The organism is Nitrincola nitratireducens (assembly GCF_000585235.1).
In the GTDB taxonomy this organism is placed as follows: domain Bacteria; phylum Pseudomonadota; class Gammaproteobacteria; order Pseudomonadales; family Balneatricaceae; genus Nitrincola; species Nitrincola alkalisediminis.
Genome location: NZ_AONB01000003.1, coordinates 230,687 through 288,357, shown reverse-complemented (window position 1 = coordinate 288,357; position 57,671 = coordinate 230,687). Strand labels below are relative to the sequence as shown.

Here is a 57,671-nt window from a genome sequence, read left to right as displayed (position 1 = left end):
ACCCGAGAAAGGCAGCAAAAACTCATGGCCTTAGTGCCTGTTGGCGAGGTATGGGGCATTGGTCGCAAACTGACCCAACGTATGGAAAATGAAGGTATTCACACAGCCTTAGATCTTGCAAATGCCAACCTGCACTATATTCGAAAACACTATTCAGTGGTTGTGGAACGCATCGTTCGAGAACTCAACGGCGAGTCATGTTTGCCTTTAGAAAGCATAGCACCGACTAAACAACAAATTGTTTTCAGCCGTTCATTTAGCCAGCGTATTCATGAACTCTCTGTAATGAGAGAAGCAATTTCAGACTACACAGCACGCGCCGCTGAAAAACTGCGTAAAGAACAGCGTTATGCCAAAATGATTACTGTATTTATGCGCACCAACCCTTTCAATCCATCGGAACCTCGCTACGCACCATCACGCAGTCTTGAAATGACTATTCCCACCGATGATACCCGTGAGCTAATCAAAGCATCGCATGCTCTGTTACAGCAAATATGGCAAGACGGCCACCGCTTCATGAAAGCAGGCGTGATGCTCTCTGACTTCTATGAGCCCGGCATCTATCAACCTAGTTTATTCGACCCAGCAACCCCGCATGCCAACTCCCAAACGCTAATGAAACTGCTCGATCAAGTTAACCACAGCTCAGCAGGACGCTTGTATATTGCAAGCCAAGGAATGCGTAAAGATTGGTCAATGAAGCGCCAAAAACTATCCCCCAGCTATACCACACGCTGGGAAGACATTCCTTGGGTGGTCTAGCGTCGAAATCGATTGAAGCACTTAAATACGGCCAGATTAAAGATTCTGATTTATCATTGATTTAAATCAATATTTTTATAAATGCCGTACTAAAGAAGCAATGCAATCCTGTCAAAAAACTGCAATAATTCGAAAAATCTGCGCTTCATTTTTAATGAATAGCCGCAATCAAACACACCTCCTAGCACTCCTCTTTCTGATGCATTAAGGATTAAAATGAGCATTGTCCAACGCGTCTTTATTGGTTTCACTCTGTTAATGCTATTTATGTTAACACTATCCATTTTTGGAGTCGTAAAAGTCACACGTGTCGATCAAGTGCTTTCCAATGTGAATGACTATGATAGCCGCAAACAACGCTACGCAATTAACTTTCGTGGCAGTGTACATGATCGAGCAATTTCATTACGCGATGCTGTTCTTGTTTTTGATGCCGACGAACGCCAAAAACATTTAAACGACATAACGCGTTTAGATGCTTTTTATCAAGACTCCGCCCGCCAGCTTGACGCATTATTTATTGATAAACAAAATGTTACAGCAGAAGAAGAGCGATTACTAAAAATTATTAAAGACATTGAACGCCGAACACTCAGCTTGACAGAAGAAACGCTCGATATTCTCAAAGACAGTCATTTTTCAGCTCAATCCTTCCTCATGGATGAGACAGCCAGTGCTTACAGCGATTGGCTTGCCGCAATCAATGCATTTATTGACTTTCAAGAAGCAAAAATACAAGCCGAGGTTGCTTTTGTCCGTAATGAAACAGGTGGTTTTCTGACCATGATGTTGTCCATAACGGCTATCGCGATTGCGGTGGGTATTTTTATCGCCTACCGAACTCTGCGAAAGCTTAAGCTTTTGATTGGTGGTACGGCAGAAAGCGCCTCTGAAATTATTCAAAAGTTTGCTCAGGGTGATCTATCTATACGCACCCACTCAACGAATGCAGAAAGCATTATGGGTTCGATTGACAAAATGGCTGAAGATCTTTCCAGAGTCATCCGCCAAATGACCAAAATGGCGAATCGTGTGGCCAGTTCATCTGCCGAATTATCACAACTGTCGAACGAGAATGAACGAAAAATTGAAGCTCAAAAAGATGAAACCTACAAAGGTGCCTCTGCAATTAGTCAGATGTCACATGCGGTTCAGGATGTTGCCCGTTTAACACAAGACGCAGCGGATCTCGCAAAAAATGCCAACTTGGAAACTGAAATTGGCGATCAAGAAGTTGCAAAATCAGTCAGTTCCATCACTCAACTCTCGAGCCATGTTGCTGAGGCCTCAGTTGTTATTCAAGAACTTGAACAAGACAGCAAACAGATTGGCAGCGTTGTTAAGATTATTGCCGACATTGCGGAGCAAACCAACTTACTTGCTTTAAATGCGGCCATTGAAGCTGCGCGAGCGGGTGATCAAGGGCGTGGATTTGCCGTAGTCGCAGATGAAGTCCGCTCACTGGCGAGCCGAACAAAGGACTCAACCATCAACATACAAAACCTGATCAACAAATCACAGCAACAAACCGCAAGAGCCGTTACCGTCATGCAAGAGGGCCTAAATCAAACCACCGTCTCTGTGGAACAAGCTAAACATGCTCGTGAATCCATCCGAAAAATACGTGAATCCGTTGCCTCAATCAGTGATATGAATATTCGTATTGCCAGTGCGACTGAAGAGCAATCAGCAGTTGCCGAAACGATCAATGAAAACTTTGGACGTATTACCTTGACTGCCGAGTCTTCGATGGTCCTTTCAGAGCAAATCGTTAAGGCCAGTGAAGACCTATCACACCTTGCCAACGATTTAAAATCGGAAATACATCGCTTCAAACTGTAAGTTTTTGACACCCTTTTCACAGCCAAGTGCATAAAGGAGATAGCTTACAGGGATGTTGCTAAGGATATTGATCATTCGTTCAAACCTTCTACGATTGAACGAATGATTTTTTTCATTTGACACAAGAACGTTAATCACTTCACAAAACCATCACGCAACTGAAACAAACCTTTAACATTCAATCACTAATGTCTCCTGATTTTAAATCACTTTAAAAACTGGGCTCAATCATAACAAGATCCCCCAGACAACCAGTGCACGTCAGGAGAGAAACATGCGTTCATTCAAAACCTTTGCGCTCAGCACACTTATGCTCAGTGTGTCTTTGGCTGCCGGTACCGCTCAAGCAAAAACGTCAGTCAACTGGTGGCATGCCATGGGCGGAGAGCTTGGCGAAAAACTTGAACAAGTTGCTAAAGACTTTAATGCCAGCCAAGATGAGTTCGAAGTGATTCCGAGCTTTCGTGGCACTTACACTGAAACCATGACAGGTGCAATTGCGGCCTTCCGTGCACGCCAACATCCACATATCGTTCAGGTATTCGAAGTGGGTACGGGCACCATGATGGCAGCAGACGGCGCAATTTATCCGATTTACCAGTTGATGGCCGATCACGATAAAACATTTGATAAAGACGCCTACCTTCCAAGCGTCGTGGGTTACTACACAGACCCAAATGGCAACATGCTCTCTTTCCCGTTCAACTCTTCCACCCCCATCATGTATTACAACAAAGATGCCTTTACCAAAGCGGGATTGGATAGTGATAACCCTCCCAGCACTTGGGCAGAGATGGTCAGCGCATCAGAAAAACTGCGTGAGACAGGTGCAAGTAACTGCGGATTCACGACCTCTTGGCCAAGCTGGGTCATGCTGGAAAACTTCAGTGCCTGGCACAATTTACCTTTAGGCACTCAGGCAAATGGTTTTGAAGGGTTTAACACAGAACTCACCTTCAATAATCCACAGGTCGCTCGTCACTGGGATAATTTAAAAACCTGGCAGGACGCAGGTGTATTTAAATGGGGTGGCCCGGGTCCTGGGCCTGATGCAGCGCCTTTGTTCTACTCAGGTGAATGTGCTATGTTTTTTGGCTCATCGGCAAGCCGCTCAGGTGTACTCGCTAATGCCAAGTTTGATGTCGGTTTCGGTTTTCAACCCTACTACGATGACGTAGAGGGCGCTCCCCAAAACAGCATTATCGGTGGTGCAACCCTATGGGTTTTACGTGGTCATGCTGAAAAAGACTATGCTGCCGTTGCCGCCTTCTTTGAGTACCTCTCACAAGCAGAGATTCAGGCAGATTGGCACCAAAGCACGGGCTACCTCCCTATCACTCAGGCGTCTTATGATCTCACTCAGTCTCAAGGCTATTATGACGCCAACCCAGGTGCAGATACCTCAATTAAGCAAATGACATTGAACGCACCAACTGAAAACTCAAAGGGTTTACGTTTCGGTAATTTTGTGCAAATCCGCGACATCATCTCTGAAGAAATGGAAGCCGTAATGACTGGTCAAAAAACAGGTCAAGCAGCGGCCGACTCTGCTGTACGACGCGGCAATGCCTTACTGCGTGAGTTTGAAGCGGCTAACCGTTAATTGAATACTCTCATTCAACCCCCGTTGCATCGCACGGGGGTCTCTTTTTAGCTCCAGGATCACTCAACGATGCAAACGAAACGCATGACGTTTAATCACCGCTATCTGCCTATTTACTCTTGGCACCGCAAGTGGTTGTAACGCTCATCTTCTTTGTCTGGCCTGCTTCTCAGGCTCTCTACCAGTCATTACTTCGCCAAGACGTGTTTGGCTTTAAAACAGAATTTGTCTGGTTTGATAACTTTACTCGCCTGTTTGCTGATGATCAGTATCTTCAAGCCCTCAAAGTTACGCTTACCTTTTCGCTAGGCACCACGCTTTTATCCATGAGTGTTGCTCTGCTTTTTGCCGTATTAGTCAATAGGCTTATCCGCAGCCGTGATGTTTATACGACTTTTCTGGTTTGGCCTTATGCGGTGGCACCTGCGATTGCAGGCATACTCTGGTGGTTTATTTTTAACCCCACACTTGGCATCTTACCCTATGCACTGGACATGCTTGGCTATCAGTGGAATCACCGTGCAAACGGCAATCATGCAATGCTATTGGTGATCATTGCCGCTGCTTGGAAACAAATTTCGTACAATTTTTTGTTTTTCTTAGCAGGCTTACAGTCCATTCCACAATCGTTAATTGAAGCGGCTGCCATTGATGGTGCAAAACCCTTCAAACGCTTTTGGACGATCGTGTTTCCGCTCCTGTCCCCTGTGACCTTCTTTTTATTGGTCGTCAACGTCGTGTATGCCATGTTCGATACCTTTGGTGTTATCCATGCAACAACCGAAGGTGGGCCTGCTCAAGCCACCAATATTCTTGTTTATAAGGTGTTTAGAGACGGGTTTATTGGCATGAATTTAGGCTCATCAGCAGCTCAGTCCGTCATTTTAATGGCCATCGTCGTCCTGTTGACCGTAATTCAATTTCGTTACATTGAACGTAAAGTTAATTACTAGGCATCCTTATGGTTGAAAACAATTCTTGGTCACGCTTCATGACACATTGCATCCTTATCCTAGGGGTTGCACTGGTGGTGTTTCCTGTTTACTTGGCGGTGATCGCATCGACACATGAAGCAGGCACATTTTTAAGTGGCACCCTCCCCTTATTGCCAGGCTCCCAAGGACTTGAAAACTACAAACAAGTCTTATTTGAAGGTCGCTCGCGTGCAGGAACGCCTCCTCTTCATACGATGCTCTGGAACAGTTTCGTAATGGCAATGACCATCACGATCGGCAAACTGCTGGTTTCCTTGCTGTCTGCATTTGCAATTGTGTATTTTCGTTTTCCATTTCGCATGTTCTTTTTTTGGGTCATTTTCTTAACCCTTATGCTACCTGTCGAAGTCAGAATCGTACCGACGTTTCAGGTGGTTGCAGATCTAGGCATGCTCAATAGTTTTGCAGGTTTATCCATCCCACTCATTGCATCGGCTACGGCCACTTTCTTGTTTCGGCAGTTTTTCATGACGATTCCAGAAGAGATGTTAGAAGCTGCACGCGTTGATGGCGCAGGTCCTTTGAAGTTTTTTAAAGATATTTTGCTACCCCTATCGATCACCAATATCGCTGCCTTGTTTGTCATCATGTTTATTTACGGCTGGAACCAGTACCTCTGGCCACTCCTAATCACCACCGATCCAGAGTACTACACCATTGTAATGGGGATACAACGCATGGTGACAGGCGCCGATGCAGAACCCTTGTGGCACCTCGTCATGGCGACGGTGGTCTTAGCCGCCCTCCCACCCATTTTAGTGATTTTATTTATGCAGCGTCTTTTTGTGAAAGGCCTGACGGAAACAGAGAAGTAAACCATGGCATCTATTCAAATAAACCGCTTAGGAAAAATGTACACGGGCGATGTGAAAGCCGTATCAGAGATTAATTTAACAATCAAAGACGGTGAATTTATTGTACTCGTTGGCCCCTCAGGCTGTGGAAAATCCACTCTATTACGAATGATTGCAGGCCTAGAGAGCATCACAGAAGGCGATTTATTTATTGGCGAACGACGCGTCAATGATCTCGAGCCATCTGAACGTGACATTGCGATGGTGTTCCAAAACTATGCGCTGTATCCACACATGACTGTCTACAACAATCTAGGCTATGGCCTTAAGAACCGTGGATTTTCTAAAGATGAAATTAAAACACGAGTAGATGCGATTGCTAAAATGCTAGAAATTACGCCCTTCTTAGAGCGTAAGCCCAAAGCCTTATCGGGCGGACAAAGGCAACGTGTGGCCATGGGGAGAGCCTTGGTTCGTGAACCCAAGGTGTTTTTATTGGATGAACCTCTATCCAACTTGGACGCGAAGCTTCGTGTGCAGATGCGTTTAGAAATTAAACAACTGCAAAAGCGTCTGAAAACCACCTCTCTATATGTGACTCATGACCAGCTCGAAGCCATGACCTTAGCCGACCGTTTAGTCGTATTAAATCAAGGCCGCATTGAACAGGTCGGCAGTCCTATGGATGTATACAACCGTCCAGACACTCTATTTGTTGCGCAGTTTATCGGTTCACCCAGCATGAATCTTATCCCTATTACTGAGTTTCAACAGAGCGATAACCAACATCTATTGAGTCAATTACCTGCAACAACCGATATTCTAGGGATACGTCCAGATCAACTGCTGCTGTCTAGACCCAAGGAAGATGCTCTGTGTTTGGACTGTCAAGTCGGGTTATTTGAGCCTGCTGGAGCAGAAAGCCATTTATACGTCAAAACACCTTTAGGTCAGGATTTAACACTACGCGTCGACATCGATCCTCAGGTGCATGAAAATACCACTCTAAGCGTGTATATTCCGCTCACCAAAGTCCATCCATTCAACCAAGCTAGCCAACGGCGCACAGATATTCAATAACCGAAAATACTCGTGATTGCTGGCTTACTGATCGCGCATTGTGGCTCTGCTGCAATTGCGCTCATACAGATACTCTATCTACCTTCATCGCACCAATGGAATGTCTAGGCAAAACTGGGTACCTTTACCCAGTTCGCTGCTCACTTCAATCGATCCCCCCAATATCCCCTTCACCAAATTGAACACAATACTCAGCCCTAGACCCGAACCGCCTTGGCCTAAGCGCGTTGTGAAAAAAGGATCAAATATGCGCCCCAAATGATCTGGAGAAATACCCTTGCCGTTGTCTTCGAGAGTCAATAGTAAACGCTCGCCTTCTTGTTTGGCTTGAATCAGTATGGCTCCTGACTCACCCTCAGAAAAGGCATGTAAAATCGCATTGTTGATCAAGTTGAGTAAAATCTGTCCGAGCGGGCCGGGGTAGCTATCCAGGCGAATGGAGTCGGGAATCGATGTTGAGACCTTCACGCTCGAATGGCGCAGGGTCGGCGCCATCGTCAACACTATTTCTTCGACGACCTCACTCAATAAAAAGGAACGGCGCTGATAACTGGTTTGATCGACCGCTACTTGTTTAAAGCTGGAAATCAGTCGGGCGCTTTGATTCAGGTTTAAACATAATATTTCACTGCCTTTTTTGACAAGATCCGTATAGCTTTGCAATTCCGACTTCCGTAATCCTTGCTGAAGTGATTGCTCAAACTCCTGACTTTTCTCCTTTAATGTACTCGACATCATTAAAGCATTGCCTATCGGGGTATTCAGCTCATGGGCAACCCCGGCCACCATCGCGCCTAAACCGGCCAGTTTTTCGGATTGAACCAGTGATTCCTGGGTCGATTGTAAATGGTCCAGCGTTTCCTGCAGGACTTGCGTTCGTTCAATTACGCGCTGCTCAAGTTCTGAATTAAGAGTGCGCAGTGAATCTTCTGCCTGAACACGAGTACAGACTTCGGCCTCTAGATCCTTGGTTTTAGACCGTAGCTCAAATATTAAATCGCGTAATTGTCGTGTCATTTCATTAAAATATTGAGCCAACATAGACAATTCATTACGACCTGATACTTCAATTTGCTGGTCTAAATCCCCCTTAGTTACAGATCGGACACCCGTCAATAACTGGTCAAGCGGTTGTGTAATCCTACGACTGAATTGAATCCCGAGCACAACAGCCACACAGAATGCCAACAACACACCTACGAGCATCCAAATTGCTTTTTCTCTCGCTTCGGAGAAGGCGTGGCGGAAGCTCTGTTCCGAATACAGAACATAGTGCCTATTCTCTAATGACAGCAAGGCCTTGCCTATAATGGCACGGTGACCATCCACACCCCGACTCACATATACGCCCTCATCTAGATGAAAACGTTGCTGCGCTAACACCACCGAGGGATCTTTGTGAGCGACCACGCGGTGATCATCAGACACTAAAAACACCGAAAACTGTGACTCTCTTGCTTCCCTTGCCATAATATCCCAGATCGCTTTAAAGCGCAGAGATACGACAATAATGTGGGTCATGTTTCCAGTCACCACATCCTTCACAGGTATGGCGATTAAAACACTGGGTTCACCGGTCGTGCTGTTATACACAATATCGCCAAAATAACTTTTTTGTGTTCGAACCACATCGCCTAAGGCCGCGTGAATGAGTCCGGAATCACTCAACCCCTGGCTTTGCGAAAACAAGCGGTGAGTGTGGAAAAGATAGGTTTTATCAGCCGCGTACAGCGCAATAAAGTCATGTGTTTTTTTCCAATGAAAAAACTCAAATAAAAGCTCAGACTGAACCGATAAGGGTTGACGCTCGAAATCACTCGATATGACTAACAACTCAAGGTGTCGAACAGAGCGTTTCAACAACTCTTTAACCTCTTGACTGACGCGTTGGGCCACTTGCTGCTGTGTCACCAACACCAACTGGCGTTGGGAATAAAAAATGTGATAGGCCGCTACACTGCCGACAATGGTGAGTGCAATCAACGAGACCGATAAAAAGGCCAATGCCATTTCTTGTTTGAGCCGTTTTCGCAATCGAGCAACCATAATCAGCCCTTACCTTATAATAAAGTCTGATAGTTTCAAAAACTTAGGATCAACTTTAAAACTATACGCATGCGCATTGGCGAGATTAAAGGATAAGTAACTCTCAGCCGCCTCAACCGAAATCACGCTTGGATCAATCCCCTGCAAAACACGATCGGCCAGTAAGCTGGCTTGATACCCTTGTTGATACCAATCAACCGAATAACTCATCAGGGTATAGGTTGCCGAAACGTTATAACCTGCAACAAAAACACCTTGAGCCAGTGCCGCCTGCTGCAGCAATGACATCGATCCTAGACTCGGCGTTGGGGTAATTAACAAAGAGCTGTTGGTGGGTAAACGATGCAAGTATCCTAAGGCGTCTTGCTCACTTTCAACAGGAATTGAACGAAAAATAACGGGATAAAAAAATTGTTGTGTAAATGCAATATCCTCAACAATGGACACAGACACAGCATCGTCAGGATGGTAAAAGGTGAAAAAGTAGTTTGTTTTAGGCGCAAGCGTTAACAGCCACTCAACTGCTTTTTCTGCATTATTACCATTGTGCACCCCCGTCACGTTGCCACCGGGTTTATCCAATGTCTTAATAATTCCGGCACCGACCGGGTTGATTAGAGGCGCAAATATCACCGGTGTCGGTTTCGCTTGCTGCTGAGTCAGTTGTTTAGCGAACACTGTAGGAAGCGTACCAATTGTGAGCAAGAGATCAACTCGTTCTTGGTTGATGAGACGTGCAGCTTCTGCCTCAACGGAATGTTCATCCGGCCCGATAGCCCCCGAATAAAGCCATTGCACTTGATCCTCAGCGTAACCTAGATCCGATAGACCCTGTTTAAAACCAATTAACGTTGACTCCAACATCGGTAAGTAATTCACAACACCGATTTTAACAGCCTTTTCTTTATCAGGCTTAAGCATAGCAATTATGACGATACCCACAAAAATAACGCTACTGGCAAAACAAAACCTCGCGATCGCATTCATTCTATTCTGCCTCTGGGGACTCGTTTAATTAGGTTGCATTCATCACCAACCAATCGACAAAGGTTTTAGCATCCATCGGCTTCGCGATGAAGTAACCTTGTCCCTCATCACAGCCCATCTTTACCAGCTCATTTAACTGAGATTCAGTTTCAATGCCTTCAGCAATTACGTTTAATTGAAAGTCTTTAGCAAGATGCACGATAACACGCGCAAGGTTGGCTTCTGTCGCGCTCAGCGATGCATCGGCCACAAACGCACGATCAATTTTTAAACGATCAATCCGAAGCCTATTCAATACACTTAATGACGAATAGCCGGTTCCAAAATCATCCATAGCCACTTTAATTCCAAGTGCGCGAATCGCGGACAAAGTTTTATTAATAGCAAGCGGATCTTCGATTGCAATAGACTCAGTCAATTCTATTTCAAGTTGCTCGGCAGGCACGCGCGCATCGAGGATCACAGATTTCAACATATCGACAAAGTCCGGTTCACGGAACTGCGCATACGAAACATTAACCGCCATTCTAAAATCTGCGTACCCTAGATCAATTAACTGCCGAAGTTGAGCGCAGGCGGTTCTTAGTACCCACGCGCCAATGGGGATGATGGTACCCGACTGCTCGGCCAACGGAATAAAACGATCAGGGGGGATAAACTGACCCTGCTGATTACGCCAACGAAGCAGTGCTTCTGCTCCTATGATACGTCGACTGCGTAAATCGATTTGTGGCTGGTAACAAAGAAACAAACGATCGGATGAAAATGCCTCGCGTAGCCCTGTCAACAATTCAATACGATCCTTTGCCGCTTGCCGTAAACTGGCTTTGAAATACTGAACCTTGCCTCGGCTGAAAAGCTTTGCTTGTTTCAACGCAATATTCGCATCTTTTAATAGCTCGGTCCCCTGCGTAGCCATGCCTTCCTGCTCTAAAGACACCACGCCACAGGTAACTGAAATTCGTAAAGACTCATTATTAACGATAAAAGGATCTTGAAATAACTGAATAATGTCATCGTACTTAACAGACTCTGCTGGACCCACTAGCGCAAAACAATCGCCAGCCACACGCCCTAAAATAACATCGCTGGATATAAAATGACTGAGCCTTGCACAGACGGCCTTCAGCACATCGTCTCCAAAGTGCTGATCAAGCGTGGAGTTTACGGATGAGAAATCATCAATATCCACTAGAATCAGCACACAATTAGTAAACATAGCCTGCTGTTCGGTGATGGCTCGCTCGAACCTATAACGATTGGCAATCCCTAATAGAGGATCAACATAAGCTAAGGACTCGATTCGCGCATTCAAACCCAGATTATCGATTCCAACTGACACACTGGCGCAAAATGCGTTCAATAGGTGTTCGTCTACCGCGGTTAAAACGCGATTTGACTCGATACAGGCCGCCATCTCACGATCATTCTCTAAACCAAAATACAGTGCCGTATGACGCCCAATAATGTGTGAGCGTTGACTCAGCGCTTGACGTAATGCTGACTTCATACAGGGATTGGGTAGAGCGTCTAACGGCTGATTAATCAGACGTGCGAAGTTACCAGCGGCGGCAATGATGAGTGGCTCGCTCGCGCTTGACGTGACGCTTTGCACACAGACGAGTCCCTCTTCTGGTATGGACAGTATCGAACATATTTGAAGGACAGCACCTTCAGCGTATGAGCTCAAACCACGAATTCGGCTTAAATCATTAATAGCTTTAACTATTTTTTCAAGACCTAAACGATTAATCTCAATTTGACGTAACTGAGCGTAAGAGCGAATCGCGACAGATAAGGCTGTATAAAGCCCTCCTCGTGTCAATTCAGATTTTGTTTTATAGTCATTAATGTCTAATCGACGAATGGTATCGACTTCAGGCGCATAACCTGGCTGTCCTGTCCGTAAAATAATCCTTGGAAAGGATAGTTTGAGGTCTTCACGAATTAAGGAAACCAACTTAAGCCCAGCATCATGGCTCTCCATCACGACATCTAGCAGAATTACCGCGATTTCTAATGGGTTCTTGCTGAGAAAATCGTAGGCATCCGCTCCAGAGAAGCAACTGTGAAATGCCAGTTTACGTCCCTCTATGGATAAATCAGCTAGCGCCATTTGTGTGGTTAAGTGAACATCATGGTCATCGTCAACAATCAAAACATTCCAGATGTCGTCCTGTTGACCTGAGCACGCCTCCTCGGCAAGAAATGTGATTTCATCGTCAAAGGAAACCAGCTCATCATCTGTCATTTGAGCCTTCCATATAAAATGAAATGTATTTTTACAATTCAATTTAGCTAATGTAATGAGAATAAGCAATAGCGGCATAGGTCTCAAATTATCGTCCGCAAACCAATCGGTTTTGATTGACAGGATTTCATTCCTCAGGCATTTTTTTCGCAACCTTCATATCGAAGATGAACAGGCCCTGTCAATCGGAGTGATAACCATTAATGATTCAACAAAATTTAATTAAGGCTTTATTGGCACTCGTGCTATTTATTACGCTTATGGTTGGGCTGGGTGTCATTTTTGAAGACGAAATGACCTTTGCGACCACTTGGGTTGTTGAACGAATTGGTTTTCTGGGGCTTGCCTTAATTCTGTTGGTTACGGATACACTCGTCACCCCCTTTCCACCTGATATATTGCTAATTGTCATTGCTAAAAGCCCACTCTCAGCCAACTGGCCTCTTTACGTGGGTATACTGGGCGTTGTATCCGTGATCGCGGGCATGACTGGGTTTGGAATTGGACGCTGGCTGGGGCATTTTAACTGGTCAAAGCGACTGTTTGGTCGTTTTAAAAATGAACACCAAGCATTTATTCAAAAGTATGGTTTCTGGGCCGTGGTAATTGGTGCCATAACGCCCCTGCCCTACTCTGTCACCTGCTGGACGGCAGGCGTTCTGAACATTCGTTGGTATGTCGTTTTATCAGCTTCAGTTCTATTTAGGATACCTCGAATTTATCTCTACTACTGGCTTTTAACCTCTGCTAAAAGCTTATTTATGTAGAGCATACTCTTCACAATCCAGTCATCTAACCCAAAGAAAACATCGTAAAAGCACGAAACCTTATGCGTTACGGATGCCACTATGTTGCTGATAAAAACACTGGGATACTCAGGCTTACTGCCCTTTATCTACCTGACCTATGCACTGATGACCGGGAATGATGGGCAGCCGGAAGAATCCTTTTTACTGTTTTCGATCTACAGCTGCTTGATTCTCGGTTTTATGTCTGGTGTTATCTGGCCCATTTTGTATCAACACCCCAATCAAAACCGACTCGCTCTTTGGACGGTTAGCTTTCCGGTGTTTAGTTTTTTGAGCTTTATTTGGCTATCTGATTACATACTGCTAATTCAGACAGGGCTCTTCATACTGCTGAGAATTGTGGAGGTTGCAGAAAAGATTGATGAAGCCTACCCAATGGGTTATGCATCCTTGCGATGGCAACTAACAAGCATCGTATCTGTTTGTCACTTATGTGTTTTTTTCGTTTGAAGTAAAGCTTTAAATACTTTACTCCACTCGATTGCGCCCTTTTTCTTTTGCGAGGTAGAGTTTTTTATCAGCCGACGTAATTAAAGCATCCACATTCGGCATCATGTTCGCGGAAGCCACTCCAGCACTGACGGTGACCTTTTCCTTTTCAATCAGTACTTGCTCACTCAATAAAAGTCGCACTTTTTCAGCAACTTGAATGGCCTGCTCTGTATTGGTGAGCGGACAGACCAACAAAAACTCTTCGCCACCCCAGCGACCAAACACATCGGTGGAGCGCACATTGTCTTTAACGATGTTTGAAAATTGCTGCAATATCTCATCACCCTTTTGATGCCCATACTCATCATTAATGTATTTAAAACGGTCCAAATCAAACAATACAATCGCTAAGGACTGTCGTTTTTGTTTTGCCTCTTTAAACAACTCCATCAGTATATGGTCTAAATGATGTCGGTTGTAGGTACCGGTTAACTTATCCGTTACAGACACTTGGGCAAGCAGTTGATTCTTTGAGCGTAATTGCAACAGGAAATAGACGAGAACCATGGCAACAAAAACAGCAGCAATGATGAAGGGCAAGATATTTTTCCAGGGCACATGCTCTACCACCTCAAACCGGATCCAACGATGATAAATAGCGCTATGCTCTTCAGACGACATAGAAGCTAAGGCTTTATCGATAGCGGTTTGCAAGAGCGGCCAATCCTTGCGAACCCCTATTGATAAATCAAAAACATAGGGCGTTTGGCCCGATACTTTTAAATTTGCCAAGCCTTCACGATGGATTAAATAACTGACAACACTCAAATTGTCCACAAAGGCGTCCACCTCCCCAACGGATAATGCACGCAAGCCATCAACGGTACTTGGATAATGCTTTAAACTGAGTTCCGGAAAGTATCGAGATAGCAACTCATCTGGCGCATAATCCGCCACCACACCAATGGATTGTCCTTGAAGTTGACGAATACTCGCAACATAATCGACGTCATTGCGTGTCACGATGACCATTTGCGAACGCACATAGGGGCTGGAAAATGTTGCATACTGAAGACGCTCTGGCGTTTGAGCGGCCGCTGCTATCAGATCAATCTCTTTAGACCTTAAGTTCTCTAGCACATCTAACCAAGTATCTTCTTGAACAAATTCAAATCGAATACCCAGCAACTCCTCTAAACGTGCTAAATAGTCAGCGGCAATCCCTTGATACTGCCCATTATCATTCAGCATTTCAAACGGTGGATACCCAACCGCTTCGACACCGACTTTTATCCTGTCTAAAGAGGCTAAAAATGCCTTTTCACTTTCGGTTAACAGTACGCCCTTTGTATTCGACGAGAAAACTAAATGTTTGCCACCAATACCATTGGACTCCAATAGGTTGAGCCTGTCTAAAAGATCAACGATATAGTCAATTCGGCCCTGATCAAACTGCCCTAATTCGGCGGTATAGCGAGAGATTAATGCTTCCATCCCGTGAGCCTCAATCATCAAGGCCGCTTTCGATTTACCAAGCGTGTTGTAATGTTCAATAATATGGTCGACTATTTCTTCTTTATGATCCAACGCATAGTGCCAACCTCGGATCACAGCGCGCCGAATGGCCGCCACACGTTCAGGATGCTGTTCGGCCTCCTGCTGATGGGTGAAGAGAATATCGCCATACAGGCTTACACCGTAATCTCGCGGATAAATAAGATTGACGTCATAACCTCTTTCTCTAAACACATGAGGATCATTGGTGACATAGACCACGATTGCATCCACATCATTATTGATCAACGCATCAACGCGCTCATCCCAGGGTTTACGGATTAAATTTGCGCCGCGAATACCCTGGGTTGCTAACAAGGCTAAGATGTCGATCCCATCGGAATCGTTATCGTAAAAGGAGATACGACGTGAAATCAGGTCTTGTGGGCTCCTAATCTCAGACTGCTCCAGGGTCATAATGGCATTGGCTGAATACTGCATGATGGCAGCAACCAATACGACAGGCTGATGATTGGCCGCTTGCAGAATGACAACAGAATCGGCAACGCATAATGCGCCTCTTGTCGAATGACTTGATCAACAATATTGATACTCGGGTTGCGCTCTTTCAAACGCACGTTCAGCCCCTCATCAGCAAAATAGCCTTGCTTGAGTGCAGCGTAAAAACCCGCAAATTGGAATTGATGTTTCCACTTGAGTTGGATGATGATTTCTTCTTCATCCGCAATGGAAGGCTGTTCATGGGCGAACACGGAGTTAACGATTAGAAGTGCAAATATAAAAACAAGCAAACCAAGACTGATCTGTTGTGTACTCCTGTTAGCGCTAGACTTAAGACGACAAGTCATTTCATACGGATTCCTAACCGATTAAGCTGAACAAAGCAAACCCATCACAACTCAGCACAAGACGCTTGATCTTATGCGCAGAGCGTCGTGATGTCGAGTGTATTTATCTTGGCCGACAATTTGAAATCTTAGACAACAGGTGCAAGAATTATCAACATAGGGTTAAGTGGCTGTCGTTACAGCCGAATGGTCTGTTTGAATACACCTATAATAAACATTTAAACGCTCATATTCTAAGTGCACCAGTTGTGAACATTCGGGTACTCCAAGTGAAGCGCCACAAGAGAACATCACGTTTCGTTTGAGTACTGAGTCAAACGCGATTGCAGGATAAACAAAAATGTCAAACAGTGCCATACGACGTCTTTATGAACAGCTCGGATTTGATCTAAACGAAGCCTTGCTCTACTGCGATCATGATGAAACTCTCTTAATGGATTTGATAGGAGTTTTTGTCGAAATATTACCGTCCCAATACGATAAACTTCGACAGGCTTTCGAAGAACATGCGTTAGAGGACGCTGAGCAAATCACCCATACACTAAAAAGCAGTGCAGCCACGATTGGTGCTCAAACGTTAAGCAACCTATGTCAAGACTGTAACCATTTACTAAAAGCAAACACACTACCCTCAGCTGAACTTCAACAAAAACTACTGACAACCCTGCTGGCTCACAAGGATGCTCTCTTACACAGTGCCTTACCTATTGAAAGGACAAAACTACCCATTTCTAATCAAGATAAAAACAGTCTTCTAGACGAAATTCTGGAAAAAAGCTCAACCTTTCAATGGATTAATCCTGAATCTGTAGACTCTCTGTTACAACTAATGCGTCAAAAACAATATATTGACCAAGCCAACGCCCTAGAAATAGCCTTTAAACATTTTGATTACGAACGTGTAAGCTATATCATAACTGAAATACGTCAAAGTACTAAAGACAATACCAATAACGCGTAAGGACATTCAAATGCAAGCTGATCGTAAACGTATTCTAATTGTTGATGACTCACCTTTTGACATCAGTTTTGTCGTAAATACGTTGCAAGGTCATTACAATATTCAAGTGGCTACGAATGGAAAAGCAGCCGTTGAAATTACACAGTCTTCTATCAAACCCGATCTCATTCTAATGGATGTTCAAATGCCTGAAATGTCCGGATTTGAAGCTTGCCAAGAAATTAAGGACAACTTTGAAACCGAGAATATCGACATTATTTTTTTGTCGGGCCTGACCTCTACCGAGGAAAAATTAAAAGGCTACGATGTGGGTGCCTGTGACTTTATTTCCAAGCCTATTGAACCTAAAGAACTGCTTAGAAAAATTGACATCGCTATTGCTAAAAGAGCCCAACGAGAAGCATTGCTCGAAGAGAAAAACTCAATTTTTAAGACGGCCATGACCGCAATTACCTCAGCAGGCGAGGTTGGCGCGATTCTTGAATTCACCCGTAAACTCTTTTCAATAAAATCATCTGAGGATCTGGCTCGCGAGGTGGTAAACACGCTATCAAACTTTGATTTACACGCCTCAATTGTCTTGCTAACAGAAGAAGGTCCTATTTTCGCTTCCAGTAACGAGCCTATGTCTGAACTCGAACAAAGTTTACTTATTCATCTAGATGCGGCCGATCGGATATTCGAAAAAGGGTCGAGAACTATGTTTAACTTTTACAATGCAAATTTATTGATTAAAAATGCTCCGTCAGATTCTGATACTCGCGGCCGTTATCGAGACATTTTCGCCATGATGATGGACAGTGTGGTTGAATGTCATAAACGCCTTCAGTTTGACAAGCGATTAGCACTATTATCGATAGATGCACGCCAAGCATTGAATTCGATGTCACATGAGCGCAAGCAGCACATTAAAGAGGGCGAGTCGATTCTCCAAACGCTACTACTTGACCTTGAGAAATCCTTCATGGCATGGGGTTTAATTGAGGATCAAGAAATTCTATTAACCTCAATGGTTCATAAAGCTGTTGACTCCTATGAAAATCATACACTTGCAGGCAAAAAAATTGATCAACACATGCAATCGATTATTAACCGTTTACTCACTATACAATCACACGATTAACCTTCATTACGGGGGTGTATTCAACCCTCGTTTCCCCCGTGTAGGCATTAAACCAAACCCGTCGGTAGCCAAATTCTCCGACATCCGCCTCTTTAATCTGACAGCCAGACGAAATCAATTGAGTGAACGCCTCAGCAGCATTTGAGTCCCCAACATTTTGACGTTCGATGTCAGTCAACTCAGCAGGTAGTTTTTCATCAGTGTAACGGTGCAGCATATTACCACCACCAAACACTTTACATTCATATTCTTTTAAAGATGTTCCTTTTTCTTCAGCGGCCTTTTTAAAAATTTTAATACAATCGTCGGCATAACGAGCGTCTAATTTGCCCGGGATTCCCACAGGCCTGCGGGGTAAAGCAAAATGACACATACCACTGTACCGATGAACCGGATGCCATAGCGTTATGGAAATGCATGAGCCCAGTAACGTGAAAATATGTTTATTTCCACGACCAAAAACAAGCTCACCTGCATGAATCACAATTTTTTTGTAGCTACTCACATTTCAATCCACGTACATTGATTATCGACTGGACTCACGTATTAACGCAGCAGCAATATGAGACAAAGGTAGTTGTGAAACCACACCCCCCTTTATTAGGGCTTCTTTAGGCATACCGTATACGACAGACGATGCCTCGTCTTGACCACATGTCCAGGCACCCGATTCCCTCATTTCCAGCATTCCAACAGCACCATCGTCACCCATGCCAGTCAGAATCGCACCCAATGCATTTTTGCCAGCGTAACGTGCCGCAGATCGGAATAGTACATCCACCGAAGGACGATGCCGAGACACCAAAGGTCCATCTTTGATTTCAACGTAATAACGAGCGCCACTGCGCTTAATCAATAAATGTCTATTTCCTGGTGCAATCAGTGCATGCCCTTTAAGTAATGAGTCACCATTTTCCGCCTCTTTAACATTAATATCACATAATGAGTTTAAGCGGTCTGCAAATGAGCGTGTAAAGCCCTCAGGCATGTGTTGCACAATGGCTATCGCAGGGCAATTACGTGGCATTTGTTCTAACACCTGACGTATTGCCTCAGTTCCTCCGGTCGATGCACCTATCACGATAATTTTATCGGTTGTTTCAGACATGGCTAGCGTTTTACTTGCGGCAATAACAGCATCGGCCGTAAGCTTTTCTGAGCGTCCATGTGAATTTTTGGTGGATATCAACTTGCTGATCTGTGCTTGCGCAGCACCCCGAATTGCGTCACAAATACGCTGACTGGACTCCTCCAAAAATTTGCGCGTCCCGAGGGTAGGTTTAGCAATGATATCCACTGCACCTGCTTCAAGTGCCTTGATATGAGTTTCACTTCGATTACTTACTAAGGATGAGCAAATAATCACTGGGATCGGGTGTTGTGACATAATTTTACGAAGAAACGTAATGCCATCCATGCGAGGCATTTCAACATCTAACGTAATCACATCTGGCCGCATATGTTTGATTTTTTCAACCGCTATATAAGGGTCTGACGCAGTATCACATACTTGCATATCAGGTGCACTGTTAATAATGTCCGAAAGTGTTTGACGGACAACAGCAGAGTCATCCACAACCAATACATTTATTTTAGACATAACTTCGCTCTTTGATAGACAGTGGGAACGACTTGCTCAAAGTGATCATTTTTTCCGGTCAACCCTTCGGAATGACCTAAAAACAACATGCCTTTTTCGGATAAACGTTGGTAGTAAGACGCAATAATTTTATTTTTCTGCTCAGCTGTAAAATAAATCATGACGTTACGGCAAAAAATAATATCTTGCAACGGCACGTCTTTAAAATCTCCAGTTATTAGATTAAACGTATCAAACTTCACCTTTGTTCTAAGCTCTGGAGCGATTCGAAATACATGCCGGTCTGGATTTTTACAACGCAACAAATAACGCTTACGGTAATGTTCAGGAATTCCATCAAGACGTTCATTGGCGTAAACGGCATTACGAGCAGCCGCAAGTACCGAAATTGAAATATCCGTCGCCAATATCTGAAAATCAGGAATCAAATTACGCTCTTTTAATTCACTCAGAACCATCGCTAAGGTATATGGCTCCTCTCCACTTGAGCAACCTGCACTCCACACGTTCAAGCATGCTTTAGGGCGATTAATTGGCTTAGCAAAAAATGCCTTCAAAAAATCAAAATGTGCCTCCTCACGAAAAAAATGGGTTTTATTGGTTGTCAGAGCATCAATCAAAAAAATACTCTCATCACTCTCGTCAGCCAAAGCATAATTTATATAATCGGTTAAGCGTTGATGCTGCGTGACCTTCTGACGACGTCTCAACCTCGCCTCAATTAATGACCGTTTGTGGTAAGGCAACTGAATTCCGGCCTTGCTATTGATAAACTCAGCAATTCTATCGTGATCCTTATCCGTCAAATGGTCATGATCAATCATAACTCTGACTCGTCAGTGGCAAGATTATTCACATTCACAGTGACATCTTGAATATCGGTTAAGTCTTCTTGACTGAAGATTCGTGAAACACGTAATAAGATAATAAAGTACTCGTCATGTTTTACCATGCCATAAATAAACTCAGAACGAATACGGCTGCCAATTTTGGGCGGAGGGCTGATATCATCAACATTCAGCTCTACCACCTCTTGAACACTGTCAGCTAATAAACCGATCGAGGTTTCCTCCCCTTCGATTTTGACATCAACGATAATAATACAGCTATTAACAGTGGGGGCTGCTAACTGCATATTAAAGTAGCTACGAAGATCAATCACTGGCACTACTTGCCCTCTTAGATTGATCACCCCCAACATGTAAGTTGGGGTCCTTGGCACAGGTGTAACGGATCGATATTCCAATACTTCTTGAATATTGCTAATTTCAACCCCGAAACGCTCTTGATCCAGCACGAAGGATAAGATTTGAATCTTTTCAATCTTATCTACTTTGTCATCGGTTGTTTTTTTTTGAGTCATAATTCAGCCTTAATAGCGAGTAAAGTCGTCATCGCTGTCTAGATCGATATCAACCCCTTGAGATTTCGATATCGGTTTATTAACAGATGCTGTTTTCTTAGGGTTTTGAGCCAAGGACGTCGATGAAGGGTGGCTAATCCGAGTATTTTTTTGCGGGGTTCGAGTCGAGGCTAAAGGCAACGGATTTCTGTGCCCGCTTCTTTCATCAATGATAAAAAACTCCATCGTCACATTCATTTGCTCAGCTTGGGCAGACAACTCCTCAGAGGTTGCAGCCATTTCTTCAGCTGATGCCGCTGATTGTTGAACAACCTGATCAAGTTGCTGTAGCGCCTTACTAATTTCAGATGCACCTTTGTCTTGCTCAATAGCAGAGGCGCTAATCTCCTGTATCAAATCAGAGGTTCGCTTAATATTCGGTACAAGTGCTTCTAACATTTTCCCAGCTTTTTCTGAGATCCCTAAGCTGTTTCGCGATAAATCGACAATTTCAGCAGCAGCACGCTGACTTCTTTCAGCCAGTTTTCTCACTTCAGCCGCCACAACAGTAAATCCTTTACCATGTTCTCCTGCTCTTGCGGCTTCAATCGCGGCATTAAGTGCCAGCAAATTGGTTTGACGCGCAATTTCTTCAATGATGTTAATTTTTTCGGCTATTTCCTTCATCGCCGTCACAGACTGAGACACAGCATCGCCAGATTCTTCTGCGTCCATTGCCGCTTGACGTGCAATTTGTTCAGTTTGTCGCGCATTATCAGCACTGTGAGCAATATTCGCCGTCATCTCTTCCATTGCGGATGACACTTCTTCAAGCGAAGCCGCTTGTTCGGTCGCACCTTGGGCAATTTGCTGGCCTGTGCTCGACAATTGAATACTACCCGTGGTCACATTCGAAGACGCCTCTTTAATCTCGGCCACAATTTCTTTAAGACGAATCGTCATGTTGCGCAACACACCGTATATATCGCTGTCCGATACCCGAGTATCAAAGTTGTAATTGAGATGCCCCTCACCAATCTGCGATGCAATCGAACTTACTAGGTTAACCCGACGAATGATTACTGTTGCAATCATCACCGCTAGAATTAGCGATACCACTAAGATCGAAATTAACAGTGTGAAGGTATTGTTGTATAAAGTTGCTGCCATTTCACTGGCGCCAGTCATCTCCCTTTGGTTATTCGCAACTATCTCCAATAGACTATTTTCAAGGTTTCTCAGTAAAGTTTCACCTTGATTAATGCTCAACTGAAACGCTCGCTCACTCCCATTCTCCCTTGAAATCGCTATTACTTCGGCCACCACTGCCAGATAAGTAGGCGTTAACTCCAAAAGTTTTGCTTTGGCATCTGGAACCGCGGGGTTTCTGATTCGCTCAAGGGCCGATAATCGTGTCTCAATAGTTCTTAAATACGGCTGCATCTCCTGTTCTGTTGTAGACATAAGAGCTTCGTCAACGGCGATGATAAACTCTTTTTCCAGACGATCAATGCTGCTCAGGGCATCCTGTAAATCAATCAGTAGGCGCATTTCATCCAACGCAAACGTGCTGTTTTCGCGTCCGTGTGAAGTTAAAGCGGAAAAGTACGATTTAATTGCTTCGTCAATGGCATCATAAATCCCATCACCTCGACCAGTGCTCAGCTCCATCGCCCTAACATTTGAGTTCAATAGCGCCAAGTCAGTGATTTGTTGCACAACATTTTTGTAGTCACGCAAGTGGCCATCAAATGCTTGCATCGCCTGAAGCTCTTGGTCGTTGATAATTTGTTTCAGCTCTTCAACTCGACCAGCCAACTCATTTCCCCGAGCTGTAATTTGCTGCATAAAGCGATTCATCGTCTCCGCATCGCGTGCAGAGACAATTGCTTTGGAGTAGCCATCAAGTGCTAATATGTCTTGACGCATAAACGCACTCAAGCGCACTTTTTCAGCCGGCCCTTCTACAAGCTCGACCAGCCCTTCATTAATTTGTTTTGCAGAATTTACCCCCTGTAAACTGGCCGTTGCTATTAGAATAATTAGCAATGCAAAACCACCTAAAAGAAGGATTTTGAGTGATATTCTATGCGTCATGGTGGTACCTACCTGTTTGTAGTTCAGATCGATTTCTAGCAATTTCGTCAGCTAACTCGTTTACATCAAGAATCATGGCAACGTTACCGTTACCTGTGATGGTCGCCCCCATTAAGCCCGGGGTTTTTTGATACAGCTTTCCTAAGCTTTTAATCACAGTTTGATGCTGCCCAATCACTTCATCCACGGTAATGCCCAGACGAAGATGACTGGAACGAGTCACCACTGTTTGCTCGATAAGAGGCATTTCCCCCTCAACAGAAAAAAACTCTCGCAAGCGCACACACGAAATGAGTTCACCCCGTTTTTCGATTAAACGTGCTCCATCATCTTGGGTCATTTCACTGCCCAATGTTTCCAGACACTCCTCAACAACCGTCAAAGGTATGACATAGCGCTGATCTGAAACACGTACCATCAGTCCTTCAATAATGGCCAGGGTCATAGGTAAATAAATACTGATCTGGGTACCCAGTCCAAGTTGACTCTGAATCCGAATTCGCCCGCGTAGCGATTCAATCGACGTTCTGACAACATCCATACCCACGCCTCGACCTGATACGTCCGAAACAGAATCAGCGGTTGAGAAACCAGGCTCAAAAATCAGTTGGTGTAAGGCTTCTTCATTCAAGCCATGCCCAGGCTTGATCAATCCGCGCTCAATGGCCTTAGCCTCAATTTTCTGCGTATTTAACCCCGCACCGTCATCCCGTATCGTGATTAAAATTTGCCCTTCACTGTGTGTTGCGGATAGGACAATAACACCTTCGGTATTTTTACCTGCTAATTCGCGGACATCCGGACGCTCAACACCATGATCCATACTGTTGCGCAGTAAGTGCACCAGTGGATCGCCGAGTTTATCCAATACCATCTTATCCAGTTCGGTTTCGGCACCATAGGTTTCTAGACGAACTGACTTGCCTAACTCCCGATTAAGATCTCGAATCAACCGCTTAAAACGACCAAAAGTTGTACCTATGGGCAGCATACGAATATCAAATGCTGTATCCCTTAGCTCAGTGCTTAAACGTGATAACTCTTCTGCTACCGACGTCAAATCATCGTTCAACACCTCACTGGCAATTTGCTCAAGACGAACTTGTGCGATAACCAACTCACCCACCAAGTTCATTAACATGTCTAGCTTGCCAACCGGAATACGAATGGTCTGCTCTTCCGTAGGTGGTGCTTTGAGTTGACGCTCTCCACGAACAAATGCTTGTTCATCAAGCGTTTTTTTTACCATTGAAGGGTCTATAAGACCGGACTGAGTTAACACCTCGCCAATTTTGGGCTGAGTTTCGATCAATTGATCAATCGCATCACTGGACACGAGTCCCTTATCGACAAGGAGGTCTCCTAAGCGATCAGATTCATCAATATCAACTCGTTGACATTGAATATTCCAATCATCCTGGACAAAAATAAACACATCATCAATCGCATTGCGCCCCGCTGAGGTTGCAAGCAACACATCCACATGCAAGTAAGATAGCTGCGGATCGTATAGCGTCCACTCAAACCCGACTAGCGTCGTCTTTATTTGACAGCTCCCCAAACTCTTAAGCTCTTTTAATAAAGGAATCAGATCAAATCCATCTTTAAACGTCGTCTGATTGGGAATTAACGTGATTGCCCAGCATTCGACTTCGTTCTCAGTCGATGTTCCGACACTTAGATCATGATCGTTTAGTGGCATCGGAGTAACGGTATCGTTTATATCTTTTTTAGGCGTGTATTTCTCACAACGTTTAATCAACGACTCACTGATAACTTTTAGCTCAGTCGAAGGATTCATTTCCTGTAGTAGCGCGGATATGTGATCGCTAGACTCAAGTACTAAGCTAATCATTTCAGCCGTGAGGGTAATATCCCCACTGCGAACATATTCAAAGAAGGTTTCTAAATGGTGCGTAAAATAGGAAAGATGATCCATTCCAACCATTCCACCTGCACCTTTTATAGTATGCATAGCACGAAAAGCTAAGCTAATCTGCTCTGTATCATAAGGGTTGTCCTCGAGCACCAACAATGCATTTTCAAGGTTTTCCAAATGCTCTCGAGCTTCTTCCTTAAATGTATGCAGTGGACTAGACATCACCGACCTCCGTTTGACTGACAAGGTCTAATGTGAGGCCGAATAAGTGCAGTAACTCCATCACATTGTCATCGCCTCCCTGAAAACTGCATATTCTTGATACGGTTTGGCTTCTTTGAGATATTGCCATCAAAAACTGTACACCAGCGGAATCAATATCCTTTACATCCGAAAGATCCACAATACAATCATGTTCCATAAGATCATCCGTATTAAAATCTTTTTTCATGTCCGCCAAATCGTAAATTGTCAGCGATGGAGGCGCTTTCCATGTATACATAGATACCTCGCTTTAGGCTAATTTAGCAACGGCGGCGAGTAATATGTCCGGACGAAAAGGCTTAACTAGCCATGCTTTTGCACCCACTTCTTTCCCTCGCTCCTTTAAACTACTATCGGACTCCGTTGTCAGCATCAACACTGGGGTAAATTGATGAGCAGGATTAGATTTAACCTCTTTTACGAATGTTAACCCATCCATATTCGGCATATTTACATCACTCACAATCAAATTTACTTTTTGGCCTTCTAGTTTTTTTAAGCCATCAAGTCCATCACAGGCTTCAATCACTGTGTGTCCAGCCGCTTTTAGCGTCATACTGACAACTTGCCTAACAGATGCTGAATCATCAACGATCAGAATGGTCTTAGACATAGTAACTCCTTAAAAAAATGTAAGATTGTCGTCTTCGTCCGAAGAAGGATGCTGTTTAAGTGTAGGATCAAAAACACGACGTTCAAGATCTGTTGTCGCACGTTGACGCATTTTTTTCAGCATCTCTGTAAATTGAATCACAACTTCTTCAGTCGGTAGGTTTTCGGTACTTGTAATTACAGATTCGGCTTCAACGAGTGAAAATATAAGATTCGATAAGACTTGGCTCAAACGATCTTGAAATTGCAGAGAGGTGATCATTTGCGCGACATGTGCATTTATCGTGTCTTCAATGGGTTTTTCAACAGAGTATATACCTTCATGAGCATTGTCAGACACGATGGCTGTCTGTACATCGTGTAACCGGCAAGTAATGTTGGTAACGGACTGCTCCATATCTTCACGACACTCGATTAACAGCTCAGTGGTCACTGGCAACAGCTCTCTTAAATACCGAATCAATGCTAGCGTGTGAGGCTCACGTTCAATCGGAAAATGTAAGGGTATCGGTTGGTCATCAGACTCCATGCTTACCTCAAACTTATACGTGAATAACTCATGCCAAACCTATAAAGGGATACTAAGCAAGCGCTCAGTCGCTCAACTAAACAATTAGCTCTTTATATTCCACTTATATTCCATGGAAATATAGCCAATCTGCACCTGCCTGTAAACGGAATATTCGGAAATATCAGAAAAATTATCACTAACCAATACAATCTCACACAACACAAGCAAAGGCGACATGAAAAATGACGTTTGAAATACAGGTTTAACATATGCTCAATTTTCATACCGATGGCTGCTATCGGAGTCTCGCTGAAATATGGTACGTTATATGTTTTAGAAGCCACAGCCTGTTATTCATATAGATTGAATCGACGACATGACTCAGCCACCCTTTTTTCCTTCTCGTCTAACATCGACCTTTCGCATGATGGCTTCTATTTGTATTTTAATGGTGCTTGTAGGCTGCGAAACGGCTCAACGTCAAACACTCCTCAAACAAACGGGTGGACTGATTAAGCGTTCGGGGGAAGCTATTCAAGACTTAAGCCAGACACCCACCCAGTCAAAAAATAGTGAAATCAATCAACTGTTCGCTCAGCCCTACATAGATCCGTTGACTCAGTACCTTGAACGAAACCGCCACCGCAAAGAATTACGTTCGGAATTGAACAGCGTTCGAGCTGAGCGAGACCGTCGGTGTGCGGCCATTGCTGAGCGATTTAACAACCAAGCGCTCACTCAAGCCAACTTAAATCGCTACCGAGCCGGGTATTTGTATTCCTGTCCGAACGATGTAAACGCCTATGCGCAGCGCTTGGCTGCATCCGTAGCGCAGAGTGCCACTCAAAAAGCAAGCGTGCAGACCATTGATGCAACTCAATCCAACACATTGAGCTCACCTTCTCGCACAGACAGCCCACCCTCAAATGCAGATGCGCTAAAAGAATGCTATCTGCTTGTGAGTATCCGAAACTATCATGAAGCCTTAAAAATCTGCCAACCCCTTGCGGAACAGAACGATGTTGCTGCGCAAACACAGATGGCAAGAGTGCATTATGCGCTCAAAAACTATGATCAAACGCTACATTGGGCCAACAGAGCGGCGCCTCGTTCAGCCGAGGCTGCCTACCTTTTAGGGCAATTGCACCAGAAAGGGCACGGCACGCCCACCGACCTGCGTCAGGCATCACTCTGGTATCAACGTGCATCCAGTATGGGACACACCGAAGCCCAGCAGGCGCTCAACGCTCTGGACGTAAAACCCGAATGAACAGTGGCTCGGCACGTACCCTCTCCAAACTCAATGAGATACTGAATGATAATATTCGCCAGTCTATTCTTTGGTTAATTGTTCTCTTGATCGTACTGCTTTTTGGGGGCATGTGGACCCTGTCAAATTTAAATCTAAACTACTCACAACGGGTTATTGTCGATCTCAGAAACGAACAGATCAGTGAAGTGTATCGAACTGGACTTGGGCGCATTGAGTACGAGCAAAAATCTCTAGAAGAATTTACAACGTCCGTGAGTCAGTTAGGCGAAACCTTTTACAGTTTACGCTACGAAACCAACAATCTGTTTACCGATGAACGACAACTTCAAAATGAACTGGAAACAGCGCTACGCGATACCCTCATCAATTTTGATGGCGCTGCAGGTATTGGCCTATGGTATGAACCTAACATCCTCAGCGGAAATCAACGCCACTACAATCCTGCATTTGTTTTTGATGGCAACGAAATAACAAAAATAAACACTCAAGATGCGTCTTACGAAATGCGCGATTGGTTTACCCAAGCGATCCCTGCCAACTGGCGATGGGAAAGAGGACGTATTAAGGATATCTATTGGACGCCCGTTTATTTTGACGCCCGTAAAAATCGAGCACAAATAACTTTAATCACTCCCATGATTAATGCCCGCGGGCACTTCATTGGATTTGCAACAACGGACTGGACCGCAGATCGAATCATTGACCTCGTCAGTTACATTGAAGTGACGCAAGGCAGCTTTGCTTTCTTACTGGACAGCAACAATCGTAACCTTTCAAGTTTAAGTCTGAGTGACGATACGCGACATGCTCAAAACCTCATTAATTCAATTTTGGAGTTACAACTGACTCAGCATTCACATTACTTCGAAGCATTTAACCGTGAAGCCTCACCGCTGATCTCTCGAATCAATGTGGATCAGCGATCTTACTCTCTTTTGCACTCAAACACGCTTTCGGGGATGGTGTTTGGGATTGGTGTTCCTCAAGACGAAATTGATGCCGTTCTGATTCCGGTCAAACACATCAATCAAACGATTCTATTTACCACCGCTATTATTTTGATCTTGCTCTCAGCCTATTTAATTCGACGAATTATTCGCCTTTTAGCAGACCTCAGGACGGCCTATACCGACAGCCTGACGGGTCTTGCTAATCGCCTGCGTCTTACGCAGTATTTGAATCAACACCCAAACTCAGGACTGATCTTAATCAATCTAGACCGTTTCAGTGAAATTAATTCGCTGTTCGGTAATCAATGTGGCGATAGTGTTTTAATTGCCTTTGCTAAAGGATTAAACGAATTTCAGCAAGAACTGCCAAACACGTTGGAAACGAAGTTGTTCAATGTGTACGGTGATGAGTTTGCGCTAGTCGGTCAATTTTCCAATGAAGGCGCAATACATGACACTCTGTCAGCGCTCTTTTTACGCTTGAAGGCATTTAATGTTCTTTGGCACGAGCAATTATTGAGCATCGACTTTACTTGTGGTGCCGTTTTACCCTCTAGCGCATCGTCAGCACTTACTTCCAATAAACAAACGACACAAGCCGCCATAGCGCTTCACGAAGCACGCCAACAATCGCTTCATTATTGCGTCTACGATCACTCACAATCAAAAGACGCCCTCTACGCCGAAAATCAATTTCGTGCACGTCAATTGCGAGAGGCGCTGAATGACGATCGAATTTTTCCGTACTTTCAACCTATATATGACAACAATCAACACTGCATTTCTAAATACGAGTGCCTGATTCGTATGCAAAATGAACACAACGAGTTGGTGTCTCCCGGTGTCTTTTTAGACATCGCTCACCGCTTACGACTGGATCGTCAACTGACTTTAATTATGATTGAAAAGTGCTTTAGGCACTTCTCAGTACTCCCTTATGAGTTTTCAATCAACCTTTCCTATTCAGACTTGGTTGATCCAAGCATTATTGCGAAAATCATGGACGCACTGCACTCGTACAATATCGGCCATCGTGTCATTTTTGAAATTCTTGAATCCGACGGGATCAAGAACTATGCAGAGGTCATTCATTTTATTCAGAAGGTTAAAGCCTATGGCTGCCGTATTGCGATTGACGACTTTGGCACTGGCTATTCCAATTTTGAACACCTGCTCAGATTAAATGTGGATATTATCAAGATAGATGCCAGTCTCATTAAGTCCATTCATGAAGATCAGAACGCTCGTATTTTAACGCAAGGGATTGTTACCTTCGCAAAACAACTCAACCTGCAAACAGTGGCTGAGTTTGTCCATTGCGAAGCAGTACAGCATCAAATTGCCGAACTAGGGGTCGATTTTTCTCAAGGCGCCTATTTTGGAATGCCGAGCCCTAGCACACTATCCTAAACTCGCTTCAATCCTGAGTACAAATCTTTGCAGCCAACTGTTGCATCCGTTTACCAAACATAAAAATCAACAAAAATGCAATGGGCCAAGCAATGACAAATGCCTTCGCCCAACGCACTAAAAAGCCTGACTCAATACCGGTATTGATCAGAGTAATCAGCGCCGTCATTATAAATACCATCAGGATCGACATAAAAAAAGTGCCCACAAGGTGTGTATAGCGTTTTGGTAACATCAACCTTCTCCCTCTCAAAACGAAACAGAGACTTCTATTGAAGTCTCTTACAGACAAATGACATCAGTGCCAGCCATTATACTTTAGAACTATCTAATTTAAAATCCATTAGCGCAATAGTAGTAACGGCACTTGAGCACTGCGCAGCAACTTAGTGGTGGTGCTGCCCACTAAAAACTGTCGAATACGTGAATGCCCGTAGGCGCCCATCACCAACAGATCAGCTTCCACATCTTTCAGTGTTTGATGTATAACACTATCCACCTCACCGGCGCGTATATCCGTCTCTACTAAAAACCCTGCCTTTTCCAAGGTCTGCTTTGCTTCGCTTAACTGCTCGAGTTGAGTCTCCGTTTTAGCACCGACCATCAGCACAAAGCAAGGAATGCCTTTTAACAAAGGGCTGAAGGCCACGCGCTCCAACACCTTTTTTGCAGTGGGGCTGGCATCATAAGCGATCATAAAGCGTGACGGGGCTTTAAAATCACTGACACTAATGAGGATAGGTCGCTGTACGGTACGAATCACACTTTCCAGGTGAGAACCTATATGTGAGGTCTCGTGTGCATGGCTGCCCTCTCGTCCCATCACCAATAAACGGGTTGATGCCTCAAGGTCGAGTAGATTTTCAATTAAGTCGCCATGGCGCTGCAACGTTTCTAGAGAAGGAATCGCCGTGACATCCACGCGCTTTTTGGCTTCTTCTAACAACAAGCGTCCTTGTTCACGTAGAATTTTAGAGCGTTGTTCATCTAGGCTGGACAACTCTTCGAGCAAATGTTCACGGGCGCCTAAGCCAATACTGCCCGATAAATTGGCTTTAACAGGTGCTTCGTTTTTTTCCAGAACATGCAAGAGCGTCAAAGATGCCTGCATTTGCACAGAAGCCCAATTTGCATAATCGCACACGGTCTCGGCCGTATGGTTAAAGGTATCGATACACGCAATCACTTGATTCATTGTCTGATCCCTCCTTAGTGGCCCATTAATTTTTCGATGGCTTCAGGCTTATCATGCACACCATAACGATCAACAAGAGTCGCGCTGGCTTCATTTAGCCCCAGAATTTCCACCTCAATGCCTTCACGTCTAAACTTAATCACGATCATATCCAATGCGGCAACGGAGGTGATATCCCAGAAGTGCGCACGGCTTACATCAATAATGACCTTGTCTAGATCTTCTTTAAGATCAAAAGACGAAGAGAAATACTCAGCCGAGCTGAAAAACACTTGTCCAACAACGTGATAACGACGTGTATTGCCTGCCTCTTTTTCAGACTTGATGTACAAGAACTTGCCCACTTTATTGGCAAAATTCAAGGAGGCAATTAACACCCCAACAAACACACCATACGCCAAATTATGCGTGGCAACGACCACCACTACGGTAGCCAGCATCACAACATTGGTCGACATTGGATGCTTCTTAAGATTCGTAATGGACTCCCAACTAAAGGTTCCGATCGACACCATGATCATCACCGCCACCAAAGCAGCCATGGGAATGACCCCTAACCAGTCACCGATGAAGACAATCATCAGCAATAAGAACACACCAGCCGACAGGGTTGAAAGTCGACCGCGCCCACCCGATTTAATGTTAATAATCGACTGTCCAATCATTGCACAACCCGCCATACCACCGAGTAAGCCTGCACCTATGTTCGCAATTCCCTGTCCCTTACACTCACGATTTTTATCACTTTTGGTGTCGGTTAAGTCATCGACAATCGTTGCTGTCATTAAGGACTCTAACAAACCAACCACAGCCAAGGCCGCAGAATAGGGCAAAATAATCCAAAGTGTTTCAAGGTTGAGAGGCACATCCGGCCATAAGAAAATCGGTAAGGTATCGGGCAGTTGTCCCATATCACTCACGGTGCGAATATCCAGATCCAGAAGCAGAGCGACGCCAGTCAGCACCAAAATACACACCAACGGTGATGGGATAGTTTTATTGATATAGGGGAAGAGGTAAATAATCCCCAAACCTGCCGCTGTCATCGCGTATACATGCCAAGTCACATTCGTGAGTTCAGGCAATTGTGCCATAAAGATAAGAATGGCCAGTGCATTGACAAAGCCTGTCACCACCGAGCGCGAGACAAAGCGCATCAGCGCACCTAGCTTGATGTAACCTGCAACGATTTGGAGAACCCCGGTTAGAATCGTCGCGGCAAGCAAGTACTCTAAGCCATGCTCACGAACCAATGTCACCATCAATAATGCCATTGCCCCCGTTGCCGCCGAAATCATGCCCGGACGGCCACCCACAATCGATATAATCACGGCAATACAAAATGAGGCATACAAACCCACACGAGGGTCCACACCCGCGATGATCGAGAAGGCAATTGCCTCAGGAATTAACGCCAAGGCCACCACTAAACCCGCGAGCAAATCACCACGCACATTGCCAAGCCAGTCTTGGCGCGTTGAAGAAAACAACATGTAAAGCATCCATTATCAGAGAATAAACACAACTGCCCGTCAGCCTTCATAAGGATTATTCAGAGTTGGCAAACAGGCATACGAAAAGGGCTAAGATAAACTCAGCCTATGACAGGGGGTTTGCAATTCAACCAAATTTGATGGTAAGAATCGCAATAAAGGGAACGCTAGGGTGGAGTCACAGCCATATAATGCGCCAGCATCCGACTTTTTCCAGATAAGTAGTTGAAGGCGCGATTATACGCTGTTTTGGGTTAGGCTGTAAAACGCTAGGCTCGGTTTACCCGTATTACCGCTCACCCATCGATTCACTCAGGGTTTTGATAATCGGCTTCGTCAAATACTGCAACACCGTGCGGCGTCCGGTTTTGATTTCGACGGTTGCCGTCATCCCCGGCTGAATATCCAACTCCCGATCCGTCGCACTAAACTTACGACCATCGGTTCGAACACGTATCCGATAATACGGCTGCTCCCCCTGCTGCAGGTCATCTGTTAGCGTGTCGGCACTGATGAACATCAAACGACCCGGTAAATCACCGTAAATGGTAAAGTCGTAGGCATCAATTTTGACACGGGCATCCAGCCCAACGTGTAAAAAGGCAATGTCACCTGGGTTAATTTTGGCCTCGATCAGCAAATCATCTTCCAAAGGCACGATCTGCATCACCTCCTCTCCCGGACGTATGACACCGCCCAGCGTATTAATGCGAACGTTTTTAACGATACCCGACATAGGTGCGAACAACTCGGTTTGCTCCATCAAATTGCGACGCTGCGCCAGCTGCTGCTCGACACTGCTCAATTCAGCCATGACCTGCGTCAACTCACTTTGCACCTCTTGCATATACGCATTGCGCTTGTTCGTGATTTGCGCGTTCATCTCTGCAACTTGTCGTTCCAGACGCAACAACTCGGTGCGACTGACATCGCCAGATGCAAGCAAAGGCCGATTCATGCGCAGCTCTTGCTCCAACAACCCCCGCACCTGCGCTAAGGCCGCTAGCTCTTCATTCAAGGCAGCCTGACGCTTTTGCTTCAAAGCCATTTGATTGGCACGAAGGCTCGGATAATCATCAAGAACGTCTGGAAAAACCGGAGATTGATCCAAGGCTTCGGCCAGCAAACGTGACGAAATAGCGGACAAACTGGCATACTGAGCACGTGTTTCCAGATACGCCGCCTCAGCACGGGTGCGATCCAAACGCACCAGCAATTGCCCAGCCTCAACGCTGTCACCCTCGCGCACTAGCAAATCCTCCAGCGTTCCACCGTCTTGCGACTGGATCAGCTGCGTTCGGGAACTGGAAATAACCGAACCTTGAGCCGTGTCACCTCATCCAGTTCAGCAAAATATGCCCAAGTAAAAAAGCAAGATAAAACCAACAGGGTTCCCCAAATCACAATCCGTGGTGACTGAGTATTGTCCTCATGACTCGATGCCGAGGCGTCTGAGGTTCGTAAAAACCATAACAACTTCATAAATTTTCCACTTAGTGAGGGGCCGTGTCTGTTGCAGGTGTTTTTGTCGGTTGTCGCATCAAAGCCAACACCTTATCACGCGTGTCATCCATCACAATTTGCCCGGAATCCACCACAATGATTCGATCCACATGAGGTAAAACGGCGGGTTTATGCGTCACCACCACTAAAATACTCTGAGGAGAAATTTCTTGGAACAGATGCTTCATGACCTTCGCTTCAAGACGAGAATCCATCGAAGCGGTCGGCTCATCCAGGAGCATCACCTTAGGTTGCGCCAACAGCAAACGGGTTAACCCCACCAACTGACGTTGCCCACCGGATAAACCACGCCCACCTTCGGTAATCTCTAACTCAAGCCCCTGAGGGTGATTCTGAATCACTTGATCCAATCCCGTCAGTGCCGCCGCCTGCAAGATACGGCTATCACTCGGGGTTGGCAAGCCTAGCGTTAAATTGGCCTTTAGCGAACCGTTAAACAGGCGTACATCCTGAGGCAAATACCCAATATGCTCACGTAAAAACGCCGGAGCCAAATGCTGCATATCAATGTCGTCTAAGTAGACACTGCCTGCTTGCGGTTTGTACAAGCCCGATAAGAGTTTAATCAAGGTTGACTTACCCGAGCCGACAGAACCAATCACCGCAACCCGCTCACCCGGTTTAATGAAGAGAGCGGCAGTGGCAAAGGTCGGACGCTCTTGAGTATAACCAAAGCTGACCTTTTCTAAGCGCACTCGGCCATCACACCCCTCGGGAATGATGAGTTTAGCGTCCACTTCACGGTCACTCGGCACCTGCATAATATTGTCTAAGGCTTCCAGTGCAATTTTGGCATTGTTCCACTGGGACACCAGTTGTGGAATTTGCGAAATTGGACTCAAGGCTCGACCAGCGATAATCGAGCAGGCAATCAAGCCGCCCATCGAAAGCTGACCATTGCTGATGGCATAAGCGCCCACCGCAATCATCCCCACATAGTTAATTTGCTGAATGGATTGCGACAAATTTGTGGAACGCATCGACAACAGCTTTAAGCGCAGCTCATTTGCCGACAGGGTTTGCGTCAACTGGCGATAACGGTCTTGCATTTTCCATGTGCCGCCGGCTGCTTTAATCGACTCGATACCATCAATTGACTCAATCAATAAGCCATTTTTTTGGTTCGATTCGGCCATTTGCAAGCGCGTGTATTCCTTAATTTTACGACTGGCCAAAAAGCCCGTCATCACCGCAATCGGCACCATCACCACAGGCACCAACGCCACGGGTCCGCCAATAATGGCAATCACACCAATAAAGAACAACGCAAAGGGCGCATCGGCTAAAATAAACAAAGTGGACGCCGTCATAAATGAGCGAACGGACTCGAAGTTACGAATCTGAGACGCAAAGGTACCCACTGTCGCCGGACGAACATCCATACGGATATCCATCGCCTTGCTAAAAAACACTTCTGACAATTCCAAATCAATCCGCTTTGAGGCTCGCTCAACAATATAAGAGCGCGCCTGCTTCATGATGAACTCCAAGAGTATGGCCACCATCACACCAATGGTTAACACCCATAGAGTGGAAAAACCCCGTGTTGGCACGACACGGTCATAGACTTGCATCGTGTACAACGCCGAAAACAAGGCTAAGGAACTGATAATAAAGGTCGCAAAAACCCCTTCCATAAACACACGACGATGCTTACGCAAGGCAAAAGCAAACCAGTCACTGGCGCTTTTAGGAGCGGAGTCGCCCATAGAATTTACGACGTCCGACACCTCGAAGGCCAGCCAGAAGCCCTCCTTCAGCTCCGAGGCCTGAAGTTCAAGGGACTTGCCATCCAGTGTTTCAACACGGCAAGCACCATGACTTAAACGCCCTTTCACAAGATAGGCAAGGGCACGGTCTGTTGCGACCCAAAGTAATGGAAAATCGCCGGGTGCGAGCTTTTTAACCTCAGTCTGTCGCCACTGCCCTTTGGGGAAGGCGGCCACCCACATTTCAATGCACTGATCACGCCAAGGCAAATCATCCAATGACAGACCGTCTCGGCTTTGCTCAATCAGGCTCAGACGAAACGCTGGCATGGCTTGGCCTTTCAGGCCAGCTAACTTTGACAACAAACCCGCTAAGGCTTCACGCGGATTGCGTGTCTCGGCGACGGGGGTAATCGGGGGGGTGGTTTGAGAAGTCTCAATACTCATCCAAACGTCCTAAGGTGTTCTCGTTAATGTCACCACTTAATAATAACAACCGCAGTTTGGCCAGTTCTAATGGCGCTTGCAAGTCGGCCAACAGGGCTTGAGCCTGAGCTTTCTCGCGTTGCGCGTTCAGCACATCCAGCCAACTTTTTCGACCCACGTGAAACTGGCGTAAGTAAGACTCAACAATGAGCTCAGCCGCTGCCAGCATATTCTGCGTTGCCGGAATCTGCTGCTCCAGGGTGTCTATCTCGGCTTGCAAACTGTCAATTGTCGTCCGCAATTCGCGCTCATACACTTGAATGCGATCCGTCGCGGCATCCAGTCGCGCATGCGCGGCCTTTACCCGAGAGAAATTCGCCAAGCCAGAGTCCAGCTGCATCTGCAATCCAACGTAACTGCGCGATGAGTCCTCGCCGCTCGCACGCTTACCAACGCGCTGTTCGTGTCCCAACACCACTGATGGTAAACTCTGTGCGCGGGTAATGGCAATGTCGGCTCGACCTTGCTGCACCTGAGTGAGCAAACGCTCACGTGTAGGCGAATAACTGACGACCCTATCGGCGACCCAAGGCTCATTCACCGTGACCAGCTCAAAGGTTTGTGGCGTGACCAAATGAAACACTTCGCGGTTCACCAATTGATTCAGTCGGCTGCGCACCACTCTTAATTGACGCATCAACACCTGCACATCGGCCTGTGCTTGGTACAAACGCGAAGAGGCCAGCGTTTGATCCGCAACCGGGTTGATTTCAGCGCGGACACGACGTTCAATGGTGCCCAGCAGGGTTTCCAACTCACGCTCATTCTCTTTGGCAATGGCAATCCGTGACTGCAATCGCAAGATCTCGAAGAAAGCCGATGCGGTGTCTTCCAGCAATTTTAGTTGGGTTTCCATCACCCCGGCGCGCGCGTCGTTTTCACGGGCCTCGCTGAAATCAATATTGCCCTGTATCCGCCCCCCCGTCCACAAGGGTTGTTCAATACGGGCGGTGGTTTGCAAGCCACCTGATCGCCACTGACTGTCGAGACCGACGGACGGGAATCGCCCCCACTCAGCCGCTTCACGATCTTCTTGCGCCGCTTGTAACTCGGCCTGACTCACCCGGATATTCGGATGCTGTGACAGCGCTTCTCGCATTAAGTCTGCCAAGCGCTCTTCAGGGGCATGGAGAATTTGCTGGGTTTGAGCCTGTTGCGCATCAAACTTCTCGTCTAACGCTAAGCGCACGGACTCCTCGGCACTGACCGCCGACACACCACTGACACAAAGTAACGCAAGAAGGCGAGACGTCCACCCAAATCGATTTGACACATTTACCATGCTTGTTGTCCTTATCGTCTTAATCAAAACACAAAAACGCCGCCGGCTGCCCGGCGACGTTTTTTGATGGCACTAACGACTAAACTTCATTAACCCAAGAGTTGCTCAGACGGTTGCGGCAAGAAGTTTTCAGCGGTTAACTCACCTCCCGTGGTATTCACCAACGCCAAGAGTTTCATCTCGTAGGATTCCACACTACTGTCATCCGTTGAGGATTGCTGATGCGCCCAAATGGCGGTCACATCGGCATTGTCAGCCGCCGCAACGGCAAAGATCGAGGTGTTGATCTCATGATTGTCGGTAACAGCGTTGAAGTTAAACAGATCGTTTAGCAAGTCTGCCACTTTCTCAGCATTGGTCAAATCCGCCGCCGCAACGGTCGTATTTGCCGCTTGATTATGCGCCGCACTGATGAAACCGAACTCAGTTTCACTGAGATCAAAGCCAAATGCCAATACCTCTCCATCTGGATTCGTCACACTGGTTTGATATTCAACCTCACCACTGACCGTCGATTGCAACAGATCACCTTCTAAGGCAATCAAATCATGCTCAACTTGGAAGTGATGAATCACATCAGGGCCCGAGATACCGCTACTGAGAACAGCGACGACTGAGTCATCCCAAGCATATTCAGCAAATCCTTCTTCAACGACCTCGATGTCCAAGTCTTCAGAATCGCTCGCGGTTAACTCACTCGCGTCCTCACCTTCGACCGTTTCTGTCTCTGTAATGATCGTGGTGAGATCCTTGTCATCAATTGAAGTGTAGACGCCATCGCCGTTTTGCGTTCCGCCATTTAAATAGTCCGTCACTAAGCCTGCATCCGTGTAGATTCCTGGATCCGATCCAAATAAGGAGTCATCACCTTGATTTGTATTGCCAGCATCAGGATTAGGTGAATGGGCATCGGCTACATACCCTGATTCAGGGTTGGTATGCGTTTGCTGCACACCTTCATTATTCTCTCCTGAAAGAGGTGAATCCCCATAGTAAGATGCGTTTTCGAAGTCATTGTTGTGATCCGTGCCAGGATTAACCCAAGCTTCATCAACATCTTTCGCTTCAACACCCTCCTTAACTTGATCATTGATATCCAGCAAACCATTGAGCATCGCCACCGACTGTATGAACAGAGGCGTATCAGATGAGAAACTGACCGCAGAGCTTGCACCTGAGTCGCTTGATGTAATCACCAAACCCTCTTGTGTTAACTCAATGGTGGCAATGTTATGTATCCAATTTACATTCACTTGATCCCGTAACTCTTTGATCAAGTCAGCAAGTGAACGGCTAGTCCCCGCTGTAAATTCAATCTCAACAGCTTCACGATCATCAATCTGGATAGTGAAGCTGTAGCTACCGGCTTTCAGCGCGTAATCACTTGCCGTGCGTCCACCGGAGACTAAGCCTGCCAACTCTGTCACCGTCACTGAGGCAAATGAGTCATCAGGTGCTGTATTTGTATACTCACCCAATGCATACTCATCGTAGAGGTAGTCTTTGTTGATGCCATATTGATCAAACAATTGGCTCAAAGACAGCCCACTGGTATAGCCATCTATAAAGTTTGCAAGATTATCGCCCAACAGCGTCAATAAATAGTCCGAGCCTGCTGCACTGCCACTGGCTGAATCATTGTAGTTAACCACTGCGGCATCCTGACCTGTTTGCGCATACTGACTGCCAGGTTCATGAGTTTTATCAAAGACCTTAAGACTGGATGTTTCATCCTTAAATACAAAGGTGCCCTCTTCAACAGTTTCAGCTGACACTGCGTTGGTCAAGGTTACATTTGCCGCATTGACAACAAGAACGCTGATACTGCCTTCGGCAATACTGCCCAAGCTGTTCGGCCCAAACTCACCGGACACTAACCGCAGACTATTCGAGTTCGCTGATTCCTCAAACTCACCTGTCGCGATATTAACAAACCCCTGTAATACCATCCCTAACTGGCTCTCTGATGGGGCGGAAGACAACCCATGATCCAAAATCATCTGTGCTTTTAAGGCTGCAACAAGCACTTCTGAACGTGCGCTGGTCAGACCTGCAACATTGACATGTGTAACTGCATCTTCCGGATCAGTGCCATCCCAGAGCTTCACGGAGGACGTAATGCCATCTACAGTGACACTAATCAGAGTGCCTTTCGGCGTGGTGCTGACATTGTCCAACTGTGAATTTGAGAAGTTCAAATCGATCACTTGCACTCGGCTCAGATCTGGATCAATCACCTGATAGGTGTAGCCCTGATCATCCACATTCATTTGATCTGGACCCGGGTTTTTACCTGTAAGAATCAAGGTTGTGCCGTCAACGTTAACCTTGCCAACGCTATCAGCAATGGCCGCAACAGGCACGGCAAAGGTCGTTAATGACAAACCGCCCGCTGCGATCTCGATACTGGCTAGATCACCAGTGGCAAGGGTCGTGATTTGTAAGCCATCGGCCGTCAGTTCAACAGTTGCCATTCCTTGCAAAGCTGACTCAATGAACGCTAAATAATCGGTCACTGTCACATCGCCAGTGGCATTGAACTGTTCAGTAACTGGTTGACCATTAATTAAAAGCGCAACGTCATAATCGCCGTCTTTGAGCACTGCGGTCTCTTTCAGGTTGGCAAACTCAGTCAAGAGCACACTGGCGTTTTTCGCGTCTTCAGCTAGGACCTCATCTTTGCCATTGGCAGGTGAGTCATTTGCCACGCCCGTACCCGCACCCACATCCGTAAAGAGGCTTGCACTCACAAAAGACAGCTTCGCCTCAGCACCGGTCTCGACAGTACGTGCAATCAACTGATCGCTACCAACCGCTTCAAACACAACACTACCGCTAAACGCTGAGCTGGCATTCAGTGCAGTCGCTATGTCAGCCAACGAAGACCCTGCTGCGATCACTCCCTGAGCCTGTAAAAGCGGGCCATCATTCACGTTCAAACGAATATCGAAGTTGGTAAAGCTGGTCGGTGTACCTGTGTAGAAGAAGTCGATGGTTAAGGCTGCAGGTTCAGCTGGCTCAAAGGCTACGGCCTCTGCGCCCGTAAGATCAACGACTGCATTGCTGTAATCCGCTTCGGCATAGCGGTCCGTTTGAACATTGAAGCTCAGATTTGCGTCGATTGTCGTTGGCCCATCAGGGTTAACGACAGGCGTGATAGCAATGACACCATTGATTAACTCAACGGACTCTACAAGCGTGAAGCTGTTAAGGTAGTCGATAAAATCTTGAACGCTGGAGCCCGTTTTAGCCCCATCGCTGGCTTGAGTCGGCATAAAGTCAATAACGACCTCAGTGCCATTGATGATTAAAGTGCCTTCGATCCGTTCAAAGCTGAGGGCGTCATCAGCCGACAGAGGCTGTTCACCTATTAGGGCGAAGTATTCGCTGCCTTGTGCGGAGCCATGCAAAACATAAATTTCTAACTGATCGATTACTGTGAAGTCTGAATTGTATATTGCTGGCAAGCTAAATTCAGTCAAGTTGATCGAAACCTCTGCACCTGTGGCATCGGATGTGATGACAAAGGCATTTAGACTCTCGTCAAACTCTACCGTGGCCTTACCCTCTAGCGCTTGCGTAAACAACTCGGCTAGTTGGGCCATGGTCGTATCTGCTTGAAGCGTCTCTACTATCTCAAATGGATACTCATCTTCGCCATCATTAATCGTTAAGCGCAGCGTGACACTTGAGCCGGATTGGATGAAGTCTTGTTCATTTACATTTTCTAACTCTAGGGTGATTTTAGCCGGTAATGTTCCACCAGAAGACTCTACCACATCAAGTGTTAAACTATATTCAGGGTGGAAGTTTTCAACAAGAACTCCATCTTGATCCATTGTAAATTCATAGATGTCGTTATCAAGTGGCATATTTCCATAAATACTAAATGCATGCCCAGAACTATTATTCAGCAGAGCAAGTGATTCACCCTCTGCTGCGATTAAGACAATACCACCTTCATCATACATAATATCTAGATCGGGCAATTCTAAAGCAGTTAAAATACTGTCCAATTGACCATTCATATACCCTATTGCTTCAGAGAGGCTGTAATTTTGAGTACCTAAGCCATCGAAATATCGAACTTGGTCAATTCCATCACCCGTAACGCTCAAACTATAGCCCGCTAAAAAGCTATCATCGCCATATATATCATCTTTCATCACAAACTGAAGATTTAACTCCTCGCCTGCATAATTGATTGATATTACAAGGTTGAAGTTTGAATGATAGTTTGCTGCAAGGCCAAAGATAGGGTGTGATCCGTCTGTAGGCCCAAAAAGATCAGGAAGTCCTATTTTAATCGTACTGGAGCCATTGCCATCGCTTCCCTCAGCTTCTAGCGGCCCGACATCGACACCATCAGACAACTCTGCCTTTTCCACAAAGCCACTGATACGGAACTCACTTAATGTCAGTGCAGCCGACTCACCGACGCTAGTGCTTGTCAGGACAAGCTCATTCGAATCCGCATCAAACTCTACCGATGCATCTGGAGATAACCCTGCATTTAAATAGTCAATGAACTCCGCAAACGTAGCAGTGCCATTGACACCGGGATAATCATTCGAATCATGCCAACTGAATGGTTGCATGGAACCATTGTTGATCGCTATTTCAAAGAAAGGATAGCTTTGATCAGAGGATAGAATTGAATCAAGGCTAACACCTTCTGGAAGCACAATGCGCAACACAGCGGGTTCTGAGGCAATTCCTTGTGCTACTCTATTGCTTTCAAAGACCCCATCACGTGCATCTATAAGAGCTTGAGCAAGATTAATGACAGTGGCATTGTCATCCGTACCCGCCTTGGCGGTGATTTGGGTGCCAGCGATGCCTAAACTGACCTCAGGCTGCTCGCCACCAAGCACGCTTTGCGGCAATACACCACTGAAGTCGACTTCGGTGATTTGTGCCTGTGCAGGAAGCGTTTTAAAGACGTCGGTGATATTGATTTCACCATAGCCATCTTCCGCATCTTTCGCTGTGAAGGTGAAGGTTGAGCCGTTAAGGGTAATAGACTCTAAATTCAGAAGCTCTACATCACTCTCAATCTGATCCTTTAATTTATTAAGCGTCAATACAATAGGATCTTCTTGCTTAAAATCAACTGCGCCAATTAAATTGGCTCCATTAAGCTCAAGCCTAAATGGATCTTCATATGACTCAGAAACCTCCAACCTAATATAATCCAACAAAACAACTTCATCACTTATAACATTTTCATTAAATACAATATTAATCTCATTATCTATTGTATTAAAAAAGACATTTTCAACGCTTGGTAAGTCTTCAAGCCAGTCCAAGAAAGCCGACAACCTAAGATCATCTGCTGGTCGGGGATTATAGATGTAACTTACTTCATCAATCATAAGCCCAAAATTCGACCAAATGGGTGTCATTATCGAATCTAAGGTAAGTAAAGAGTCTCCTCCTTCCGCAAATTTTATAACGAGCTCTAAGTGATTTTTTATGTGCATATCCTGCACATACGACTTACCATTGACGGTTAAACCAATTGATCCACCCACATAGTAGTCAGCCTCATCATTGCTAAAGGTGGCCGTCGCTTGTTGCTGCACAGGCTCGATTGAGATGGTGGCTTTTTCAATGGTGAAGGCTTCTTTTACACTCTCTTTTGAAACGAGAGTGAATTCGCCAGTGCTTTCATTAAAGTGAATAGCACCGATGACATCGCCTATGTACTGATCATGAGTATCATCATTGATCGCGGCATCTAATAGCGCTTTGAGATCATTTAATGTTTCAAATGCGGGTCCCTCATTTGCTTTCATTGGCACTTCGAAGGTGATGGAATCTCCATCACCCAATTTCAGCTCTAAAGTAATGCGTCCACCCTGATAATAGGCCGCATCCGACGTAGTAAAGGTCGCCGTTGCAATTTGCTTCACGCCTTGGTAATCCAGCGTAATATCGCTGATTTCGAAGGTTTGCTTGGCGTTGTCTTTGGCCGTTAAGGTGATGCCATTTTCAGATACCTCGGCTCCAGCCAAGAGCTGGGATAGCACTGGGTCTGGTTGATCTAAGGATTCGGGTGAACCTAACACAGAGCTAGAAACCGTCAGTATTATCGAGCCCAATGGATAGCCTTGTTCAACTTGAAAGAAAACATCAGACCTCATAAATGTGAGTGTTAAAGGTGTTTTGACTACTAGAACCGAGTTATCAACAATTTCAGCTGTTGCATCTATACTCAATGAAGAGAAGTGTGCATTTAAATCAGCTATATGTTCAGCTAACGTTTTTACATGCCCACTCAAATAGTCTGCGTTTATATTATTAATTCCATCATTAAAAGTAATTAAATGAAAAAAACCATTTAACAGATAACTTTCTTGTAGTTCTCCGCTTGGATAGTTTGAATTAGACAAGGTATATGTATTGGGTGTTGCTGGGATAATTGATCCATTCACTTTTTCATTAATTGCATCAACCAAATTCGCCTGCGTTTCAGCCGCGTTTGCACCCATTTCAGCCGAAATGCGGACAGCATTCACTGTATCCTTCTCACCGTTGGCATCTAATGGGGTAATCGTGATCCACACCTTACCGTCTTCAAAATAGACATCAGCCGCACGGTCATTGCCTGGGCCGATATCATCGTTATCGAAGGTAAATCCTGTGTATTTGCCCGAGTTGCTGTTCAACTCAAGCGTTGCTTGCTGTGCCTCACCGGCATAATCCATTTCAGCTGTAATACTTAGGGTATCTTCGCCTTCGGTGCTGGATAGAAGGGTAATGCCATCAGTTACTTGTCCCTTGAATGTCAGTGCAGAGACAGGGATAAGTGCGTTAAATCCACCTGAGGTCACCTGAAAGTCTAACGAGTTAAACTCACTATTGTAACTTGCTGTTAATCGATAAGCAGGATCCGAACTTAAAATAGCATTAATAGCAGTCACTAACGCATTCACATCTTCGTATATTGCATTTTCTAATAAATGGAAATTAAACCCAATACTCCCAGCAGTAGATGATCTAAAAACACTTGAACCTGTTTGTAGGATTTGAATACCCGCAGCACTGCTAAGATCTAAATCATTTGCTGAAAAGCTAAGAATATTATTGGCTAATCCCGTACGAGCTGTCGGCTTGACTGTAAAATCTGTGACACTAAATCCAATGGACTCAAGGCTACCAAGACCTTGGTCCGCTATCGCTTGTTTCAACTTCTCTATTGTTGCCTTAGCATCGCCAGCGACCATCTCGACTGCAATCGTGTCATCATTGATTTTAATACGTAGCTCGCCGCCTTCATAGTAGTAAGTATCATCCAAGCTAAACTGAACACTTACCTCTTGCTGCACACCCGGTACATCAATGCTTGCTTCTTGCACACTAAAAGTTGGCCCATCAGTCTCTCCAACTTTCAAAGCAGTCAAGGTAATTGTAGTTCCTTGAGCGCTCGCCTCGTCGATAATATCGCCTAAATAAATACCCTCCTCAACAAGAGTTGTTTCATCCTCAACTGAACGTGCCGCATTAATTGCAGCGACTAAAGCAGTAACAGACGCATTAGCATCTCCCGCAACAACCTCGGCTTTAATGACCACGCCACTAATGGTCACACTCAAATAACGCGTAAATTCTGTTGTATTGGTACCATTGGTATTAGCAGGATAGTCTTGATCATTGCTTGAAAAATTCACAACCACTTGCGTTTTTAACCCATCATTGACGATGGCTTCGGTACCGTTATGTCCACCGGATAACTGCAGAGGCTTGAAGCCACAAACACTGTTAACTTAGCTTCATCTGCATTAACTGTGACTCCCATGATAGATGAAGACGTCGTTAGCAAATCGGCTAATGCCTGAAGTCCAACCTCCGACGTTTCTCCTTTTTCAAGAGTATAGGAGTAAGAGTGTCCATTAACCGTCAGAGTTAACACCGTCCCTTCACGATAATCAGATTCATCCATTGAGAAAGCAATACTGGCACTTGGCAGCACTTGTCCATCTAGAATGCTCTGATAAACAACCGTATCCACCGACCCGTCACGGTGAGTCAAATAGATGGTATCAGCACCGGCACCACCAACGATGGTTTCATCACCGCGACCTGCAAAATAGGTGTCGTTGCCATCGTCCAGTTCGACACGAAGATTGATATCCGAGGTCATGGCCGCCATATCAAGGGTGTTATTCAACTCATTGCCAATGGCAACAACTTGGCCTGCACCGACTAATGCTAAGCTTTGATCTGGATTGGCGAGGGCCGCTTGCACCGTTGTCGCATAGTCGCGTATGTCGTATTCGACCTTGTCTGCTCCTGCCACTAAGCCCGCTTGTGACAGCGCTGTGGCTTGCGCAACCGTCAGAGGCTCAGTCACTTTGATGGTGATGGTACTGGCGTCATAGTTTGCCAGTGCGTCCAGCAGTGCCTCTGCAATGATGTTGACTGAAGCCGTGCCATTGCTGCCAAAAAGCTCAGCAACCGTGAAAACCAAGGTGTCGCCTTCGAAAGGATCAGTGGGCGGCTGGAGTGCCTCTAATGCCGCTTTTAAATCATCAATTTGTGCTTGAAGGTCGGTAATTTGGTCTTGAAGATCCTCAAGTGTGTCCGACAATCCCGTATCAACGCCTAGCGCTAATTTTAAATCGTCTATCTCTTGTTTGAGGGTCTCAATTTCTTCAGTTAAAGCCTCTAAATCCACAGCCACCGTTTCGTTGTCTGTTGTCAAGCCATCAATTTGCGCTTGCAGATCAGCAATTGCTGCATTCAGAGCCGTTGTGAGATTACTTGAAACTTGGTCAATACTGTCTTGTAAATGCGTTTCCAATGACTCTAATGCCGATGTTAAGCTGATGACCTCAGCTGCTAGTGCACTGGCATTCGCTGCATCGCCTGCTGCCGATAAGGTTGCCAAAGCATCTAGATCAGCTTGAGTGGCTGTCAGTTGAGCGGCTAGGGCCGATAAATCAGCCGCTGTCGCACTTTCTGTGCTTAATCCATTTATTTGTGCTTGCAGATCTGCAATCGCTGCATTTAGAGATGCAGAAAGTTCGCTCGTCGCTTCAACTATGCTGTTTTCTAAACTGGTTTCGAGTGCAGCCAGCGCTGACGTTAAGCTTGCCACTTCAGTAGCCAAGGCTTGAGCATTGGCCGCATCGCCTGCTGCTGACAAAGTTGCCAAAGCCGCTAGTTCGCCTTTAGTCGCAGCCAGTTCAGCTGCTAAATCAGACAAGTTCGCTGCGGTGGCATTTTCCAGACCATTAATTTGCATCTGTAAATTGGTCAGGCTGTCACTCAAGGAGTTAAATAAATCGTTAGACACTTGATCAACGTAGGCTACCAAGCTGGTTTCAAGCGCTGATAGCGATGCATTCATGGTTGCAAGGGTTTCAGCATCGCCTGCCGCCGATAAGATTGCCAAAGCCGCTAGTTCGGCTTGAGTGGCCGAAAGTTCAGCCGCTAAATCAGACAAGTTCGCTGCGGTGGCATTTTCCAGACCATTAATTTGCATCTGTAAATTGGTCAGGCTGCTATCCAATGAGTTAAACAAAGCGTTAGACACTTGATCAACGTAGGCTACCAGGCTGGTTTCAAGCGCTGCCAATGATGCACTCATGGTTGCTAGGATTTCAGCATCGCCTGCCGCCGATAAGGTTGCCAAAGCCGCTAGTTCGGCTTGAGTGGCCGAAAGTTCAGCCGCTAAGTCAGACAAGTTCGCTGCGGTGGCATTTTCCAGACCATTAATTTGCATATGCAAATTGGTCAGGCTGCTATCCAATGAGTTAAACAAATCGTTAGACACTTGATCAACGTAGGCCACCAAGCTGGTGTGAAGCGCTGATAACGATGCATTCATGGTTGCAAGGGTTTCAGCATCGCCTGCCGCTGATAAGGTTGCCAAAGCCGCCAGCTCGGCTTGAGTCGAAGCTAATTGAGCAGCCAAGGCCGACAAATCAGCCGTTGTCGCACTGTCAGTGCTCAGGCCATCTATTTGTGCTTGCAGATCAGCAATCGCTGCATTCAAAGCAGTTGACAGATCGCTGGACACTTGATCGATATTGGCTTGCAGGCTAGCTTGAAGCGCTGTCAGTGAGCTGTTCAAGGTCGCTACATTGTCACTTAATGCGGCATAAAGTGCCGCCACTTCGCTTTCCAGCGCCGCCGCTAAGTCAGCGGCTTCAGCCGATGCGATAAAAGCTTCAAGTACTGCGATTTTCGCTTCAGCTTCAATAAAGGCAGCTTGCAGTGCCAATACCAATTCCAGCGCTTGATCGCCATCTAGAGCATTAATCTGATCTTGCAAATTCGCCAGCTCAAGGTTAATGCTGGCAACCGCTTGATCCAGTTTGTTTTGCATTTGCGTCTGAGCGCTGACCAACGCGCTGTTCAAGCTCGAAACTTCAGCCGCTAGCGCACCGGCATTCGCGGCATCGCCTGCCGCTGATAAGGTTGCCAAAGCCGCCAGCTCGGCCTGATTCGCTGCTAATTGAGCAGCCAAGGCCGACAAATCAGCGCTGTCGCACTGTCAGTGCTCAGGCCATCTATTTGCGCTTGCAGATCAGCAATCGCTGCATTCAAAGCAGCAGACAGATCGCTGGACACTTGGTCGATATTGGCTTGCAGGCTAGCTTGAAGCGCTGCCAATGAACTGTTCAAGGTCACAACATTGTCACTCAGGGCGGCATAGAGTGCCGCCACTTCGCTTTCCAGAGCCGCCGCTAAGTCAGCGGCTTCAGCCGATGCGATAAAGGCTTCGAGAACTGCGATTTTCGCTTCAGCTTCTGCAAAGGCGGCTTGCAGTGCCAACACCAATTCCAGCGCTTGATCGCCATCTAGAGCGTTAATCTGATCTTGCAAATTCGCTAATTCAACATGAATGTCGGCGACCGCTTGATCCAGTTTGTTTTGCATTTGCGTCTGAGCGCTGACCAACGCGCTGTTCAAGTTCGCAACTTCAGCCGCTAGCGCGTCTGCATTCGCAGCATCGCCTGCCGCAGATAGCGTCGCTAAGGTGGCGAGATCGGCTTGAGTCGCTGCTAATTGAGCAGCCAAAGCCGATACATCAGCCGCTGTTGCACTGTCAGTGCTAAGGCCATTTATTTGCGCTTGAAGATCAGCAATCGCTGCATTCAAGGCTGCAGACAGATCGCTGGACACTTGGTCGATATTGGCTTGCAGGCTAGCTTGAAGCGCTGTCAGTGAGCTGTTCAAGGTCGCTACATTGTCACTTAATGCGGCATAAAGTGCCGCCACTTCGCTTTCCAGTGCAGAGGCCAAATCAGCAGCTTCAGCCGATGCGATAAAGGCTTCAAGAACTGCGATTTTCGCTTCAGCTTCTGCAAAGGCGGCTTGCAGTGCCAACACCAATTCCAGTGCTTGATCACCTTCTAGAGCATTAATCTGATCTTGCAGATTCGCCAATTCAACGTTAATGCTGGCGACCGCTTGATCCAGTTTGTTTTGCATTTGCGTCTGCGCGCTGACCAACGCGCTGTTCAAGCTCGCAACTTCAGCCGCTAGCGCATCAGCATTCGCGGCATCGCCTGCCGCTGATAAGGTTGCCAAAGCCGCCAGCTCGGCTTGAGTCGAAGCTAATTGAGCAGCCAAGGCCGACAAATCAGCCGTTGTCGCACTGTCAGTGCTCAGGCCATCTATTTGTGCTTGCAGATCGGCAATCGCCGCATTCAAGGCAGCCGATAGGTCGTTGGACACTTGATCAATATTGGCTTGCAGACTGACTTGAAGCGCTGTCAGTGAGCTGTTCAAGGTCGCAACATTGTCACTTAATGCGGCATAGAGTGCTGCCACTTCGCTTTCCAGCGCCGCCGCTAAGTCAGCGGCTTCAGCCGATGCGATAAAGGCTTCAAGTACTGCGATTTTCGCTTCAGCTTCAGTAAAGGCAGCTTGCAGTGCCAACACCAATTCCAGCGCTTGATCGCCATCTAGAGCGTTAATCTGATCTTGCAGATTCGCCAGCTCAAGGTTAATACTGGCAACCGCTTGATCCAGTTTGTTTTGCATTTGCGTCTGCGCGCTAACCAACGCGCTGTTCAAGCTCGCAACCTCAGCCGCTAGCGCACCAGCATTCGCGGCATCGCCTGCCGCTGACAAGGTTGCCAAAGCCGCCAGCTCGGCTTGAGTCGAAGCTAATTGAGCGGCTAATTCAGATACATCAGCCGCTGTCGCACTGTCAGTGCTAAGGCCATCTATTTGCGCTTGAAGATCAGCAATCGCTGCATTCAAGGCTGCAGACAGATCGCTGGACACTTGGTCGATATTGGTTTGCAGACTGACTTGAAGCGCTGCCAATGAACTGTTCAAGGTCGCTACATTGTCACTCAAGGCGGCATAGAGTGCTGCCACTTCGCTTTCCAGTGCCGACGCTAAGTCGGCCGCTTCAGCCGATGCGATAAAGGCTTCGAGAACTGCGATTTTCGCTTCAGCCTCCGCAAAGGCGGCTTGCAGTGCCAACACCAATTCCAGCGCTTGATCGCCATCTAGAGCGTTAATCTGATCTTGCAGATTCGCCAGCTCAAGGTTAATACTGGCAACCGCTTGATCCAGTTTGTTTTGCATTTGCGTCTGAGCGCTGACCAACGCACTGTTCAAGTTCGCAACCTCAGCCGCTAGCGCGTCTGCATTCGCAGCATCGCCTGCCGAAGATAGCGTCGCTAAAGCGGCGAGATCGGCTTGAGTCGCTGCTAATTGAGCAGCCAAGGCCGACAAATCAGCGCTGTCGCGCTGTCAGTGCTCAGGCCATCAATCTGTGCTTGGAGATCAGCTACAGCTGAGTTTAACTCAGTCGATAGATTGGCAGCGACTTGATCAATATTGGCTTGAAGAGTGGTTTGTGCAGCGGCTAAGTCATCTGTCAGCTTTTGAGACAACGTGGCTATTTGAGCTTGTAAGGTGTCACCAACCGCTTCAGCAACGATTTTTAGTGCATCGATATCCGCTTCGAGTGCGGAGATGGCTGCGTTTAACGAGGCCAACTCGGTCGCCGTTGCGCCTGATGTAGCCTCTAATGCCGCTATTTTTTGCTGTAAAGCATCAATCAATCCTGAAATTTGCGGAATGGATGGAAAAGATAAGGCATCGATGCGTTCTATAATGGCATCAACCTGCGCATTCTCAACAGGTTCGCCGTTGATTTGAATCGATACACCGCCAGTTTCATCGGCACCAAAGCCTATTAACGTAAGGTTTGGCGTGGCTAAATAGGCCTCTAACTCTGCTAACTCATCTTCAGAACTCAATTCAAGTGTTAACGCACCATGCCCAGATACGCTCACTAAAGATGCCAGCGCTTTAAATTGTGACAGAGTCAACACCACGCCCGAGTTGACTTCGATATCAATGATGCCAGAGATATTAACGCCGGACAGATCCAACGTACCATTTTTCACTTCTATTTTACTAAAGCCTTTGATGTCACTATCTGCGGCTAACTTAACGACATCATTTGCATCCGCAAAGTCGAATACCAGCTTATTATTTGATCCATCAATGTTGGTAATTAACGTAATCGTTCGTACATCGCGACTACCTGCCGTGACATCGTTAATCTTAAAGACCACATCATCGTTGGAGCCTTTGATATCACCAATGACTTCAATGCGGGTAGCATTTGGCGCAGTGATTTCAAACACATCTTCATTTTCAGTACCGACTAAACGTATAACAAAAGATTCAGCCTCAACCTCACGTGGATTACCCGGGTTAGGGTCTTGTTCCATAATGTCAGTGGGATCGGTTGGCGTTGGATCAACGGGAGTTGGATCAACAGGCGTCGGTTCTACAGGGTCAGGCGTCGAAGGGGCACTGGAAGAGCTGCTACTTGACGAGGTTAAAGCAACTCCCGCTAGCAAGCCCGCCCCCACAAACAAAGGGGATATTGAGCCTGTTACGCCCCCTGCCGACGGTGTCTCAGACAACACCGCAGCCGCCTCGTCGGCGCTGGGTTCATCAGTGGACATTTCATCTGATGCAGCAACAACTTGCGCCGTTAAGTCACCTAAAGTGGCTGGATCTATCATTTCATCCAGACTTAAGACGTCCTCTTCTTCCTCAAGTTCTTTTTTGGCTCTCTTTAACAATACTGTGTTTTTTTCGAATGTACTTGTGAGAGCCTCATTCTGGGATTGTGGTATCACCCCACTCGCTTCGTGTGTTTCTGGGCTCAAAGGCAGGCTCACCTCTGTAAATGCAGGTGCATCTTGGTGAGTAGTTGTATCAATTGAAACATTTAAGCCTTGGTTTTCATTTTCCATTCGAGCGCTCTCCAAAGAGTAATTCTTTGTCATAGTAATGATCATGTTTCGGCACTTTAGATGCACAAAGCTATTCATAGCCGCCGACGAATAGCTTTATGCATCACTCTTCAGTTCAACCAAAACAAGCGTTAGTTTTAGTTTTTACAAGGCTTTACCTATCTTAAATTGAGATATGCCATGCGTCTTGACTCTAACAAAGGAAGCCAATAAAGGTAATGAACGAAAAATGAACGAGGCTGATTTATTGGAGAAAATTGATCCGCATCAATACTTGTTTGAAACAGATCTATTTATATTTGAGTGGCATTTTTCGGAGCAGATCAAGCCAGAACGCCTCTCAGGAACGCTCTTTTTGACCCACTCGATACCCTGCTCCCGATACTGTCACTAATGGACTGATGCCACAATGCTTGATGAATTTTTTACGGATACGATAGATCAACGCATTCACTGATTCGACGCAGGTTAAACGAGCGGATTCAGACAAACCTTCGATAATTTGATCTCGGGTAACCACCGAACCATTGGCCCGCAGTAAAAAGAGCAACAGCTGGTATTCCCCTTGCGTCAAGCTCATTTCACCGTCTTGGTTATGTTGAACACTTTGCGTTTTTGTACACACATACCAACCGTCAAATAACGGATATTGATGTATGGCTTTTGCATCCTGAGGTGAAGAGGCATCTGGTTGAGCATATCGATCTTGACGCACAAGCGCATTGCGCACTTGCAGTTCCAGCTCCAACAAACTAAAGGGTTTGGTGATATAGGCATCCGCGCCCTTTTCAAAACAATCGAGTCTGACAGTACTACCCTGTCGACCTGAAACAATAAACACCAACATATTGTGATGCTGGCGCATCGAGCAGAGCAGCTCGATTCCATCTGCATCGGGCAAGTTCAAATCCATGATGATTAAGTCAAATTGCGCGCTGACTAACTGATCAGAAAACGCTTTCCCAGTATGGGTGACTGTCACCTCATATCCATAATTCTGTAAAAACTCACTGACAATGCCAGTCAGATGATGATCATCTTCTAACAAAAGAATACGTTTACCTTGCATTCATAGACCCTTATTATTTTTTATTGTAAGGGGAGCCATAGCTTGAACTCGCTGCCCTGTCCTTCGTCACTGATCAATTCAATGCGTCCTTTATGTAAATGAACAATACGCTGGACTATATACAAGCCTAGCCCAAAACCAGCTACACCTTCAACAGCGCCTCTTTGATACTTACCAAAAATCGTTGACTGGTGTTCTATTGGTATACCGATGCCTTGATCTTTGACCCTAAACAAAACACCTTGTTCAAATGGGCCTGCACTGAGTTGCAACCTACCCCCCTGTGGGGAATATTTAACCGCATTATCAACGAGGTTATTCAATGCAATCAAGAGTAACTGTTTATCGCCCAAAAACTTTTTTGATTCAACTTGAATGTCAATCGTAAAACTCTTTGAACAAATCGTGCCTGCATAGGCTTTAAGCGAGCGCATGATCTCTTCAGTTTCAATCCATTCAGAGTGTTGACGCCATGCAGAGTTTTCAAATCGATCTTGGACAAGGGCGTTATTCACCAACTCAATCAGCTGCGAAGTGGCCTGACTTTGTTTTTGTAAGGTCTTTTCCCTTTGTTCAGGATCAGTTTGCAGTGCGAGAAGTTCAAAACCTGTCTGAATCACAGTGAGCGGGGTTCTAAATTCATGTGTAACCATACGCATAAACTGCTGTTGTTCTAACCGTGCTTCGTGCTCCTCCTTAAGAGCATTTTCCAGCCTCAAGCGCGTAAGATTGAGCGCTTCCACCAGCTCCGTTTTCTCATTGACCTTTTCTTTGAGTAACACGTCTTGTTTTGAAAGCGCATGATTCAGTTTTTTCAGGTGCTGGTTCCAGTATAAAAACAACACCAGACAAAAAATGAAGAAAAAACTGGTTTTAAAAGCCAAGCTGTAATCTATACCTTGGTACACAGTAATTGATACATGGCGATTTAATGCTTCTTGAACTTCTTGGGGTGAGATAGTGGCGACCCCCAAATCCAATATGTCTCTGAGGTAGGGTTCTGACTGAAGAACGCCGATTCTAAAGTGATTATCAAAATTCGGCAGTAAGCCTGACACTTTTAAATTAAACAAGCCCTGCTGACGGATTGTATAGGCCGCCATAGTTAATGAACGAATGGTCATATCTGCTTTTTTCTGCTCGACCATCGCCACCGCTTCTCCTTCAGTATCGACCACGGTGATCACTAAATTAGGATAGGTACGTCGAACAAACTCTTCAATACTGGTGCCTTTTGGCAGTACAACCACTTTATCCACTAGACCTGCGGGATTGGGGATGTACTCATGATCTTGATGCGTAATAAAAACATTCGGATCGTTAAAGTAAGGTTCTGTGAATAACAACCACTGACTGCGTGCCTCTGTTTTATTTAAAAAGGCAACTATATGACAATCACCTGCTTGTGCTGCCTGTAAGCTGTGATTCCAGTCATCTGTCGGGTACACACTGAGATCGACACCGGTACGTTGTGCAATTAATTGGATAAGATCGGCCGCAATTCCAACAAAATCCCCATTGGGTAAAAGACGCTCATAAGGCTCCCAATCCGGGTCAACACACATTTTGACGGGCCCCAGTTCGGCTAAATACGCCTGTTGCTGCTCATTTAAAACCACATTGGCCGTAGCTGTAAAAGACAGGATTAAACTAAAAAAAATCAAACAGAAAAACTTAATATAAGCACAGGGATTCTGCATCGTTTTAGCATCTCAGCATCAATAAAAAAGGCACCTAGTTTAGTAGGTGCCTTTCATTATACAGCTTTAATCAGGATTCGATTACTTAGCCAGTGCTTTCGCCTCAATACGACGGCGATGCAAAACAGGCTCCGTGTAACCATTGGGCTGCTTGCGTCCTTCAAACACCAGCTCACAGGCGGCTTTGAAGGCTACGCTCTTGTCAAAGTCGGCGGCCATTGGCTGATACAGGGGATCATTGGCATTTTGACCGTCAACAACCTTCGCCATGCGCTTCATGGTTTCCATCACTTGATCTGCCGAACAGATACCATGATGCAACCAGTTAGCAATGTGTTGGCTGGAGATACGCAAAGTTGCACGGTCTTCCATTAAGCCCACATTGTTGATATCGGGTACTTTCGAGCAGCCAACGCCTTGATCCACCCAACGAACCACGTATCCCAAGATACCCTGCGCGTTGTTGTCTAATTCTTGCTGAATTTCTTCAGCCGACCAATTCGGAGCAACAGCCACGGGGATGGTTAAAATATCATCTAGGCTGGCACGTGCACGTAGTTTTAGCTCTTCCTGACGCGCAAACACATCAACCTTGTGATAGTGCATCGCATGCAAGGTTGCGGCAGTGGGTGATGGAACCCAAGCGGTATTCGCGCCAGACAAAGGATGCGCAATTTTTTGCTCTAACATATTGGCCATCAGATCTGGCATGGCCCACATGCCTTTACCGATTTGAGCACGACCTTGCAAACCGCACAGCAAGCCATTATCAACGTTCCAATCTTCGTAGGCTTTAATCCATGGCGTGGCCTTCATGTCATTTTTACGCAACATAGGACCGGCTTCCATCGAGGTGTGCATTTCATCGCCCGTGCGATCCAAGAAGCCCGTGTTGATAAAGACGACTCGCTCTTTCGCGGCACGAATACACTCTTTCAAGTTAACCGTGGTGCGACGCTCTTCATCCATGATGCCCATTTTCAGGGTAAAGCGCTCAAGACCCAAGGCATCTTCAATACGTGCAAAAAGTTCATTCGCAAAGGCGACTTCTTCAGGGCCGTGCATTTTTGGCTTAACGATGTACATAGAGCCTGTTACGCTGTTTTTAAACTTGCCCAATCCTTTCACATCGTGAATGGAGATGAGCGATGTCACAAGACCGTCCATGATGCCTTCTGGAATTTCGTTGCCATCTTTGTCCAAAATCGCATTGATGGTCATCAGGTGGCCGACATTACGGACAAACATCAAACTGCGGCCTTTAAGGGTTACGGTTTGACCGTCAACGCCTGTGTACTCGCGGTCTGGGTTCATTTCACGAACAAAGGTACGGCCGTTTTTCTCAATGCTCTCGGTCAAGGTACCCTTCATCAAACCTAACCAATTGCGGTAAACCTGAACCTTGTCATCTGCATCAACGGCGGCAATGGAATCCTCACAATCCATGATGGTGGAAAGAGCAGACTCCATCAAAATATCTTTAATACCTGCACTGTCAGCTTTACCTATGACACTGTTCGCATCAAATTGAATTTCGAAATGCAGGCCATTATGGCGCAATACGATGGCTGAAGGCTGTGATGCATCTCCCAAGTAACCCACGAGTTGATCGGGCATTTTTAAACCGACTGTTTCACCCGTGACTAAGGTGACCTGCAAAGCCCCATCTACGATGGCGTAGCCTTTTGCCCCTACATGCGAGCTTTCGGCCAAGGGGGCGGCATCGTCTAAAAACTGACGTGCAAAAGCGACTACCTTAGCCCCACGCACAGGATTGTAGGTTGCTCCTTTTTCAGCACCGCCGTCTTCACCAATGGCATCGGTGCCGTACAAGGCATCATACAGGCTCCCCCAACGCGCATTCGCCGCATTCAGCGCATAACGTGCGTTCATAACCGGCACAACGAGCTGAGGCCCGGCCAGGGTTGCCATTTCTGGGTCTACATTGGTGGTGGTCGCTGTGAAATCATCGCCTTCTGGCAAGAGATAGCCAATTTCAGATAAAAAGGCTTTGTACTCGGTCATATTTAAAAGCTGACCTTTACGAGCAGCGTACCACTCATCAAGTTGTGCTTGGATGGCATCACGCTTCGCGAGCAGTTCGCGGTTTTTAGGCGCTAGATCTTGGATAATTTGATCGAAGGCTTTCCAGAAAGCAACTTGATCGACGCCTGTACCGGGTAACGCTTCATTATTAATGAAATCATAAAGTGTTTCTGCTACCTGCAGATTTTCAACCTGAATTCGTTGCTGACTCATGGATAACGCCTCTTATTTTCACACAATGACTAAGGATGACACTGTATTAGGATTCTCGTTGATTCGATACTATAAAAAGGCAGTATACTATTGGAAGAGCAATTTTTTATTTTCTGTCGATACCTGAGGTATTGAGTGGACCGATATACAGAGATTCGAACCTTTACCTTGGTGGCAGAGCACGGCAGCTTTGCAGCCGCATCCGTCATTGAGGGCGTCACCCCCATTATAATGGGACGGCGTTTAGATGCCTTAGAAAAACGCCTCGGTGTCAAACTTATGCATCGCTCCACCCGTGGCCTGAAACTGACCGACCTTGGCGAGCAGTTTTTAGAGGGAGCTCAACAACTGCTGAAGCAGTTCGACACGCTGGAGTCGGGCATTACGGCCAATCGGCACAATGTGCGCGGACATCTGGTGGTGTCGGCACCAGCGGGATTTGGTCGCAAACACGTAGCGCCGCATGGCCCTGCTTTTCAGGCCTTGTTTCCGGATGTGCGCATTTCGTTTAACCTGACGGACAGCGTGATCGATCTGGTGCGCGAAGGCTACGACCTTGCCATTCGCATTGGCGCAGTTGAAGATCCCAACTATGTACCTGTACAGCTCTATCCCAATAAGCGCGTTCTCTGCGCATCGCCTCTTTACCTCGAACGCCACGGCACTCCCCAGTCACTAGAAGACTTAGCCGAGCATAATTGCTTGGCCTTCAATCT

General features: G+C 46.0%; 40 protein-coding genes and 1 pseudogene (2 of these 41 running past the window's edge). 13 read left to right on the top strand and 28 right to left on the bottom strand.

What is annotated here, in order from left to right; genetic code table 11:
* From D791_RS05275 to ugpC, 6 genes and pseudogenes are all read left to right on the top strand, one after another.
* A protein-coding gene (locus tag D791_RS05275) for a DinB/UmuC family translesion DNA polymerase (protein WP_475095418.1) crosses the window boundary here: on the top strand, positions 1-765 show its 3' portion. The gene continues 111 nt to the left of window position 1, outside the view; only the last 765 of its 876 coding nucleotides appear in the window; its start codon lies off the left edge, out of view; the stop codon is at positions 763-765.
* A gap of 216 nt (positions 766-981) precedes the next feature.
* Positions 982-2,607: a methyl-accepting chemotaxis protein gene (locus D791_RS05270; protein WP_036508641.1), complete on the top strand. Its 1,626-nt coding sequence runs from the start codon at positions 982-984 to the stop codon at positions 2,605-2,607.
* Positions 2,608-2,917: 310 nt separating this feature from the next.
* Positions 2,918-4,210 carry a sn-glycerol-3-phosphate ABC transporter substrate-binding protein UgpB gene (gene ugpB, locus D791_RS05265; RefSeq protein ID WP_420329336.1) on the top strand — a complete coding sequence of 431 codons (1,293 nt, stop codon included), beginning with the start codon at positions 2,918-2,920 and terminating at the stop codon, positions 4,208-4,210.
* A gap of 69 nt (positions 4,211-4,279) precedes the next feature.
* Positions 4,280-5,163, top strand: a pseudogene (gene ugpA, locus D791_RS05260) (sn-glycerol-3-phosphate ABC transporter permease UgpA).
* An 8-nt stretch (positions 5,164-5,171) separates the two neighbouring features.
* Positions 5,172-6,020 (top strand): sn-glycerol-3-phosphate ABC transporter permease UgpE, encoded by an 849-nt coding sequence (ugpE, locus tag D791_RS05255; RefSeq protein WP_036508637.1) that lies wholly within the window; start codon positions 5,172-5,174, stop codon positions 6,018-6,020.
* A 3-nt stretch (positions 6,021-6,023) separates the two neighbouring features.
* On the top strand, positions 6,024-7,079 hold the full coding sequence (gene ugpC, locus D791_RS05250; protein WP_036508634.1) for a sn-glycerol-3-phosphate ABC transporter ATP-binding protein UgpC: 1,056 nt from the start codon (positions 6,024-6,026) through the stop codon (positions 7,077-7,079).
* 84 nt (positions 7,080-7,163) lie between these two features.
* Here the strand turns inward: ugpC and D791_RS18815 are convergent, their stop codons facing one another.
* From D791_RS18815 to D791_RS05235, 3 genes are read right to left on the bottom strand one after another with little or no spacing between them, the layout of a single operon-like run.
* On the bottom strand, positions 7,164-9,125 hold the full coding sequence (locus D791_RS18815) for a sensor histidine kinase (protein ID WP_051514229.1): 1,962 nt from the start codon (positions 9,123-9,125) through the stop codon (positions 7,164-7,166).
* Positions 9,126-9,134: 9 nt separating this feature from the next.
* Positions 9,135-10,112 carry an ABC transporter substrate binding protein gene (locus tag D791_RS05240; protein ID WP_036508632.1) on the bottom strand — a complete coding sequence of 326 codons (978 nt, stop codon included), beginning with the start codon at positions 10,110-10,112 and terminating at the stop codon, positions 9,135-9,137.
* Positions 10,113-10,140: 28 nt separating this feature from the next.
* On the bottom strand, positions 10,141-12,363 hold the full coding sequence (locus tag D791_RS05235) for a GGDEF/EAL domain-containing response regulator (protein ID WP_036508630.1): 2,223 nt from the start codon (positions 12,361-12,363) through the stop codon (positions 10,141-10,143).
* Between the two features lie 203 nt (positions 12,364-12,566).
* Here D791_RS05235 and D791_RS05230 point away from each other — a divergent pair, with 203 nt between their 5' ends.
* Together D791_RS05230 and D791_RS05225 are read left to right on the top strand one after the other, a co-directional pair.
* Positions 12,567-13,130 carry a YqaA family protein gene (locus D791_RS05230; protein ID WP_036508628.1) on the top strand — a complete coding sequence of 188 codons (564 nt, stop codon included), beginning with the start codon at positions 12,567-12,569 and terminating at the stop codon, positions 13,128-13,130.
* 81 nt (positions 13,131-13,211) lie between these two features.
* On the top strand, positions 13,212-13,622 hold the full coding sequence (locus D791_RS05225; RefSeq protein WP_036508626.1) for a DUF3429 domain-containing protein: 411 nt from the start codon (positions 13,212-13,214) through the stop codon (positions 13,620-13,622).
* Between the two features lie 18 nt (positions 13,623-13,640).
* On the opposite strand, the gene D791_RS21370 is transcribed toward D791_RS05225, so the two are convergent.
* Together D791_RS21370 and D791_RS21365 are read right to left on the bottom strand one after the other, a co-directional pair.
* Positions 13,641-15,599, bottom strand: coding sequence for a diguanylate cyclase (locus tag D791_RS21370; RefSeq protein ID WP_036508624.1), 1,959 nt, complete (start codon positions 15,597-15,599; stop codon positions 13,641-13,643).
* Positions 15,572-15,967 (bottom strand): ABC transporter substrate-binding protein, encoded by a 396-nt coding sequence (locus tag D791_RS21365; protein WP_081763737.1) that lies wholly within the window; start codon positions 15,965-15,967, stop codon positions 15,572-15,574. The genes D791_RS21370 and D791_RS21365 overlap by 28 nt, the downstream gene beginning before the upstream one ends.
* A 340-nt stretch (positions 15,968-16,307) precedes the next feature.
* Here D791_RS21365 and D791_RS05210 point away from each other — a divergent pair, with 340 nt between their 5' ends.
* Together D791_RS05210 and D791_RS05205 are read left to right on the top strand one after the other, a co-directional pair.
* Positions 16,308-16,928: an Hpt domain-containing protein gene (locus D791_RS05210; protein ID WP_036508622.1), complete on the top strand. Its 621-nt coding sequence runs from the start codon at positions 16,308-16,310 to the stop codon at positions 16,926-16,928.
* A gap of 10 nt (positions 16,929-16,938) precedes the next feature.
* On the top strand, positions 16,939-18,051 hold the full coding sequence (locus tag D791_RS05205) for a response regulator (RefSeq protein WP_036508621.1): 1,113 nt from the start codon (positions 16,939-16,941) through the stop codon (positions 18,049-18,051).
* Here D791_RS05205 and D791_RS05200 read toward each other — a convergent pair.
* The 9 genes from D791_RS05200 to D791_RS05160 are packed head-to-tail and all read right to left on the bottom strand — an operon-like array spanning position 18,032 to position 26,374.
* Complete coding sequence (locus D791_RS05200; protein ID WP_036508619.1) at positions 18,032-18,556, bottom strand: chemotaxis protein CheD; 525 nt, start codon at positions 18,554-18,556, stop codon at positions 18,032-18,034. The genes D791_RS05205 and D791_RS05200 overlap by 20 nt on opposite strands.
* A 21-nt stretch (positions 18,557-18,577) precedes the next feature.
* Positions 18,578-19,651, bottom strand: a complete 1,074-nt coding sequence (locus D791_RS05195; protein WP_036508618.1) for a protein-glutamate methylesterase/protein-glutamine glutaminase — start codon at positions 19,649-19,651, stop codon at positions 18,578-18,580.
* A complete protein-coding gene (locus D791_RS05190; protein ID WP_036508616.1) occupies positions 19,639-20,475 on the bottom strand; it encodes a CheR family methyltransferase in 837 nt (278 codons plus the stop codon). The genes D791_RS05195 and D791_RS05190 overlap by 13 nt, the downstream gene beginning before the upstream one ends.
* Entirely contained in the window at positions 20,472-21,014 is a 543-nt protein-coding gene (locus D791_RS05185) for a chemotaxis protein CheW (RefSeq protein ID WP_036508614.1), read from the bottom strand. Before D791_RS05185 ends, D791_RS05190 begins: the two co-directional genes overlap by 4 nt.
* A 9-nt stretch (positions 21,015-21,023) precedes the next feature.
* Positions 21,024-23,090, bottom strand: coding sequence for a HAMP domain-containing methyl-accepting chemotaxis protein (locus D791_RS05180; protein ID WP_036508612.1), 2,067 nt, complete (start codon positions 23,088-23,090; stop codon positions 21,024-21,026).
* A complete protein-coding gene (locus tag D791_RS05175) occupies positions 23,080-25,191 on the bottom strand; it encodes a chemotaxis protein CheA (RefSeq protein WP_036508610.1) in 2,112 nt (703 codons plus the stop codon). The genes D791_RS05180 and D791_RS05175 overlap by 11 nt, the downstream gene beginning before the upstream one ends.
* A complete protein-coding gene (locus tag D791_RS05170) occupies positions 25,184-25,471 on the bottom strand; it encodes an STAS domain-containing protein (protein WP_036508608.1) in 288 nt (95 codons plus the stop codon). Before D791_RS05170 ends, D791_RS05175 begins: the two co-directional genes overlap by 8 nt.
* Positions 25,472-25,483: 12 nt before the next feature.
* Positions 25,484-25,846, bottom strand: a complete 363-nt coding sequence (locus tag D791_RS05165; protein WP_036508606.1) for a response regulator — start codon at positions 25,844-25,846, stop codon at positions 25,484-25,486.
* Between the two features lie 9 nt (positions 25,847-25,855).
* Positions 25,856-26,374, bottom strand: coding sequence for a hypothetical protein (locus D791_RS05160; RefSeq protein ID WP_036508604.1), 519 nt, complete (start codon positions 26,372-26,374; stop codon positions 25,856-25,858).
* Between the two features lie 358 nt (positions 26,375-26,732).
* Between D791_RS05160 and D791_RS05155 the strand changes: the two genes are divergently transcribed.
* Both D791_RS05155 and D791_RS05150 read left to right on the top strand, forming a co-directional pair.
* Positions 26,733-27,626, top strand: coding sequence for a tetratricopeptide repeat protein (locus D791_RS05155; RefSeq protein WP_036508602.1), 894 nt, complete (start codon positions 26,733-26,735; stop codon positions 27,624-27,626).
* Positions 27,623-29,989, top strand: coding sequence for an EAL domain-containing protein (locus tag D791_RS05150; protein WP_036508600.1), 2,367 nt, complete (start codon positions 27,623-27,625; stop codon positions 29,987-29,989). The genes D791_RS05155 and D791_RS05150 overlap by 4 nt, the downstream gene beginning before the upstream one ends.
* Positions 29,990-29,996: 7 nt before the next feature.
* On the opposite strand, the gene D791_RS05145 is transcribed toward D791_RS05150, so the two are convergent.
* The 14 genes from D791_RS05145 to D791_RS05085 form a co-directional block, all read right to left on the bottom strand.
* On the bottom strand, positions 29,997-30,224 hold the full coding sequence (locus tag D791_RS05145; RefSeq protein WP_036508598.1) for a DUF2798 domain-containing protein: 228 nt from the start codon (positions 30,222-30,224) through the stop codon (positions 29,997-29,999).
* Between the two features lie 108 nt (positions 30,225-30,332).
* Complete coding sequence (locus D791_RS05140) at positions 30,333-31,184, bottom strand: universal stress protein (RefSeq protein ID WP_036508596.1); 852 nt, start codon at positions 31,182-31,184, stop codon at positions 30,333-30,335.
* A gap of 14 nt (positions 31,185-31,198) precedes the next feature.
* A complete protein-coding gene (locus D791_RS05135) occupies positions 31,199-32,677 on the bottom strand; it encodes a SulP family inorganic anion transporter (protein WP_036508594.1) in 1,479 nt (492 codons plus the stop codon).
* Between the two features lie 289 nt (positions 32,678-32,966).
* Positions 32,967-33,965: an HlyD family type I secretion periplasmic adaptor subunit gene (locus D791_RS05130; protein ID WP_475095425.1), complete on the bottom strand. Its 999-nt coding sequence runs from the start codon at positions 33,963-33,965 to the stop codon at positions 32,967-32,969.
* Positions 33,965-34,159: a hypothetical protein gene (locus tag D791_RS20300; protein WP_202806814.1), complete on the bottom strand. Its 195-nt coding sequence runs from the start codon at positions 34,157-34,159 to the stop codon at positions 33,965-33,967. Before D791_RS20300 ends, D791_RS05130 begins: the two co-directional genes overlap by 1 nt.
* An 11-nt stretch (positions 34,160-34,170) precedes the next feature.
* Positions 34,171-36,357 (bottom strand): type I secretion system permease/ATPase, encoded by a 2,187-nt coding sequence (locus D791_RS05125; protein WP_051514226.1) that lies wholly within the window; start codon positions 36,355-36,357, stop codon positions 34,171-34,173.
* Complete coding sequence (locus D791_RS05120) at positions 36,347-37,678, bottom strand: TolC family protein (RefSeq protein WP_036508592.1); 1,332 nt, start codon at positions 37,676-37,678, stop codon at positions 36,347-36,349. The genes D791_RS05125 and D791_RS05120 overlap by 11 nt, the downstream gene beginning before the upstream one ends.
* An 89-nt stretch (positions 37,679-37,767) precedes the next feature.
* Entirely contained in the window at positions 37,768-45,351 is a 7,584-nt protein-coding gene (locus tag D791_RS05115; protein WP_157682240.1) for a hypothetical protein, read from the bottom strand.
* A 14-nt stretch (positions 45,352-45,365) separates the two neighbouring features.
* Entirely contained in the window at positions 45,366-48,155 is a 2,790-nt protein-coding gene (locus D791_RS05110) for a hypothetical protein (protein ID WP_036508588.1), read from the bottom strand.
* Positions 48,140-50,374 carry a coiled-coil domain-containing protein gene (locus tag D791_RS05105; protein WP_036508587.1) on the bottom strand — a complete coding sequence of 745 codons (2,235 nt, stop codon included), beginning with the start codon at positions 50,372-50,374 and terminating at the stop codon, positions 48,140-48,142. The genes D791_RS05110 and D791_RS05105 overlap by 16 nt, the downstream gene beginning before the upstream one ends.
* Entirely contained in the window at positions 50,359-51,927 is a 1,569-nt protein-coding gene (locus D791_RS05100; protein ID WP_036508585.1) for a hypothetical protein, read from the bottom strand. Before D791_RS05100 ends, D791_RS05105 begins: the two co-directional genes overlap by 16 nt.
* 340 nt (positions 51,928-52,267) lie before the next feature.
* Positions 52,268-52,996 carry a response regulator transcription factor gene (locus tag D791_RS05095; RefSeq protein ID WP_036508583.1) on the bottom strand — a complete coding sequence of 243 codons (729 nt, stop codon included), beginning with the start codon at positions 52,994-52,996 and terminating at the stop codon, positions 52,268-52,270.
* Between the two features lie 20 nt (positions 52,997-53,016).
* On the bottom strand, positions 53,017-54,696 hold the full coding sequence (locus D791_RS18810; protein WP_051514223.1) for an ATP-binding protein: 1,680 nt from the start codon (positions 54,694-54,696) through the stop codon (positions 53,017-53,019).
* Positions 54,697-54,777: 81 nt separating this feature from the next.
* A complete protein-coding gene (locus D791_RS05085) occupies positions 54,778-56,955 on the bottom strand; it encodes a malate synthase G (RefSeq protein WP_036508581.1) in 2,178 nt (725 codons plus the stop codon).
* Between the two features lie 135 nt (positions 56,956-57,090).
* On the opposite strand from D791_RS05085, the gene D791_RS05080 reads away from it, so the two are divergent.
* A protein-coding gene (locus D791_RS05080) for a LysR family transcriptional regulator (protein ID WP_036508579.1) crosses the window boundary here: on the top strand, positions 57,091-57,671 show its 5' portion. It continues 325 nt past the right edge of the window; the window shows 581 of its 906 coding nt (coding positions 1-581); its start codon is at positions 57,091-57,093; its stop codon lies off the right edge, out of view.

Bases quoted from the DNA above. Each gene is read 5' to 3' on its own strand.
- D791_RS05270 (WP_036508641.1), top strand. From the start codon at position 982: ATGAGCATTGTCCAACGCGTCTTTATTGGTTTCACTCTGTTAATGCTA.
- ugpB (WP_420329336.1), top strand. From the start codon at position 2,918: ATGCTCAGTGTGTCTTTGGCTGCCGGTACCGCTCAAGCAAAAACGTCA.
- ugpE (WP_036508637.1), top strand. From the start codon at position 5,172: ATGGTTGAAAACAATTCTTGGTCACGCTTCATGACACATTGCATCCTT.
- ugpC (WP_036508634.1), top strand. From the start codon at position 6,024: ATGGCATCTATTCAAATAAACCGCTTAGGAAAAATGTACACGGGCGAT.
- D791_RS18815 (WP_051514229.1), bottom strand. From the start codon at position 9,125: ATGGTTGCTCGATTGCGAAAACGGCTCAAACAAGAAATGGCATTGGCC.
- D791_RS05240 (WP_036508632.1), bottom strand. From the start codon at position 10,112: ATGAATGCGATCGCGAGGTTTTGTTTTGCCAGTAGCGTTATTTTTGTG.
- D791_RS05235 (WP_036508630.1), bottom strand. From the start codon at position 12,363: ATGACAGATGATGAGCTGGTTTCCTTTGACGATGAAATCACATTTCTT.
- D791_RS05230 (WP_036508628.1), top strand. From the start codon at position 12,567: ATGATTCAACAAAATTTAATTAAGGCTTTATTGGCACTCGTGCTATTT.
- D791_RS05225 (WP_036508626.1), top strand. From the start codon at position 13,212: ATGTTGCTGATAAAAACACTGGGATACTCAGGCTTACTGCCCTTTATC.
- D791_RS21370 (WP_036508624.1), bottom strand. From the start codon at position 15,599: ATGCAGTATTCAGCCAATGCCATTATGACCCTGGAGCAGTCTGAGATT.
- D791_RS21365 (WP_081763737.1), bottom strand. From the start codon at position 15,967: ATGACTTGTCGTCTTAAGTCTAGCGCTAACAGGAGTACACAACAGATC.
- D791_RS05210 (WP_036508622.1), top strand. From the start codon at position 16,308: ATGTCAAACAGTGCCATACGACGTCTTTATGAACAGCTCGGATTTGAT.
- D791_RS05205 (WP_036508621.1), top strand. From the start codon at position 16,939: ATGCAAGCTGATCGTAAACGTATTCTAATTGTTGATGACTCACCTTTT.
- D791_RS05195 (WP_036508618.1), bottom strand. From the start codon at position 19,651: ATGTCTAAAATAAATGTATTGGTTGTGGATGACTCTGCTGTTGTCCGT.
- D791_RS05190 (WP_036508616.1), bottom strand. From the start codon at position 20,475: ATGATTGATCATGACCATTTGACGGATAAGGATCACGATAGAATTGCT.
- D791_RS05185 (WP_036508614.1), bottom strand. From the start codon at position 21,014: ATGACTCAAAAAAAAACAACCGATGACAAAGTAGATAAGATTGAAAAG.
- D791_RS05180 (WP_036508612.1), bottom strand. From the start codon at position 23,090: ATGACGCATAGAATATCACTCAAAATCCTTCTTTTAGGTGGTTTTGCA.
- D791_RS05175 (WP_036508610.1), bottom strand. From the start codon at position 25,191: ATGTCTAGTCCACTGCATACATTTAAGGAAGAAGCTCGAGAGCATTTG.
- D791_RS05170 (WP_036508608.1), bottom strand. From the start codon at position 25,471: ATGTATACATGGAAAGCGCCTCCATCGCTGACAATTTACGATTTGGCG.
- D791_RS05165 (WP_036508606.1), bottom strand. From the start codon at position 25,846: ATGTCTAAGACCATTCTGATCGTTGATGATTCAGCATCTGTTAGGCAA.
- D791_RS05160 (WP_036508604.1), bottom strand. From the start codon at position 26,374: ATGGAGTCTGATGACCAACCGATACCCTTACATTTTCCGATTGAACGT.
- D791_RS05155 (WP_036508602.1), top strand. From the start codon at position 26,733: ATGACTCAGCCACCCTTTTTTCCTTCTCGTCTAACATCGACCTTTCGC.
- D791_RS05150 (WP_036508600.1), top strand. From the start codon at position 27,623: ATGAACAGTGGCTCGGCACGTACCCTCTCCAAACTCAATGAGATACTG.
- D791_RS05145 (WP_036508598.1), bottom strand. From the start codon at position 30,224: ATGTTACCAAAACGCTATACACACCTTGTGGGCACTTTTTTTATGTCG.
- D791_RS05140 (WP_036508596.1), bottom strand. From the start codon at position 31,184: ATGAATCAAGTGATTGCGTGTATCGATACCTTTAACCATACGGCCGAG.
- D791_RS05135 (WP_036508594.1), bottom strand. From the start codon at position 32,677: ATGTTGTTTTCTTCAACGCGCCAAGACTGGCTTGGCAATGTGCGTGGT.
- D791_RS20300 (WP_202806814.1), bottom strand. From the start codon at position 34,159: ATGAAGTTGTTATGGTTTTTACGAACCTCAGACGCCTCGGCATCGAGT.
- D791_RS05125 (WP_051514226.1), bottom strand. From the start codon at position 36,357: ATGAGTATTGAGACTTCTCAAACCACCCCCCCGATTACCCCCGTCGCC.
- D791_RS05120 (WP_036508592.1), bottom strand. From the start codon at position 37,678: ATGGTAAATGTGTCAAATCGATTTGGGTGGACGTCTCGCCTTCTTGCG.
- D791_RS05100 (WP_036508585.1), bottom strand. From the start codon at position 51,927: ATGGAAAATGAAAACCAAGGCTTAAATGTTTCAATTGATACAACTACT.
- D791_RS05095 (WP_036508583.1), bottom strand. From the start codon at position 52,996: ATGCAAGGTAAACGTATTCTTTTGTTAGAAGATGATCATCATCTGACT.
- D791_RS18810 (WP_051514223.1), bottom strand. From the start codon at position 54,696: ATGCAGAATCCCTGTGCTTATATTAAGTTTTTCTGTTTGATTTTTTTT.
- D791_RS05085 (WP_036508581.1), bottom strand. From the start codon at position 56,955: ATGAGTCAGCAACGAATTCAGGTTGAAAATCTGCAGGTAGCAGAAACA.